Source organism: Mucilaginibacter hurinus (assembly GCF_003324525.1).
GTDB classification, from domain to species: Bacteria; Bacteroidota; Bacteroidia; order Sphingobacteriales; family Sphingobacteriaceae; genus Mucilaginibacter; species Mucilaginibacter hurinus.
In genome coordinates, this window is the sequence record NZ_QGDC01000005.1 from 173,015 (window position 1) to 230,685 (window position 57,671).

Sequence of the window (57,671 nt, forward strand, 5' to 3'; positions counted from 1 at the left end):
CCAATATAATCCCGGTGCCGCCGCCAATGATAAGTATGTGTGAATAAGGCTGTATATACTTAAGTAAGTAACCCTGGGCATTGATAAGAGAACGGCCATATACCAAAGTTGATAAGCCATCATAAAACCACGCTGTTTTATTATAGTTAGCTGGCATCTCCGGCAATCAAATTAAAAGTTACCAGCGCTATGTATTGTAAAATAAGGACGCCATCCAGGTACAAAAAATAATAATACTCGTTTTTTTGCCAGGTAGATTTAAAAATAAGCCAGCCCGTTAAAAGCGCTACTGCAGTCAGCGCAAAAAAATCTGTGCTGAATCCTGCATTTTTAAACATAAACAGGAATATGATATATCCCGCAAGTAATAACTGGCAAAACAGGTAAGCATTCTTTTCGCCCCAAACCGTAGGTATGGTTTTAAGGCCGGCTTGCCGGTCGTGAAACAGGTCGCGTATGTCAAACGGTACTGTAAGTGCTGCGATAAATAAGAAGCGCTTTGCCAGCAAGATCACCGCATCGCGCATACTGATATCAACCAGGTGCTTGTGCTGCGCCTCAAATACCGGCAATAGCACGCAGCTGCCTACCCAAACTACGGTAATAAGCACAGGTTTTAGTCCGGGTATATTGCGCAACCCAAACCGTTGTTCGCCAACGCTGAAAAGCGGCAAGCCATAGCATACCGATATAGCTCCCATAAACATAAGCAGTATTTTTGACTGCATGGACACCATAAAGAACAAAGGAATGAGTGACAGCAGGCATATAATGGTAAAAGTTACCATTAACCGGTAATGCGAAAAAAACCAGCGTACGCGCAAATAACCAGATGCGTTTGGATTTTTGGGACGGGTTATAAGTATACAAAAATTATATAAACCCAACGTTGCTGTAAAAAGCAGTGCCAGTACGGCATACACGGGCGATACTTTGATTAAATGAAAAGTAACCAGGGCCTGCGCTACCGCACACAATGCCATAAATACATTGCTGAACAACAGGAAGTTCAACACCGGCTGCAGTTTCTTTTTCATAAACACGTCAGCCGGACGTCCTTAAGTTACATCAGGGTTGTCGCCGGCTTTCAATTCAAATATCGTTATCTCGGGCAAAATACCAACTCTGCCGGTATAACCTATAAAACCGAACCCTACGTTTACATATAATTGCTGGTTTCCCTCGCGGTATAAGCCAGCCCAGTCGCGGTATACATATTTTATCGGGCTCCATTGAAAATCATCTGTGCGCACGCCAAACTGCATCCCATGTGTATGTCCGGAAAACATCGCATCTATTTGCGGGTATTGCGGCAAAACCTGCGCACGCCAGTGCGAAGGATCATGCGACAACAGCAGTTTTACAGGCAAATCATCGGTATCTTTCACGGCCAAATCCATTCGCCCATATTTCGGAAAGCGGCTTAATTCACCCCAGTTTTCCACACCTAATATGCCTATCTCCTCGCCATCAACTTTAACACGCTCATGGGTGTTCATCAGCAGTTTCCAACCCATGTTTTTATGAGTGGTTACCAGGTCGTCAAAGTTCTTCTGTTTAGCTGCGGCATCCGGCCACCAGCAGTAGTCGCCATAATCATGGTTTCCTGTGGTAGAGTATACGCCCAACGGCGCTTTTATCTTGCTGAATATGTCCTGGTAGTTGCGCATCTCGCTGGTCATGTCGTTTACCAGGTCCCCGGTAAAAAAAACCATATCAGGCTCTTCGCCCATCAGCAAATCAACTCCGCCTGCAACCGCTTTTTTGTTATAAAAACTGCCTGAATGTATATCTGATATCTGGGCAATCCTCATACCGTCAAACGCCTTTGGCAGGTTGCGCAGGTATAATTTACGCCGTCGCACCCGGTAGTCATAAACGCTGGAAGCAGACCCGTAAACCATTGCGCCTAATGGCACCGCGGCTGCAAGTAATCCGGCCTTTAATAAAAATGCCGAACGGGGAATTGCCGGTAACTCATCACTGTCTTTATCAACGGGCTTTGGTAATGTTTTAAAAGCGCTTTTTACCCAGCGGCGTACGTCATCAGCAAAAACGAACATGATAAAAACCGTTTTGGTTATCAGCTGTAAAAAGAACAGCAACAGTATGGCGGCCCGTATACCTACTCCCAGTTTTACATATACACTAAGATATAAGCCGGCTATCAGCAAAACAGTAATGCTGTAAAAGAATACCGCAAATTTTCGGCTCTTTAAAAAGTGCCATTTTGGAAATGCTCCTCTTATCCCTTGTATAACATAAATATCGGCTACTAAAAGTATAAGGCTGATTATAGTAACCGTTAGTCCTTTTCCGTGCATGTTGTTAGTTAATACCGGTCGTCATCCAGGTCGATATCATCTTCGTCGGGCTGCAGGTTAAATAAGCTGTTAAACATGTCTGAAAAGGCGAATCCATTATCTAAAAAACCCTTGTTTAATTGCGAAAACTCTGCCAGGCCGTGCAAAACAAATTCCATTAGCAGCAACTGCTGGCTCTCGCTCAGTTGCGGATGAAACTGCTTTATAACTGCCTTTAATCCCGGCACCGAATTTAACGCTTTTTTATATTCACCGGCTGGTAAATCATCAACTAATGACAGGCTGTTACCATTGCCAAACCAATTGATGATGGCGGCATAAGGATTAGGGGACTTTGATTTTTTGGCTTTTTCAGGATCCGGGAAAAATTGTAGCAGCAGGGTCTTAATAGCTTTTCCTATCAGGATATTGGCAACTTTGGCCGGACCTTCCAGCTCACCTTCGTAAACCAACTCTATTTTTCCGGTAATGGCGGGTATAACTCCTAAAAAGTCTGATATACGTACAAACGTGCTTTCCTCATTATTAATAATCATCCGGCGCTCGGCATTGCTTATGAGGTTTTCGTAGGCCGATATGGTAAGGCGGGCAGAGACTCCGGATTTTTTATCAATATATTCAGAGTTCCGGGCCTCAAATGCTATTTGTTCAACCAGGTCTTTAACTAGTCCGTCAGCCTCAATGGTGTTTCGTTGCGAGTCTGTAAGCAGTGCTTCCTGCTGTGTTATCTTGCGTGATATTTCTACGGAGCGCGGGTAATGCGTTAATATCTGGCTTTCTATCCTGTCTTTTAATGGCGTTACTATAGAACCGCGGTTGGTATAATCTTCAGGGTTGGCTGTAAAAACAAATTGAATGTCAAGCGGAAGCCTTAATTTAAAGCCTCGTATCTGTATATCCTTTTCTTGCAAAATGTTAAATAATGATACCTGGATACGCGCCTGCAAATCAGGCAGCTCGTTAATTACAAATATGCCCCGGTGTGCACGCGGTATTAAGCCGAAATGTATAACCCGCTCATCAGAGTAGGTTAGTTTTAAAGTAGCGGCCTTTATCGGGTCAACATCGCCGATCAGGTCGGCAACGGTTACATCGGGCGTAGCAAGTTTCTCGGTATAGCGTTCAGAACGATGTATCCAGGCTATAGGAGTACTGTCGCCCTTTGTTTCTACTTCACTATGCCCAAACCACGATATAGGGTTCAGCGGATCGTCAAACAGTTCTGATCCGGCAATATAAGGCACATATTCGTCAAGCAGGTTAACCAATAGGCGCGCAATACGTGTTTTGGCTTGTCCGCGCAAGCCCAGCAACAGTATATTGTGCCGTGATAGTATAGCCGTTTGCAAATCGGGAATAACAGTATCTTCAAAACCTATGATTCCCTCAAAGCCATCTTCGCTATGTTTTAGCTGAGCTATCAGATTTTCGCGTAATTCTTCTTTTACAGACCGGCTCTTATAGCCTGCTTTTTTTAGCTCGCCAAGTGTTTTTATGTTTGTTATAGTCATTATCGTTTTTGATCTCACCAATCAAAATATCATTCACTGGTGATAGTATTTTGTAATTCTTTAATATATAAATCCCGGTTCAGACAATTTACCTAACCGTCCTGCGCCTGTTTTTAATATAGTCCTCAAATATGTATTCGCCCAAACCGTTCAGCGAGCTGTAAAATGCCTTGCCGCCATTGGTTTCAGTAAACTTACGTACAAACTGTTGCAGGTAAGGGTCTTTGGCTATCATAAAGGTTGTGATAGGTATCTTTAGGCGTTTACACTGAGCCGCCATGTTAAGAGTTTTGTTCACCACTTTCCTGTCAAGCCCGATGCTGTTTTTATAATATTTAGTACCCTCCTTCAAGCACGTTGGCTTACCGTCAGTTATCATAAATATCTGCTTGTTATGCGTTTTTCGGCGGCGTAATATATCAGTCGCCAGCTCAAGCCCTGCATAAGTATTGGTATGGTAAGGGCCAACCTGTAAATAAGCCAGGTCTTTTAAAGTGATAGGCCAGGCATCGTTACCAAAAACAACTATATCCAGTGTATCTTTAGGGTACTTCGTCCGGATAAGTTCGGCCAACGCCATAGCTACCTTTTTAGCGGGGGTAATCCTGTCTTCGCCATACAATATCATGGAGTGTGATATATCAATCATAAGCACGGTAGAAGTAAGGGTTTTGTAGTCCATCTCTTCCACTTCCAGGTCACGCTCCGTCATCATAAAATCGCCTATGCCGTGGTTAACCTGGGCATTGTGGATAGATTGCGTCATATCTATCTGGTCAAGGCTATCCCCAAACTCAAATTCCCGCCGTTCCGCGTTCTTTTCATCTCCTTGTCCCGACTGCGGCGTGCGGTGATTACCTTTACCGGATCTTTTAAGCTTGCCGAAAATCTCTTCCAAAGCAGATTGACGTATACTTTGCTCGGTTTTAGCAGTTATTGCGAAACCTCCGCCCTGCCCGTCCTGATCAAGGTAGCCCTTCTGCTTCAGTTCGTCAATAAAGTCACCCATGCCATACTCATCGCTGGTAATATGGTACTGCTTATCCAGCTCATTCATCCAGGCCAGTGCTTCGTCAGCATCGCCGGATGTATAGTTAAGCAGTTCAAGAAAAAGCTTTAGCAATTCCTCAAACCCGCCTTTTGGCATTTGTGAGGGAGTAAATTTTGAGAATCCGTAACCGCGCATTGATGTCCTTTCCTGAACATAAATTAACGGATATTTTTGTTTAAAAGTTTGACAGGAACAACATCGCGGGTGATAAATGACACAACTGTTAGAAAACCCGCATTTTACTTGATGTTCAGGCGGCTGCTATTCCTTTAATCGTTTTAATTTCATCTTTATCATACTCAGGATTCGCCCCTCTTTTACCGGCAACGTACGCGCCAATAGCGCAGGCTTTTTCTAATACCAGATCCATAGGCCTGTCCTTAAGTATGCCGCTTATCAATGTAGCCAAAAAGGCATCGCCGGCACCTACCGTATCAACAACGTTAACGGAAAAGCCCGGGTGCTCATAAAACTTTTCATCGTGCCAAACCATGGCGCCCTTGTCGCCACGTGTTACAACAATTGTTTTGGCGTGGTATTTTTTTTGAAATTCCTGGATATTGTTTTTTAACTGGTCGGCGTGGCCGCCTACTAACAGGCTTGCCTCTTCCTCATTCATTTTTACCACGTTAGCCTTTGCCGCGAGTATATCGATATTCTCCAGGTTATAGTGAGGAGCGCGAAGATTGACATCAAAAATTTTTAGCGCGGTAGTTTCATCAAGCAGCGTTTGCAGTGTATTGCGTGTTTTTTTGCTGCGCGAAGCTAAGCTACCGTAAACAATGGCAGCGGCTTTGCGGGCATGTTTTTTTAAACCGTTCTCAACCTTAATGTTATCCCATGATACGGGTTGCGGTATGGTATACGTTGCCTGGTTGCTGTCGTCTAACTTAACCGTTACTTCGCAGGTAGGCAACTCATCGTCGCGTTGTACATGTTTACCATACAGATCATTCTTTTTTAAGAATTCAGCCAGCTTTTTACCTGAATTATCCTTGCCGATTCGGCTAACTAGCGACACCTCGTGGCCCTGCTGGGCAAGATGCTGTGCAACATTCATAGGCGCACCGCCGGGCTTCTTACCATCCGTAAATGTATCCCACAATACTTCGCCAAAACATAATACGTGATTCTTCATACCCTATTGTAAATCCGCTACAAAGCTAATAGGTTAAGTTGAAATAAATACTTATTTTTAGATTATGAAGATATTGTTACTAAGCTGTTTCCTGTGTGTTAGCGCAATGTTAACAAAGGCGCAGGACAACCGTGATATACTAAGCGTGCTCGAAACACAGTCCGTTGCCTGGAACCGCGGCGATTTAGATGGATTCATGAGTTTTTATGCCAAGTCAGACTCTCTGCTGTTTGTGGGTAAGCGCGGACCCGTATATGGCTGGCAGAAAATATACGATAGGTATAAAAGCAGTTATCCTGATAAGGAAGCTATGGGTGCTTTACGTTATAATATTATCAATATTAAGTTTATTGATAACAAAAACGTATTTGTTTTGGGGGGCTGGGAAGTTAAAAGTAATAACAACACCCTTGAAGGTTATTTTACTTTAATGATGCAGCAAATTGACGGGCTATGGAAAATTGTATCAGACCATACTTCGGGGTAGATTTTTATGATCGTCATTGAGTTTGTTGCAAAGCTGTTAGGTGTCGTGCTTTTAGATTGGGTACTCGGCGGCGCCTTTATTGGGGCGCGTTATGCAGGCGCGTGGCTATTGCATTTTGCCGGACGTATAAAGAAAATCTTTTTGCCCTCCGCTAAAACATACTCTTTTCGCTAAATCTGGACTAAGCAACATTACAAGGAAGACAACGTTTTAAAACAATCATGTACGCCTTGACAGGTAGGGCATAAGTTTAAGCTAAACTATCAAGGTCTGCCTTCAGCCAGGGCTTTATCAGCACGCTTTATAGCCAAACCCTCCTTCCAATCCATGTATTTTTTCTTAAAATTCTTCTTCATCACATCATCAAATTTGCGCTGAAGGGTAAGATTATACAGGCTTTTAGCTTTAATAGCCCATGATGTATCCCAGGCGCGTAATGAGATGGAGAATGAACCGTCGAGATATTTCATCCAGTGCCAATAACCGGTAGGCATAAATAGCGTATCGCCGTGTTCTAAAATAGTTTCCTGTCCCTCAATGCCGTTTAATGCCGGAAACTTGTTAAAGTCGGGGTTTTCAATATCGTAGTCTTCCAGTGCATAAGTGGCAAAAGGTATACAATACAAACGTTCGCGCCATTTATAGTCAAACAGGATAACGTGCTTACGGCCATTAAAATGCGTGTGGAATATATGCGCAAGGTCAATGTCGTAATGTAAAAAAGTCACAGATCCGGCACCGCCAAAAAACATGTTAGGATATTTGTCTAAAAATCCACCCATCAGGTCTGTGGGCGACCGATAGTCATCAAGCAATCCGGGAGCGTGTTTTATCGGGTCAAACAAAAATATGCGGAGGTCAGTAGGTTCCTTTTGTATTAAATCAATGTAGTCGCTAAACTTCATTTCAGCGGCCGAAGCGTTGATGGGCTTGGATGGGTCAGCTTTTGAGCTGTCGTACAACGGCACTATCTTATCACCAACAGTTTCCTTCAAATAATCAAAAGTCCATTTTTGCAATGCGGGCCAGGTTTGGGTGGCTTTCCGTATAACAAGCGGCTTGCGTGGTTTTAAATAGTTATTGATGAAATCCTCTTTACTGATAGTATCAACCCTATCAATAGGAGTAAGCGTTATACCCATATTCACAATTAATTAACATGCAAAATTAATTAATTTAAAGCAAGTACTTAGAATAATAGGGGTTTTCTGATTTTTGGTTGACATTATGTTAATAGTTGGCAATCACAATCAGGATTGATATCCTTGAACCGTAATTGCCAACTATATCAAGCTTAAGGCATCAATACGGCGTTAACTACATGTATAACACCATTACTTTGGTTTACATCAGCTATGGTCACCCATGATTTTCCGCCTTTGGCATCCACCAAGTATAACTTTTCACCATCCGCTTTAACGGTTAGGGAGCCGCCGTTAACAGTTTTAACAGTAGGTTTTGACGATTTTGCTTTTGCCCAAAGCGCCTTTGCACTCATTTTACCTGCTACAACATGGTAAGTAAGTATGCTGGTAAGCAGCGGCTTGTTATCGGCCGACATTAAATTAGTAACTGTTCCTTCAGGCAGTGCGGCAAAAGCCGAATCAGTAGGCGCAAATACCGTGAACGGTCCTTTACCTTTCAACGTTTCTACAAGTCCCGCCGCTTTCACAGCTGCCACAAGCGTGGTATGGTCCTTTGAGTTTACAGCATTGTCAATAATGCCTTTGGTAGGGTACATTTCTGCGCCGCCAACCATTTTATTTTGTGCGTAAGTTGGTGAGGCTGATGCAAAAGCTACTAATGCAAAAGCCGCGATGAATAATTTTTTCATTTGTATGGTATGATGTATTTGAAAGAAGATACGACGGGAGCGGCTTAATGGTTTTAATCACCATTAATAATGTCATAATTATCAAATTTATAACAGGTTGAGAATTGCAACTATGGGTTTGTGTCAGAAAAAAAGTTCAGCGGCAATATGATCTGCATATAATTTACCGGATGAAGTGAGATAGATAACCCCATGGTCTTCAGTGATCCAGTTTTTATCAAAAAAGGATTCCGCGTTCTTTATCAACTCATCTGATGCACCTTCAGCTAATTTATTAAGTGTGTTAAGCTGCAAGCCCCACATCGTGCGTAATGAAGTCATGATATATTCATTCAGCCGGTCAGTTTGTGTTAATACCTCGGTTTCTGCTGCAATAGCGCCCACGCCAAGTTGTTGCATATATTTTGCATTATTGGCTACGTTCCATTGCCTTGCTTCACCGTTAAACGAGTGGGCCGACGGTCCGATGCCCAGGTATTTTACACCCCTCCAATAATTTGAGTTATGGCGCGAATAATGGCCGGGCATACAAAAATTTGATATTTCGTATTGTTCAAATCCACCCTGTTGCATCTTGTTCATCAGGTAAGTAAACTGGGCTGCGCTCTGCTCCTCATTCATAGGCGGTTGCTTATTTTTACTGATAAAAGACGCCAGCGCTGTCTGGGGCTCCACTGTCATACTATAGGCAGATACGTGCGGCACATCAAGTTCAAGCACTTTCTGAATGTTATTTTGCCATTTTGTATCGGTGAGTAGTGGATAACCATATATCAGGTCTACTGTTATATTTTCATAGCCCGCATCCTGCGAACGCTTTACCGATGCTTCGGCTTCTTGCGCCCGGTGTGCGCGGTTCATCCACAACAAGTCTTCATCGTAAAAAGATTGTATACCTATACTGAAACGGTTAACCGGTGTTTGCGTAAGCGATACCAGCTTCAATTTATCCAGGTCATCAGGATTTGCTTCAAGGGTTATTTCGGCGTTTGCCGATACCGGGTGTAAATCCGCTATTGTATTTATCAGTCGGCTTATGTCATCGGCGGTGAGCAGTGAGGGGGTGCCGCCGCCGAAATAAATGGTCTCAACTTCTTCGCCGGAAAGGTAATTTTTCTGCAAGCCAAGCTCGCGCAGCATAGCTTCCAGCATTTCTGCTTTGTAAGCCATGGAGGTACTGAAGTGAAAATCGCAATAATGGCAGGCCTGCTTGCAAAATGGGATATGTAAGTAAATTCCGGCCATATCTGTGCGATGTCTGTTGCTATCGAACCACAAAAGTAATATTTACGGCGATGCTGCACGTCTAAAAGCCGGCATTAAAGTAAATAACGCCCCGTTGGCAAATCCTGAATCATTTTGAATCTGAATAATCATAAAGCGGGATGTATCGCACAAATACTATTTACTATGGCGGCTCATTATTTCAGAATAAACTACCTTTGTAAAGGTTAAGCCATACCTTAAATGCGGTTATTTGCAATTATAACTTTAATAGTCCTCGGCTATATTCCTGGTTACGGGGTACAGGACAGCACTATTCCTAAACGTACTGTAGCCCGGCAACCGGTTGCACAGGGTTTACTTGATTCCGTCGCCGCATCACAGGCCGCACGTCAGCAGGCAGTGTCTGACTCCCTGGCCATGGTATTTATTGCAAAGCCCGATCCTTCCCGCCCAAACCAATTTATTGAGCAATTGCTTAAAGATCACGTTTACCAGGGCTATGGCTTTCTGGATATTAAATCGCCTAAAAAAGATTACAGTGCGGGTATGGTAAGAAAAACACGCGACAGTTGGATCATCGGCGTGGTTATATTGTTATTGATATATATAGGTTTTTTGCGCCTAACTATACCGCGGGATATCAATAATATGATACAGGCTTATTATAACAAGCAATTATTTTCAGATGCCGATAATGAAAATAATTTACTTAGTGTAAAGGCCTTTTCAGGGTTAATGGTATTACTTGGGCTAACATTTGGCCTGCTTGTATATCAATTAGCGGCATGGTACCACTTTGATCTGCAAATAGGAGGTTTCTTACTATTCAGTATTTTATCAGCAGGTATAATTGTATTGGTATCGCTTAAGTTGTTACTGTTAAAATTGCTGGGTTTGATCTTTAATGTCGGCATGTTGGTTAACAAGTATATAACTGTTTTATGTTTTACGTATTTCAACATAACACTGTTATGTTTACCGGTGGTGGCCTGCTTAAGCCTGCTTACCGCGCAATTGGTGCCTGCCATACTGCTTGCAGCCGTTGCGTTAACCGGTATATTATTGATATGGCTATACTTACGAAACAGTTTAATTGTTATTTCTAACTTTCGATTTTCTAAAGTTTATTTATTTATCTATCTTTGTGCCCTCGAAATTTGCCCTATTTTTATTTTGATGAAGGCACTTAGTATATGATATTGGTAAACAGGTAGTTATTACGGAGATTGACTTTGGAAGAAAGAAAGAAAAGGGTTAAAAGCATATTGGTTACCTTGCCTAAACCTGACAATGACAAAAATCCTTACGCCGAACTGGCTAAGAAACTCAATTTGAAAATTGATTTCAGATCATTTATTCATGTTGAAGGTGTGCCGGCAAAGGATTTTCGCAAGGATAAAATTAACCTCGCAGATTTTACAGCAGTAATTTTTACCAGTCGTAACTCGGCCGATCATTTTTTCCGCATTTGTGAAGAGATGCGCTTTGAAGTGCCGGTTGAAATGAAATATTTCTGCCTTTCAGAAACTATCGCGCTTTATCTTCAAAAATATATACAATACCGTAAACGTAAAATATTTTTCGGTAAGCAAACTGCTACTGATCTTGCAGAAGTATTGAAAAAGCATTCAAACGAAAAATTCCTATACCCATGCTCTGACGTGGCAGCAGAGGAAACACAAAAGTTTTTGCTTGAAAATGGTTACAATTTTACCCCGGCAGTGCTATTTCGCACGGTTTGCAGTGATCTTTCTGACCTGGCCGATGTGTTTTATGATGTAATTGCATTCTTCAGCCCTTCAAGTATTCAGTCGTTGTACAAAAACTTCCCTGATTTTAAACAAAATAACACCCGCATAGCTGCCTTTGGGGCTACCACCCATAAGGCGGTGCTCGAGGCAGGCTTGATTTTGGATATCCCGGCGCCTACACCCGGCGCACCCTCAATGACGATGGCTATTGAGCAATACTGCAAGCAGGTAAATAAGTAACGTTTTTAGTAAATTATTTAACCTGGTTGCAACCTTTTGGCTATTTTATTCGTTTAAATACGTGCTAAGCGATGCAAAGTTAAGTAATTCGGGTAAAGCGATTTAGCAATCTGTTGTTACTTATCTTTACGTATAGTAAATGTAACATGCGCTTTAATGCTATATATTCGTGTTTTTTAGTTGGTCAAACTAAAAAATGCATATATTCGGGGCACGTGATGCTGACTGTATGCGTAATAAAGAGATTATAAAATGAAGCATATATATTTTTTCTTCGGGATTTGCGGGGTATTGTTAAGCAGTTGCCGCAGCAGCGGCGGAGGGGAAGTAACAGGGGTGCCGCAGAAGTCTTTTCGTTCAGAGGTGCCATATAACATGGTTTATATACCCGGTGGTTCATTTTTGATGGGCCAAACAGACCAGGATGTTACTTTTGCCCAGATTGCCCAAACCAAACAGGTTACTGTTTCTCCATTTTTTATGGATCAAACAGAGATATCCAATACGCAGTACAAACAGTATGTAAATTGGGTGCGTGATTCAATTGCTATTACCAATTACCTTAATGATCCTAAATATTACGTTCAGCCTAAAGGCAAGGATGAAAACAATGCCGATGGCCGCAAGTTCATCAACTGGGATTATGTAAGGAAAAATTCGATTTGGAATTTCAGAAAAGGGGGAGCGGGCAATGCGCAAAAACTACAGGGTATGTATTACCAGGGCGATGACCGTGTGTTTGACCGTAATGAGATAGATGTAAGGCTGCTTAAATATAATTATGCGCTGTTTGACCTACGGGATGCCGCTGACCATAAAGGCGACCGGAGCAAGCGTCGTTCAGACTTTATTTTACGTGATACTGTTGCAGTTTATCCCGATACACTGGTTTGGCTAAGCGATTTTTCATATGCAGCCAACGAGCCCATGGTTGAAGGATATTTTTCTCACCCGGCATTCCGTAATTACCCAGTGGTGGGCATTACCTGGCGCCAGGCCCGCGCTTTCACCGTTTGGCGAAGCCGTTATAATGATGCTTATAAAGATTCGAGAGGATTACCGCATCGCTTGCCTTACCGTATGCCTACCGAAGCTGAGTTTGAATACGCGGCGCGTGGCGGCAGGATAGGTACAGATTATCCGTGGGGTGGCCCTTACATAAAAAATGCTAAAGGTTGTTTAATGGCCAACTTTAAACCGGGGCGGGGTAATTATACGGATGATGGCGGTGCTTATACGGTAAATGTCCGATCCTACTTCCCTAATGATTACGGTCTTTACAATATGGCAGGCAATGTTGCCGAGTGGACGGCATCCGCTTATGACCCGTCTGCCTCCACATTTGTGCATGACATGGCGCCAACCTTTAATTACGAAGCCAAAGCATCAGATCCCGAAGTGCTGAAACGTAAGGTGGTGCGCGGCGGATCATGGAAAGATGTGGGCTACTTTTTACAAAATTCAACACGTACTTACGAATACCAGGATACCGCAAAATCATATATTGGTTTCCGTTGCGTTACTCATTATGTGGGCCGCGATATACGTGATAAACGATAACCCAACCTTAAAGCAATAATTTAACAGGTATTGTATAAAAATTAACAAAACTACACTAAAACATTTTATGGCTACCAAAAAAAAACCTTTCGGAATTGATAATATTATTTCAATCGGTGCTGCAGTTGTAATTATAGGGCTGTTGTTTAAAATCAATCACTATCCCCATGCCGAAACTTTAATTGCTGTGGGTTTGATTACCGAAGCTTTTTTGTTTTTGATCTTGGGGCTACAGCGTGACACGAAAGAGGTTGACTGGACCCGTGCCTACCCTGAATTAGATGAAGAGTATAATGGCGAATTACCAAAAGCAACTGCCAGGGTAGCCGCGCCTGCAGCAAGTAATTTTTCAAATACAGCAGCATTGGATAAAATGCTGTCTGACGCTAAGATCGGGCCTGAACTGATTGCCAGCCTTGGTGACGGCTTAAGAACATTCGGCGATAAAGTTAGCGCTATATCTCGTGTAGGAGATGCAGGTGCCGCGACTAACGAATATATTGACAAACTAAAAACCGCTACTGCCAGCTACGATAAGCTAAGCAGCAGCTTTGAAAAGGCGTCGGCAAGCTTACAGGAAATGGCCGGTTCAAACATCGATTCAAAGGGCTACCATGAGCAGGTTAACAAATTGGCCCGCAACCTGTCAGACCTTAACGCAGTGTACGAGTTGGAACTCCAGGATTCAAGTGCGCACTTAAAATCTATGAATACGTTTTATCGCAATCTCTCACTTACCATGCAAAACTTCAATGAGTCTCTTGATGATTCAAAACAGTTTAAGGAGGAGGTTAACCGTTTGGCTAAAAACCTGGCTTCGCTAAACTCGGTTTACGGTAACATGTTGTCGGCAATGAATCAGCCCCGTGTTTAATTATATAAATAAGCAGATTTTTGATAATTATTAAAGATAAAATATAACATGGCCGGCGGCAAACAGACACCACGACAGCGGATGATAGGTATTCTGTACCTGGTACTACTGGGCCTTATAGCCCTGAGTATTCCGGACAGCTTAATGGATGCGTTTAAAAATATAACAGACAGTCTTGATCAATCGCGCACCAATGTAACCACTGGTATTGATAACACCTATAGTGCATTTGAGAAAACCAAGCTGAAAGAACAGCCTCAACGGGCAAAACCAATTTATGACAAAGCTAAAGAAGCAAGCCGTATAGCTGAGGAATTAACCAGTTATATTGAAACTTTAAGGAAACAACTGGTAACTGAAGGCGGCGGAATCAATGAGACTACCAACGACGTGAATAAACGAGATAACGTTGATATATCCCCACGGTTAATGGTAAACGGCGGAAAGGCAGCCGAATTGAAAGCTAAAATTGAAAGTACACGCAGCAAGTTGCTTAACCTATTGGATGCTGAAGACCGCGAAGGTGTAAACTTCTCGCTTAGCACAGCTGATTTAAAGAGAAAAGGCGCCAGCGACAAAAGCTGGGAGACCGCATATTTCGGTGATGGTATTCCGCTGGGTGCAGCAATAACTACGTTATCAAAAATACAGGCCGATACGAAGAACGCCGAGAACGAGATAGTTAAGAAACTGCTTGGCCAGGTTGATGAGGCTGTAGTAAATCTTGACAAGTTTGCAGCAGTTGCAGTGGCACCAACAAGCTATGTAATAGCTGGTCAGCCTTACACTGCCGAAGTGTTTTTAACAGCATCTGACTCAAAATCGTCGCCATCTATTACTGTAAATGGCTCAAGCCTCCAGGTGGCAGATGGCAAGGGCAAATACTCCGTAGGAACGAGCAGGGAGGGTGTTTACACCTGGATAGGTAAAATTACGGTAAAGCAGACAGACGGAACTATAAAAGAATACTCAACTCCACCGCAAACTTACCAGGTTGCGCGGCCTTCGGCAGTAGTATCTCCGGATAAAATGAACGTATTGTACATTGGTGTACCCAACCCTATATCGGTATCTGCCCCCGGTATCCCTAAAGAAAAACTGCGGGTTAGTATTCAGGGCGGCTCTGTAACTGGCTCAGGCGGTAAGTATACTGCTAATGTAAGTTCTATCGGTACAGCTACCGTTACAGTATCGGGTGAAGTAGCGCCGGGTAAAACACAGGTTTTAGGCAGTACGCTATTCCGCGTAAAACGTATACCTGACCCAAAAGCACAGTTTGCCGGGAAAAGCAGCGGCAGCACCAGTGCGGCTAATATCCGCGGGCAGGACCGAATTTTTGCCAAACTGGAAAATTTTGAATTTGATGCAAAATTTAACGTTACCCGCTTTACACTTTACGTGGCAAAGCCGCGCCAGGATGTAATTATGGTTAGCACTTCCGGTAACCAGGTATCGCCGCAAATGCGTGCAGCGTTGAATTCGGTTACACCGGGCACAAAGGTGATTTTTGGTAACATTATAGCCGTTGGGCCTGACGGTTCGCAACGCGGTTTGGATGATATCGTAATATCGGCTAATTAAGAAGATAATGAAAAAGGGAATATTAGGATTTGTGTTTTTCTTGGCAGTGTCGTCGGCTAGTGCGCAAAATACCAGCCAGGTTACTTCAGATACTACCACGCGGACAGCAGCCCAAATGGCCGACAGTGCGGCGGCTTTTGAACGCCCGTTAGATGGTTTTTACAAAAAAACCAACTTGTTAAGTGGGAAAGCTACGCCTTACCACAGTTTACGCGACGCCGATGTGGTATTTGCAAAGCGTGTTTGGCGTGAGATTGACCTGCGCGAGAAAATGAACCATTACCTGGGATCGCCAAAAAGCCGGCTGATTGATGCCCTGCTGGGCGCTATTGAGGCAGGGGAACTTACAGCTTATGACCCAACCCCTAATCCAGCTAAAAACGACCCCAATGGTGATAGTTTTTCTACTCCTTTAACAGGCGCGCAAGCCAAAGCCAAAATGGCCGATAGTAGCGTGGTTGACCAGTTTGACGCAGACGGCAATAAGATAGGATCGGAATTCAGGGCCGGAGAATTTAACCCGGACAGTGTAATTAAGTTTCGTATTAAGGAAGACTGGATATTTGATAAGCAACGCTCGGTTTTTGAGCCCCGTATAATTGGCATTGCGCCCCTTATCAAGCTGAAAGCTACCGGGCTTGAGTCGTCAGATTATCAGCCTGCATTTTGGGTGTATTTTCCGGAAGCGCGCGCAGTACTGGCAACAAAAGAAGCTGTTAGCCGAAACAGTGATGCTACAGGGTTAAGCTTTGACGATGTTTTTTTGAAAAGGTTGTTCAGCAGCTATGTTGTTAAAGTTTCCAATGATCGTGATGAGCGTATAAAAGACTACGCGCAGGGTATAGACCGTTTGTACGAATCAGAGCGTGTAAAAAAGGTGCTGATGGATTGGGAGTTATCTTTATGGCAGTATTAAGCTACGTAAAACCTGGAAAGAGAATTTAGAACATACAATTATAAACTAATTAAAAGGCGGTAGTAATACTGCCTTTTTATATTTAAAACGCTTTATCGGGATCTGAGTCCTGAAGAGTTTCTCCCTCCGACGGTTGAAAGCTTTGTGGATTAAAGTATGCTATTAGCGCTTTAGCTTGTTTTGCGTTTACCACCTCAAGCAATTCTTCTACTTTAGCTTCACGGATTTTTTTTACTGATTTAAAATATTTTAACAGCTTGGCTGATGTGGTTTTCCCGATTCCTTCAATAAAGTCCAGCTCAGTTACCAGTGTGCCCTTATCCCGTTTCTTACGGTGAAAAGTGATACCGAAGCGATGGGCTTCATCGCGTAATTGCTGTATTATCTTTAGGGTTTCTGATTTTTTATCAAGGTATAACGGGTACTGATCGCCCGGATAATAAAGCTCTTCTAATCTTTTAGCTATACCAATTACTGTAACTTGCTTATCAATGCCCAGCAGTTTTAAACTTTTTACGGCCGACGACAACTGGCCCTTGCCCCCGTCAATAATTATAAGTTGTGGTAGTTCAGTTCCTTCATCAAGCATACGCCTGTAGCGGCGGTGCACGGCTTCCTCCATTGTAGCAAAATCATTAGGTCCTTCTACGGTTTTAACATTAAAGTGCCGGTAATCCTTTTTTGAAGGCCTGGCATCTTTAAACACTACAATTGCCGATACCGGATACTTGCCATGGAAGTTTGAGTTATCAAAGCATTCAATATGGCGGGGCAACTGGTTCATGCGCAAATCCTTCATCATTTGCGTAAGTAAACGTTCTGTTCTTATCTCAGGATTCAGTTTTTCGTATTGATCTATTTTTTCCTTTTTAAAGAACTGTACATTTTTTTGTGATAGGTCAAGCAGTTTCTTTTTTTCGCCTAGTTTAGGAACGGTGAACTTTATAGCTGCGTCCTCAAGGTCGATGTCAAAGGGTACAATTATTTCTTTTGAGGTGCTTTGGTAGCGTACCCTAAATTCAGATATAGCCAGCGTCAGCAGTTCTTCGTCACTTTCATCCAGTCGCTTTTTTAGTTCAATGGTTTGTGTTTGAATAATGGTGCCGTTCATCACCTTCAGGTAGTTTACAAAGGCGTATTTTTCTTCAGATGCAATGCTAAACACATCTACGTCCGTAATAGATGAATTAACCACGGTGGACTTGCTTTGATATTTCTCCAGCAGGTCGTATTTACGTTTAAGCTTATGGGCGAGCTCATAGTTCATCTCAGAAACTGCTTTATCAATCTCAGCTTTCATATTGCGTACAACCGCGCCTATCTTGCCATTTAAGATGTCTTTTATTTCTTCTATATTATGTTCGTAATCATCCTCGCTTTGGTAATTTTGGCAAGGGCCTTTACAATTACCTAACTGGTACTCTAAGCATACCTTAAACTTGCCTTTATCTATATTTTCGCGGGTCAAGGGCAGGTTGCAGGTACGCAACGGGTAAGTCTCCTTAATCAACCCCAATATAGCATGCATCATGCTTACGGAAGCGTATGGGCCAAGGTACTTTGAGCCGTCGCGCACAATGCGGCGGGTCCAGTATATACGTGGAAAGTTTTCGTTCTTGATGATGATCCAGGGGTAGGTTTTATCATCTTTAAGCATTACATTGTAACGCGGCTGATGTTTTTTTATCAGGCTGTTTTCAAGCAGCCACGCATCTACTTCCGTGTCGACAATAGTAAATGTGATATTGCGTATTTTTGAAACCAGTACCCTTGTTTTCGCATTTACGTTGACATCCTTATTAAAATATGACGCTACGCGGTTGCGCAGGTCTTTAGCCTTGCCTACATATATCAGCTCATTGTCATCGTTCCAATACTGATATACGCCCGGCCTGTGCGGTATTTTTTGAAGTGCAGCCCTGTAATCAAATTTCTCCATGAACCCCCTAACCCCCAACGGGGGAATAAAAGTTTATTTACCTGTACCGGCAGATGTGTTTATACGATGATTAACCTATTAACAGGTTAGTAGTTTTATTATTCAAAAGTTTCCTGTATGATGGTTTGGCAGCTTAAAACTCAAGTCTTTCTTCTACCTCATTAACACCTTGTTCGGCCCGGCTGTAGGCACCACAATCTAACGTAATGCTAACACCTGACTTGGGTGGTTCAAAATCCACGTTTTGCTTTATACCGAGCGACGTGTTGGCATACACTTTTTTCATATAAAGGGCAAAAATCGGCAGGGCAGTATTGGCGCCGCCCCCCAGTTTAGTAGTTCTGAAATGTATCGCACGGTCTTCACATCCCGTCCATACCCCGGTAACCAATTGCGGGGTAACACCGATAAACCACCCGTCGGAGTTATTTTGCGTTGTACCGGTTTTGCCGCCTATAGGGTTCCGCAACCCGTATTTATAACGTATACGTGAGCCGGTTCCGTCTTCTACAACGCCTTTTAACATCGAGGTCATTACGTAAGCAGTTTGCTCATTAATTACCTGCCTTATATTGGTATGATGTTCATACAGCACATTGCCATTCTTGTCTTCAATACGCAGCAGGTAAGTAGGCTCTGTCCATAAGCCATGATTGGCAAACGTACAGTATGAGCCGGTCATGTCAAAAACAGAGGCATTAAATGCGCCCAGGCATAATGATGGGTATGGATCTACCTGGCTGGTGATGCCCATCTTTTTTATCAGTTCCATTACGGGCAAGGGCTTTACCTCATTCATTACATACGCAGTTACATAGTTTTGCGAATAAGCCAGCGCTTTGCGCAGTGTAATGGTGCCGGGCAGCGTGCCTTCCGGTGATGAGCCGGGAGTATATGGTTCGCCATAGCCGGTTATAGTTACAGGTACATTTGCCACCTCCATACACGGCGAAAAGTTATTTTCTATAGCAACTGCGTAGGTAAAAGGCTTTGCTGTTGAACCAACCTGCCTGGTACCCATTTTTACCTGGTCGTATTTAAAGTGTTCAAAGCTGGTGCCGCCCACCCATGCCTTTATGTAACCCGTGGTAGGGTCCATACTCATCATAGCGTTACGCAGCAACAACTTGTTGTATACAATAGAATCGATGGGTTTCATTACAGTATCAATGCTCCCGCGCCAGGTGAAAATGTTCATTTTCACCGGCGTATTAAAATCTTCACGTATCTCTTCATCCGAGCGGCCCTGAAGTTTCAGTGCACGGTACCTGTCGGTACGGTGCATACCCTGGTCAAGCAGCATTTTAAAGCTGGGTACGCTCTTCCATAAACTACGGCCTTTCCAATGAGCGTTAAACTGTGCCTGCAACGAGCGCATGTACTCTTTTTGTGCTTCCTCGGCGTAACGCTGCATGGTAGCGTTAATGGTAGTGTATATTTTAAGCCCGTCACGGTCCAGATCATAAGGAATCTCCCCTTCTTTGTAGATTGATTTCTCTACCATTAGCTTTTGTATTTCCTTTTTTAGCACTGCCCTGAAATACGGGGCTGATCCTTCATTTTGATTTATACGACGGAACTCGAGCCCTAAAGGTTTTTGCTGAAATTCAGCAACCTGGCCGTCGCTTAAATATCCTTCTTCGCCCATGCGCCTTAATACCAGGTTGCGACGGTTGATAGCATTATCAGGGTGATTGATAGGCGAATAAATACCGGGTCCGTTTACCATGCCCACTAACAAGGCCGCCTGATCCGGAGTAAGTTTATCCGGAGTTGTGTTAAAATAGGTTAGAGCGGCTGATTTGATGCCAAACACGTTGTAGGCGCCAAAGTCAACCGTATTAAGGTACATAGTAATGATCTCTTCTTTGGTGTAGTGCCTTTCAATTTTTACAGCCGTAATCCATTCCTGCAATTTCTGAATAATTCGTTTTAACGGATTACGCGCCCTCTCAGAGAATAGGTTGAGTGCCAGTTGCTGGGTAATAGTACTGCCGCCTTGCTTTTTACCTATCAGGTTATAAAAAATAATAGTAAAGGTGCGTTTAAAATCAATGCCCGAGTGTTGTTCAAAACGGCTGTCTTCAGTAGCTATCAAGGCGTTAATCACATAAGGTGATATTTCTTTATGTGTAACAGGTGTACGGTTTTGTACGAAATAAGTGCCTAAAATTTCGTTATCTGATGAAATAACCTGTGATGCCAGATTGCTTTTGGGATTTTCGAGGTCGCGAAAAGACGGCAATTGTCCGAATATTCCAAAGGCGGTTATCAGCAGCATAATAACAACAAAGGCAAAGCACCCAATAACAAAGCGCCATATGTACCAGTTATATCTTCGTGTATCCTGTGGTGAAAGCTTAACAATCATTTTCCTAAAAATTATCCTGGTAGTATTCTGTATAACTATCCAGTAGTGTTTTGTCGGCTAATTTATCCAGATTTTGCTGGGTAATGATAAAGAAAGCGTATTTATCTTTTGGCACTTTCATTATCTCAGGCATCAAAGGTATAATGGCGCGTGCATAATCTTTAACCTCGGCCAGGCTGTTGAAACGACCTACATAAATTAATTGATTTATGCCCACACCTTTAACCTGGTGCTTAATAGGCAAGCCCTGGTACCTGGTACGGTTAAATTGCCCGATACCAAAACGCGACGAGGCTAAATTAGTTGTGTTTGTATTTACATTTACTACAAAATAGTAATTGGTGTTATCGCTCTCATTAAATATATAGGTCTTCTTTGGTTTTGCCGGTTCAACGGTGGCGGTTTCTGCCGGTGCCTCCGGCGTTTGAATAACTTCAGCCGGAACCTCCTGTTTAGGCTGTATTTCGGTTTGTTTGGCAATCACCGGCTCTGATGGTTTGCTTTCTACCGGCGCGGCTTTAGGCTTTTCAACCGGTTTTGGCGTTTCTGCCGGTTTTGGTTTTTCTATACGCTTTTCGGCTACCTGGGCAAACCTTGGCTGTAACGGCGCTACGTCTTCAGGTAAAAAGGGAATATAATCAGGGTCACTGTCTATTATGGCGAAAGGGCGTGCAGCCATTTCAACGTTATTTGAATCGATGTAGGCTAAGTGAAGTTTAACCAGCGGCGTTATCAGCCGGTCCTCGGGGTATTGTGCCGCAATCTGTTGAATATCTTCCTTAAACGGCGTAAGTTTAACCTGCCTGCCGTTAGCCAACGCCCGTAAATAATTTAATTGGGCCGCCAGTTTATTATCAGGGTATTGTTGCAACAGGCCGGTAACCTGCTCAATTACCTGCGAATATTGTCTTTTGGCGTACAGCTCATAAACCTGGTTATATAACGCGTTAAATTCCGCATCGGCATCATTTAGGCGTTGTCCATATTCAGGGTCGAGGATAACTTTGGCATAGGGCGTATCAGCAAATTCGCTTAACAGCCTGTTTTTATAACTCTCTGCTTTAGCTACATCTATAGGCGTATAAAGCCGATACAAACTGTAATATATAGCAGCTTTATTAGGATTGTTAGGGAAACGGGCCAAAGCTTGTTCGTAAGTAGCTATCGCCTCTTTAGGGTCTTCAACTATATCACGATAAAAGTTACCTATATCAAAGTAAGCGTTAAAAATGCGTGTATTTGACTGTTCAAGGTTTTCAGGAGTAAGTGGTATACTTGCAACAAGTTGTTGCCTGTATGCGTTTGCGGCAGTATCTGCCTGTGCTTGCTGCACCTGCCCCGGCACTATACCAGCATCAGTAGCGGGAGCGCTGTTAGCCGTTATGTTACTATTTGTTCTCTGGCTGCGTCGCCAGTTGTCTTCCAGTTTACGATTGCCCCATTTGCGCTTAAATACCGTAAAACCCTGGCTAACCGCCCTGTTGTTGTAAAAATAAAAGTTGTTGCCCGTAGGCGTGCTCGCCTGGGGGTCAGGCACGTTATCGGTACCGGCCACAGTTGGTATGCCCGATTTATCAAAGCCTGCCTGTTGTTGCTGAACCTGTTGTTGCGATTGTTGTGCAATCTGCCGGCTTACCATGGTGTCAATCCTGGCGCTGCGCGCTTTATCATCAAGCCTGGCCAGCATTTGCAACGTGTCTTCACGGCTTATAATGTCCAGGTTATCGGTAAGCAATTGTAAATTGTCACTTTTATTTTTTATCGTGATATAACCCGGATAGGTGGGCGAAAGATTCAGCAACGTGCTATCGTAATATTTTTTAGCACTTACATAGTCGGCCTTGTTTTTAAAATTTATATCGGCCAGCCGGAGGTATGATAAGCCCTTTTGGTTTTGGTTTTTTAAACTATGCCGGGTTGATAATTTATAATTTTCAATAGCGTCATCAATATTGCCCTCAGCAAAGTATAGCTGAGCAATCTGGTAATATATCTGGTCAACAAATTCTTCGTTGTTTTGGTTCCGCAGCATATTTTTCAATTTTTCTATGCGGCTTATTTTAATACCATCGCGCATGTCTTCAATACGTATACGGTTCAAGTCGGCGTTAAACGCCATTTCAAACGGCGCGTTACTTTTTACTATGCGGGTATAGCTAACAACGGCATCTGCAGGTTTTAAATTCAGTTCCTGCAACTGGCCAAGTATAAAGGTCCAGCGCAATTTCTGCATAGTGCTTTTACTATGCTCAATAGCCAGTTTAGCCATTTCTTCAGCATCCGGATATTCCTGTTCATAAATATCATATTGCAGTTTAGTGGCGTAAACGTCGGCGGTTATACTCTTTTTGGGGTTAATATTTTGTAAAGCGGTATCTAAAACTAGTTTTGCCTCGGGTATCTGTTTTAGCTGCATCAGGGTGCGTGCTTTCCATACAAGGGCTTCCTGCACTAATTCCGGATTGATGTTGTATGATCGCAATACGTAATTAAAGTATTCCTGCGCGTTAAAATAATTTTTACCCAAATAGTAAGCTTTTCCCAACGCCAGGTAAGCATCGCCCAGATATTTACTCTGCTCCTTAAAATTAATGATGGTATTCGCTTTGGCTATTACGGCCTCTAAATCCTTATCTTCGCCTGCAGCGGCTGAGGTGTCCTGGTAAACGCTAAGTATTTCGCTATAGTTGTCAACGGATGCCAGCGCATAATCAACCTGCTTTTTTTTCAGAATTTCGCGCGCATTAAACAGGATGTTATAATGCGCGGTAAGATTTTGCATTTTTTGATTGAACTTCGTTTTTTTTTCAAACGAGCAGGCCGCAAGCAAAACAACAAAAAATATAACTGCAGGTTTTTTTATGAAAGATGATACGGATGCAGACTTCAAAATAATTAAGTATAAAGCTTTGCTAAAATAGTAAATACTATGCAACAACATTAATAAATTTGCGGATGGCAGAAAATGAGGATAAAAACAGCGAAGATATTAGCAAAGGCGTAAATAACTACGCCCGGTACTCTGCAGTAGGTTTTCAAATGATAGCTATTATAGGTGTTTTCACTTATGCCGGCTATAAAATTGACGAAGCCGCCGGGCATAAAGTGCAGTGGGTTGCCGCGCTGCTGGCACTGGCCGGTGTTTTTATTTCATTGTACCTCGTTATCCGATCATTGAAAAAATGAAAATAGTTCGTCCGATCCTTATTTTTTTTGCATTTACGCTGGTATTGGCTGCATTGCCGGCATACTTTTGGTACCAACGCAGCAATATTATTTTACCCGAATTCTGGATACTATTTTCCTTCATATCCGGCCTTACATTTATCGTGGTTTTATCTATTTTAATAAGCCAACAAATAAATCCGGATATGTATGCACAAACTTTTATAGCGGGCACCGTTTTTAAAATATTGGCCATACTGGCATTTACGGTTATTTTTTTGTTGAAAACCCATGTTGATAAGTCGGTTTTTGTACTTAATTTTATTTATATATATTTCTTAAATACAGCCTTTGAAGTTTATATTTTGTTGCGTAACTTGCGCAACCAAAATTTAAAGTAGAAAACTTTATTTAGATGTATAACAGCCCGATTTTTAAAATAAAAATTTTTTCTATCCTGCGCGTTTTCGCCGTTTTTTTGGCCCTGAGCGCGTTTTCTGCACCTGCTTTTTCGCAGCATGACGCCCCCGGCCATGGCCAGGAAGCCCATGAAACAGGTGCCGGTGAAGAGAAAAAATTTGAGCCAAGCGAAGTGATATTAGAGCACATCGCGGATTCGCACTCATGGCATTTGTGGGGACATACTCATATCCCACTGCCTGTTATACTATATACCGACAAAGGTATCGAAACATTTTCTTCGTCTCATTTAGATCATGGCCACTATGCCGGTAAATATTATACTTATGCTTTGGAGCATAATAAAATAAAGGTTGTTAACGCTGAAGGGCAGATTGACGAGGCCGCAACTAAAAACGTTTGGGACTTTTCGATAACCCGTAATGTTGCCAGTATGTGGCTTTCTATTATATTGCTGATGGTAATATTCATCAGTGTGTCATCTGCTTACAAAAAGCGTGAAGGTAAAGCACCGAAAGGTTTACAGTCATTTTTGGAGCCGGTTATCCTGTTTGTGCGTGATGATATTGCAAAGCCTAACATCGGGCATAAGTATGCGCGGTTTATGCCTTTGCTGCTTACGATGTTCTTTTTTATATGGATAAATAACCTGATTGGTTTGGTGCCATTTTTCCCGGGCGGCGCAAACCTTACCGGTAATATTGCGGTAACGCTGGTTATGGCGGCTATTACGCTTATAGTTGTGAACGTTAACGGTAATAAATATTACTGGAAGCATATCCTGCTGCCTGATGTGCCGAAGTGGATTTACCCTATTATGTGGCCTGTAGAAATTGTGGGCATATTTTCAAAGCCGTTTGCATTGATGATTCGTTTGTTTGCGAACATCACAGCTGGTCACATTATTGTGTTAAGCCTTATATCATTAATATTCGTGTTCAAATCTTTTGCTATAGCACCGGTGTCAGTTGCGTTTGTGGTATTCATGGACGTGCTTGAACTGCTGGTAGCCGTATTGCAGGCATTTATATTTACATTGCTTACCGCGCTGTTTATAGGTAATGCCATTGAAGAACACCATCACTAAAATTTGTAAATAATTATATACTATATTAACTTTTAAATTTTAAAACCATGATTGGAAGTATCGCTGCACTTGGTGCAGGTTTAGCAGTAATTGGTGCCGGTATCGGTATCGGCCAAATTGGTGGCAAAGCCGTTGAAGGTATTGCACGCCAGCCGGAAGCTGCTTCAAAAATCCAGGGTGCCATGATCATCGCTGCAGCTCTTGTTGAAGGTGCTGCTCTGTTCGGTGTGGTGGTATCGTTCCTGGGCCTTAGATAATATCGCCCCAGGGAAAAAATTAACCGTACACTGCAGCGGTTGGCGGCAGGTACGGTTAATTAAAATTTAAGTTTAAAAAGTTTTAAAAAATACAATGGAATTAGTTACTCCCGAAATTGGTTTGGTTTTTTGGACCACGGTATCATTTTTAATACTGCTGGCAATATTAGGTAAATTTGCCTGGAAGCCGATAATGACCGCTATTGACGAACGTGAGCGTACTATAGAAGAAGCTTTGTTTAAAGCCGAAGCTGCTAAAGAAGAGATGGCCCGTTTAACCAGCGAAAACGAAGCTTTGCTAAAGCAAGCCCGCGCCGAACGTGACGTGATACTTGCCGAGGCCCGCAAGGTTAAAGAGCAAATTGTTGGTGACGCCAAAGACGCCGCGCAAAAAGAAGGCGCCCGCATGATTGAATCGGCACGTTTAGAAATAAACAACATGAAAGCGATTGCCCTGGCCGACGTTAAAAACCAGGTAGCCACGCTTTCACTGGATATAGCTGAGAAGGTATTGCGCAAGCAGTTTGAAGATCAGGGCAAACAAGATCAACTGGTTGCCGATTTGTTAAAAGAAGTAAAATTATCGTAGATATGAGATATTAGTCCCGATAGCTATCGGGATGAGTATGATAATTATAGTTCAGATCGAAAAAAGTTAATGAGGCGAGAGCTGGAGAATGGAGCTAAGTTCCAATTTCACATCTTAAGGCTCAAATCCAAAAGAAGAACATGTCAGAATTAACAGTAGCATCCAGGTACGCCAAATCATTACTTGACCTTGCCTCAGAGCAAAATGTTGTTGAGGATGCCAAAGCGGATATGGATTTCTTCCTTAAAACTTTGAAGCAAAATCCACAGCTTGCGGCAGTATTGGGCAATCCTATCATTTCGCAAAGCAAAAAAACGGCTATCCTGCGTGATGTATTTGCTGATAAGGTAAACAAAATTACGTTAGGTTTTTTTAGCCTGCTGGTAACTAAGGGCCGCGGCGAGATTATTTCAGGTACTGCCGAGGAGTTTATTAATCAATACAACACAAAGCAAAATATTATAAAGGCTACTGTTGTTTCTGCAACACCGCTTTCTGAAGAGAATAAACAGAAACTGGTAGCCGAAGTACAAACAGCAGTAGGCAGCCAGGTAATATTAACCGCTAAGGTTGACCCATCATTAATAGGCGGGTTTGTATTAACCGTTGGCGACAGGCAGGTAGACACCAGCCTGGCTAACGATCTGAAAAAATTAAAGAAAGAATTTGCCCAGGGGTAATTCAATAAGTAAAAACAAAAACTCTAAATAAATTAAAAAATGGTAGAGGTAAGACCAGACGAAGTATCAGCGATTTTGCGTCAGCAATTGGCAGGCTTCAAGTCAGAATCTGAATTAGAAGAAGTGGGTACCGTACTGCAGGTAGGCGACGGTATTGCGCGTGTTTACGGTTTAACAAAAGTACAATCAGGTGAGCTGGTTGAGTTTGACGGTAACCTGCAAGGTATCGTACTTAACCTTGAAGAAGATAACGTGGGTGTGGTATTGCTTGGTTCGTCTGAAAATATTAAGGAAGGTGACACTGTAAAGCGTACCAATCAAATCGCTTCAATAAACGTAGGCGAGGGCATGCTTGGACGTGTTGTTGATACCCTGGGAACTCCTATTGATGGTAAAGGCCCTATCAGCGGTCAAACCTATGCTATGCCATTAGAGCGTAAGGCTCCTGGCGTTATCTACCGTCAGCCGGTAACCGAGCCTTTACAAACCGGTATCAAAGCTATCGACGCGATGATCCCTATCGGCCGTGGTCAGCGTGAGTTGGTTATTGGTGACCGTCAGACTGGTAAAACTGCCGTTTGTATCGATACTATTATCAACCAAAAAGAATTTTATGATGCCGGTCAACCGGTTATCTGTATATATGTTGCCTGCGGACAGAAAGCCTCTACCGTAGCTAACATCGTGCGCACACTGGAAGAAAACGGTGCTATGCCTTACTCAATCGTAGTTGCGGCTAACGCGTCTGACTCTGCGCCAATGCAGTTCTTTGCTCCTTTTGCAGGTGCTGCTATCGGCGAGTATTTCCGTGACACGGGCCGTCCAGCACTAATCATCTATGATGATTTATCAAAACAGGCGGTTGCTTACCGTGAGGTATCGTTGTTGTTGCGTCGTCCTCCGGGCCGTGAGGCTTATCCTGGTGACGTGTTTTACCTGCACAGCCGTTTATTAGAGCGTGCCGCTAAAATTAACGTTAACGATTCTATCGCCAGGGATATGAATGATCTGCCTGAGTCATTAAAGGGCATTGTTAAAGGCGGTGGTTCATTAACGGCGTTGCCTATTATTGAAACGCAGGCCGGTGACGTATCTGCATATATTCCAACTAACGTAATTTCAATTACCGACGGTCAGATATTCCTTGAGTCGAACTTATTTAACGCTGGTGTTCGCCCCGCTATTAACGTAGGTATCTCTGTATCACGTGTGGGGGGTAACGCGCAGATTAAGTCGATGAAGAAAGTAGCGGGTACGTTAAAGCTTGATCAGGCCCAATATCGTGAACTTGAGGCTTTCTCTAAATTCGGTTCAGATCTTGACGCTTCTACCAAAAACGTATTGGATAAGGGCGCACGTAACGTGGAGATATTGAAACAAGGCCAATATTCACCGGTAACAGTTGAAAAACAGGTAGCTATTATTTATGCAGGTACTAAAAACCTTATGCGTAATGTGCCGGTAGACAAGATCAAAGAATTTGAGAACGAATATACCAGTCAATTAGAGGCTCGTCACCCTGAAGTGTTAAGCGCTCTTAAGGCAGGTAAATTTGATGACCAGATAACTGGCGTACTGGAAACAGTAGCTAAAGAACTGGCAGGTAAATATTAATTAGTACTTAGTATCAAGTATCAGGAGTCGGATAGTTTTACAATCATTGATTCCTGATACTAATACTTGATACTCAAATAAACAAATGGCTAATTTAAAAGAAGTAAGAAACAGAATTGCGTCGGTAGGCTCAACGCAGCAGATCACCAAGGCCATGAAGATGGTTTCGGCGGCCAAGTTGAAGCGCGCTACTAATGCTATTGTACAATTGCGCCCTTATGCCAATAAGCTTAAGGAGCTTTTAGCTAACCTATCTGCAAGTTTAGAGGATGGCGCGTCGCCCTATCTACAGGAACGCGAGCCGGTGCGCGTATTGGTAGTGGTTGTATCGTCAAACCGTGGCTTGGCAGGTGCATTCAACACTAACGTTATTAAAACGGCCAATACCCTGATAGCTGAAAAGTATAGCAAGCAGTTAGCTGCGGGTAACGTTTCAATAGTGGCTATAGGGAAAAAAAGCCAGGAGTTTTACCAGCGTCGGAAGTACAATGTTATCGGCAATAATAATGATCTGTATCTTAATTTAAACTTCGCCAACGCTTCGGTAATTACCGAAAGCATAATGGAAGGCTTTGTTAAAGGTAAATATGATCGCGTTGAATTGGTGTATAACCAGTTTAAAAATGCCGCGGTGCAGATACTGGTATCTGAACAGTTATTACCGGTGCCAAAAACTGAACCGGTTGCTGACGCTAAAGCATCGCAGGTAGATTATATCCTTGAGCCTTCACAGGCCGAGATAGTGGAACAGCTTATTCCTAAAAACATTAAAATTCAGTTATACAAGGCAGTGTTGGATTCAAATGCATCTGAACATGGCGCACGTATGACGGCAATGGATAAGGCTACCGAAAACGCGGGAGACTTGTTGAAAGCCCTGAAGTTATCATACAACCAGGCACGTCAGGCAGCTATCACCACCGAACTTACCGAGATTGTAAGCGGAGCGGCAGCTCTGTCGGGCGAATAATACCGAACTATTTTAAATCTAATATACAGGCTTTCCGGAAACGGGAGGCCTTTTTAGCTTTTTGATATTTATTATTTTAGTGTACTTGAAGTGGCACGCGGAAATCTTACATAAAACGTTAGTGTATTATAACCAGGTTAACCTGCGCGCATGTGCTGGTTTAAAGTCCCTTACCAAATTAAGATAATTTACATTTATGTTAATAAAATTCAGGTTTATTATATTGATTCTGATAGCGCCCATAGCAGGGTTTTCGCAACGCTTAGGACTTATTAAAACAGCTGATTTTGCAGATGGCAAGCTATCCGGTATTCCTTTCTCGGCACAACTTAATGAATCCTATGCGGCGGTTATAAAAAGTGATACAGTGCGATTCCCGGGTTCTAAGTCGTTAAGGTTAGAGATGCGGTATCAGGATTATAGCCTGTTGAAAAGGCGTGCCGAATATGCTGATTCATTAATTAAGCAAGGTGAACGCTGGTATGGCTTATCAATCTTCACACCCAAAACGTATGTTGCAGATACTGTACCTGAAATCTTAACGCAGTTTCACGCAAAAGATCAATCAGATCCTTTTAATTCGCCTAATGTAGCACTACAGGTTAAGAATGGGAGGTATTCAATAAGGGTGGCTTGGTCAACAGACGGCATTACTAAATCAACATTTTTTCATATGATGGCGGGCCTGTAACCCTTAATATATGGAATGATTGGGTGTGGCACATGGTTTATTCGTCAACCAATACTGGTTTAATTGAGGTTTGGCATAATAATAAATTATTGCTTAGGCGAAAAGGTCCAAATACCTATGCGCAGGATAAGCATTACCCTTATTTTAAATGGGGGATTTACAAATGGGGCTGGTCATATACTGTTCGTCCGCCAGCTGTCAAAAATAGGGTGCTCTTTTTTTCTGATGTCAGGGTAGCGGGGCCGTCAGGCAACTACCAGTCTGTTTATCCGGAACGGTTACCTGAAAATGCCGTACCAGTTAAATCTCCTAAGATTAAACAATAAAAATATAGCCATCTTAATAACCTTTTTATTTAGCGCCGCATCATGCACTCACTTATAAGGGTTACTCCACCAAATTTTGCGGCGGTAGTAATTATTTGTGCCTGACAATCTGTAGTATCTGAACTAGCGTCAAACACAAAGGTTACCTTTTGTCATTTCTGGTATTAATAATAAAACCTATAACATCATGAAAACCAGTATTTTAATTGTACTGCTGGCAACAGCGGTAACACTATTCTCATGCACAAGTTCAGGCACACATGAGTCGGTAGACTATGCAGGCACAGACTCAGATATGGTGACTTCTAATAGCGACATAGCAGACCAATCCAGTTTAGCAAAAACCGCGGATCTTAACTTTAAAGTGGCAAATGTACCGCGAACCTCCGGACTTATCTCGGTGCTTACTGTTCAGTATGGAGGGATGGTGATGCATCACCAGATGCTGTCAAATGTAATAAGCAGCAAAGACATTGATTTGGGTACAGATTCGCTAATGAAAGTGACGGCTTATAACACTGTAGCCGATATGACATTAAAGGTGCCTACACAGAAACTTGATGAGTTAATGAACAAGATAGCTAACATGAGCCTTTATGTTAACGAACGAAAAATGGATATTGAAGATAAGTCTATTGACAAGATGGTATCCGGGCTTAAGCTAAATAGCCCGGCGAGAGAATCAATAAGCGGTGAAAAATTTAAAGAAGAAACGATTAATGATCAGATATACAAATTACGCATAGACGACGCTGTCAAATATAGCACGGTAAAGCTGCATTTCTATCAAAGCAATACTGTGCTGAAAGAAACGGTTGCCGATGACGATACTGGTGCTTATAATATTCCGTTGTTTGAACAGCTTAAACTGGCATTATTTAATGGTATGCATTTATTTGCTAGCTTATTTATAACCTTAGTTAACCTTTGGGTATTTGTTTTGGCAGCTCTAGGCGTTTGGTTGGCTTACAGAATTTATACAAAGAAACGTAATCTATCACGGCAGCTAAGTAACTGACGGGCACTCATCAAAAAAGCATTCCTGCACAGGAATGCTTTTTTGATGTTAAAACAATTATGCTATTTTTAGCTTTCGCCAATCCATTAATGAAGTCACCACAATTAACCCTGGCGCGCAAAAGGCAGGAACTTAACTATAATCTTATTATTTGGATTGTTATTGCTATTGGCGTAGCCATAAGGCTGTTTCATCTCTTAAACAACCGCTCGTTATGGGAAGACGAGGTATACCTATCTACCGGGTTGGTCAATTATGATTTTCAGCAGCTATTTACCAAAGGGCTGCCTTTTCAGCAAAAGGCGCCGGCGGGGTATTTACTTGTGGTTAAAAGTTTGCTTGCTGTATTAGGCAACCATGAAATCCCGTTAAGGTTATTCTCCTTTATATCCGGAATATTGAGCTTAACAATGTTTGTGCCTGTAGTGCGACATTTTTTTAAGCCTGCCGGGCAAGTTGCTGCCATAACGGTAATTGCTTTTTCACCGGTGATATTGTACCACAGTGTGGAGGCCAAGCAATACGCGGTAGAACTATTTTCAACGGTGCTATTACTGTATCTCTATGTAAAATATCTTAACAAAACCGACGTGTTTTCGCTGATAGCGTGGGGTATTTGGGGTGCGATTATTATTTGGTTTTCCTTTGCTTCCGTATTTGTAATGGCTGGCATAGCCTTGGCGGTTGGCGTGCACTATTTGATAAGTAAGCAGTATGATGTGGTTGCACGACTGATTATAACGTTCGGTTTATGGTTTGGCAGTTTTATCGTCAATTATGTGCTATTCACACAAAAAGGGAGTGACACGGGCTGGCTGGTTGATTTTTTTGTAAAGCACGACGCTTTTATGCCGCTTTCGGGCAGTGCAATTACGTGGCTAGCCCAGCGCATCGTATCGTTTTTAAACTACCCGATGGGCCTAAGCTGGGTAACGGTATATAACGCTGGTGTAATTGAACAAGCCGTTATGCGTATGGTGTTTATACCACTGGCGCTCGCCGCCGCAGGTATTTTTTACCTGTTTCGTAATAACGGGCAATTACTTCTTATTATATCAGCGGTATTTATTTTTGTACTGATGGGTTCGGCAGTTAAAATGTACCCCTTTCACGAGCGGTTAACACTGTTTCTTGCGCCGCTTTTTACCCTGCTACTTGCGGCTGGATGCGATTTTTTTGCGAGCACTATTTTAAAAAAAACGGTATTTACTATGCTGATGATACTGCTGCTTGTATTTGGCCCTTTAAAAAATACCGTGCATCAAATAGAAAGTCTTTACTTGTTTGGTGATTACAAAAAATCTTTCAGGCGTGAGGCGCTTAATTATATCGATAAAAATTACCGGCCCGGAGACCTTGTTTATGTGTACTGGAATGAGGTGCCGGGCTATGAACTTTATAAAACCATCAAAGCTTTAAATTTTAAAGCTATTGAGGGGAAGGACTACCGCCATAAAGCCAACAATTACGACGAATATTTCACCCTTTTAAAAAAGGACTTTGCTCAGTTTAAGGAAAAAAAACGCGTATGGGTGCTACAAAGCCGTTTTATAATAATTCCGATAGGAGATTATACCAGCGACCCGCCCTGGTATTATGCTGACGGTGATTCTAATCAAAAATTTTATGATCAGCTGATGAAGTGGGGTAAGCCAATAAAAAAATTTAGCCCTGCGGATAAACGCGCAATAGGCGACATGAATGCCGTATTAATGGATTTTTCGACAAAATAAGTGGTTTGTTATACCGCATATCACCAACAATTTTTTATTTTTGCAGCAATAAAATTTACAAGCTATGAGTTCAATGGAAAATGCAAACGCTGAAGGGCACTATAAAATACTGGTTGTAGCAATAGCTATCGGCTTGTTTGGTTGTTTTTTTCGCTTTGCCGGCGAATCATCGATATATTCTATCATAGCTAATATTGCCATTATAATAGGAACTATTATCGCACTAAAAGCTGTGTTTGCAATTTTAAAGTAACTGCACTTATAAAAATATATAAGGCGCGCTGTATACAGCGCGCTTTTTTTGTATAAAACCTTTTGCTATAAGCTGTTTAACACCTTTTGCAATATGGTTTGTTCCATCTGCATGAAAGTTTTGCTTGCCGGTGCAAATGGTTACATAGGTACACGTTTAATTCCCGTTTTGCTGGAGAAGGGTCACGAGGTAGTATGCCTGGTGCGCGACAGACGGCGCTTTCATGAACAAAGCGACTTTAGTGATCGGGTTAGCCTGATAACCGGCGACCTGCACCGTGAGCAGGATATCGATCCGTTCCCGCAGGATATAGACGCAGCATATTACCTGGTACATTCCATGTCCCAATCGCCGGATTTCGCTGAGCTTGAGGCATTATCAGCTCATAATTTTGTGCAGCATGTTAACAACACATCATGCAGACAAATTATTTTTTTAAGCGGGATTGTTAACGATAAGCATTTGTCGAAACATCTTTTATCGCGTAAACATGTTGAGGATGTACTAAATGAAGCTAAAGCTGCATTGACCGTACTGCGTGCGGCCATTATTATTGGTTCGGGTAGTGCATCATTTGAAATCATTCGTGATTTAACGGAAAAACTACCCGTAATGACCGTGCCCAAATGGGTGAACAACCGTTGCCAGCCGATAGGCATACGTGATGTATTAACGTATCTTGAAGGCGTTTTACTAAATGAGAAGGCCTTTGACCGCACATTTGATATTGGCGGCCCGGACATACTCACCTTTAAACAGATGATATTAACTTACGCCGAGGTGCGCAAGTTAAAACGTTATATCATAACCATTCCATTTTTATCGCCCAAAATATCATCGTACTGGCTATACCTCGTAACGTCAGTGAATTATTCGCTTGCGAACAGCCTGGTGCAAAGCATGAAAAACGAAGCCATTTGCGGCGATTCGGCTATAGATGCGGTGGTACCGGTCAAGTGCCTCAGCTATCGGGAATGTTTAAAGCTCGCGTTTACAAAAATTGAACAAAATTCTATTGTTTCAAGTTGGAAGGATGCCCTGAATATGGGCTATCTCAACTCAGGATTTATGGACCAAATAAAAGTGCCGCAAAATGGTACACTTGAGTATAAAGTAAAAATGCCTTTTGAGAGCGGCCGGGATAATGTACTTAACAATGTATGGTCTATTGGCGGTAACCGTGGCTGGTACTACTGGGATTGGATTTGGAATGCACGCGGATTTTTGGACAAATTGTTTGGCGGTGTGGGTTCAAGGCGCGGCCGTACAAGCAACACAAGTATTTCTCCGGGCGACGTGATTGACTTTTGGCGGGTTTTACTGGCAGATAAACTGAATAAACGCTTATTGCTGTATGCCGAAATGAAGTTGCCCGGGGAGGCATGGCTTGAATTTAAAATAATTGAGCGTAGCGGCAAAAGCTTTTTAAGCCAGGTGGCTACTTTCAGGCCTAATGGTTTGTGGGGCCGTGCGTACTGGTACCTGATGTGGCCGTTCCATTTATTTATCTTTAAAGGCATGGCAAAACAGATTGTTAAATTTAAAGCATGAACAGGATTTTAATTACCGGCGGAACCGGGTTAATAGGCAAACACCTTACAACATTACTGTTGGCCAAAGGCTACACGGTATATCATCTTAGCCGTAGTGCAGGCAGCCATGCCAGGGTAAATACGTTTGTATGGGATGTTGAAAAGGGTGAGATTGACGAGCGTTGTATTGAGGGAGTTGACACTATTATCCATTTAGCTGGAGCGGGTATAGCCGACAAACGCTGGACCGATAAACGTAAGAAGCTCATTATTGAAAGTCGTACGCAATCAATACGCTTGTTGTACAGCTTGCTTAAGCGTAAACCACATACCGTTAAAAGTGTAATATCAGCATCAGGCATAGGTTATTACAGCGACAGGGCGGATGAATTGATGTTTGAAGATAGTGCGCCGAATAATGATTTTTTAGCAGTTAGCTGTATTAAATGGGAAAATGCTGTAGACGAAGGTGCAGAACTTGGGCTGCGTGTGGTAAAGTTCCGTACAGGGGTTGTATTGGATACAGGTGGGGGTGCCTTGCCAAAACTGGCGCTGCCGGTTAAATTTGGTGTTGGTGCGGCATTGGGCAGCGGCAGGCAATGGCTATCATGGATACACTGGCACGATGCGGTGGCCATGTACATTTTTGCCATAGAACATAATATAGCCGGGGTTTATAACATGGTAGCACCTAATCCCGTAACCAATAACCAATTAATAAAGGAAATAGCCAAAACACTCAAACGGCCGTTATGGCTTCCTAATGTCCCGGCATTTGCTTTAAAGGCTGCTTTAGGTGAGCTCGCCACAGCTGTACTAGGCAGTACCAAAGTGTCCTCGCAAAAGATAGAAAAGGCCGGATTTAAATTTGAATTTATTGATGTAAGTGCAGCCCTAAAAGATATACATGGCAAATAAAAAGGCAGTAAGTATATTTTGGTTTAGGCGTGACTTAAGGCCTGATGATAACGCCGGATTTTATCATGCATTAAAGGGCAACGAGCCTGTAATTCCCTTCTTTATATTTGATAGGCAAATCCTGGGTGATCTGAAGGATAAGGACGACGCCAGGGTAACTTTTATACACCAGGCAATAACTGAACTAAATGCCACGCTTAAAAAGCATGGGAGCAACATTTTAGTTTTTTATGACGATCCTATACAAGCCTGGAAAAAATTGTTAGAGATTCACAACGTTGCGCACGTATATGCTAATCATGATTATGAGCCGTACGCAAAAGAAAGGGATGCGGCCGTTGCAAATATGCTCGAAAAGCATAATATTACATTTAGCACTTACAAGGACCAGGTGATATTTGAAAGCGACGAGGTAATGAAAGACGACGGTAAACCCTATACTGTTTTTACGCCTTATAAACGCAAATGGCTGCAAACGCTCAATGCGTTTTATATGAAATCTTTTCCTAATAAAAAATACTTTAAAAACCTGTTTCAGTTTGAAGCACCTCATCTGCCAGCCTTAAAAGAAATGGGCTTTAGTATCAGCAGTCAAAACTTTCCTGATAAAAATTATAAATCTACAATTGATGATTATGCTAAAACACGGGATTTTCCGGCTGTTAATGGCACTTCACGGGTTGGCATGCATCTGCGTTTCGGAACGGTTAGCATACGCAGGCTTGTTCAGGATGCTGTTGAAGCACGGGAGAAAACCTGGTTGAGCGAATTGATATGGCGGGAGTTTTTTATGATGATATTGTACCATTTTCCTAAAACAGTAGATCATGCCTTCAGGCCCGAGTATGACCGGATACAATGGCGAAACAATGAGGAAGAATTTAACGCCTGGTGCCGCGGCGAAACAGGCTATCCGCTGGTAGACGCCGGTATGCGCGAACTAAATGCCACCGGTTTTATGCACAATCGTGTGCGTATGGTTACAGCAAGTTTTTTAAGTAAACACCTGCTCATTGATTGGCGGTGGGGAGAGCAGTATTTTGCCCAGAAATTACTTGACTATGAGATGTCAAGCAATGTTGGTAATTGGCAATGGGTGGCCGGCTCGGGCACCGATGCCGCTCCGTACTTCCGGATATTTAATCCTGAAGCCCAAACTAAAAGGTTTGATCCCAAAATGGAGTATATAAAAAAATGGGTTCCGGAGTATGCCGATTTCAGCAAGTATCCTAAACCCATTGTAGATCATGTTTTTGCCCGCGACCGGTGTTTAAAAGCGTTTAAGGCTGCGCTATCAAAGTAACTATAATAGCTCGGTTGTGCTCTTTATGGTAAACTCGAACCTTAAACAGCTAAAGCCAACAATACCGTTAGTGGTAGCCGCTTGTCCATAACCTAATCTGGAGGGTATAAGCATAGAAATGCTTTGTCCTGCCCTTGCATATTTCAGGCCTTCCTGCGCGCCTTTAATCAAGTCATCTATCATAAATGTAGCATCGCTTGTTTGTTCCTGTACTACGTTATCGTTTAAATAACGCAGTTTATAGGTGGTCACTATCTTTGAAGTTTGTGTAACCACATCGCCGGTATCAAGGCCCGTAATTTTGTAGTGGAGGCCGGAAGCGGTTTTGATATAGTCGTTAAGACCATTAGTCGTTTTATATTTTTCTATCGATAGCTGATCATAAACTTCCTGGTTGTCTATAATCCGTACAAAGTAGTCGAGACACTGGTTTCCATGAATACGGCCGTTAACATTGCCGCTGCTGCCCGAGCCAAAGCCGTTTACCCCGTAGGCCATGCGCGATGGGATAAGCAATCTCATACTGCCACCTTTATATTTTAAAATATTATATATACCTGATTGTAAGCCGCCTGGCAGCCCCAGGCTGGCAAACTGGCCCAAATAGCCGTTGTAATGATTTAAAATTGTGTCAGACGAGATATACCTGCCATCAAAGCTACGGATGGTATAAACCATTGCCAGCCTGTCTGAATATTCAATACGCGGGCTGTCGGTACGGCCGGCATCAATAATCTGGTAATACATGCCCGTGGTATCGCCGTCTGATGTATCGCGTAGCATAGTGCTTAGGCCATTTGTTTTTATGTACGCTTGTATCTGCTCATTATCATATTGCTTAATATCAGGATCAACCCTGTTTTTACGGCATGAGGTTATAACTATGGTAATTAAAAATAAAAATGTGAATAGTGTTTGTTTCATTTATGTTAGTTCGTTACATCATATAATGTTATCTCAAAATCAAGTACTGCATTAGCCGGCAGTCCTATTTTAGGCTGGGGGAAAGGTCCATAAGCATAGCGTGAAGGCGATAGTATTCGTAATGTTCCGCCCTTTTGTACTTGTGGTATACCCAGTTGCCAGGCTTTTATCAGGTTGCTGCCGAGCGTGATAGACGGATGAAATTTTCCGGTTTCGTAAATCACCTCATCTGAACCTAACTGGCGTGTCTTGTGCCCTATAGTAACCAATGTCGAGTTTGTGAATTCAGCATTCCCCTTACCAGGATTTATTACAATATAAAACACGCCCGTCGTATCAATCCGCTTAGCTTTGTCCTGTAAATCGTTATCAGTTATGTACTGCTGTATAATGCCGTCATCAATTCTTTTCTGCGCTTCCTCTCGCTCTTTACCAACAAGCGATTTTTTACAGGACGACAGCGCTGCAGCAGCAAGTAATATAACCAGCAGTATCTTGTTCATTTACTTTCTAACCGGCAAAGTTATTCTTTTATTATTCAAAAACAGAAGGTTAACACTTTTTAACGTTTAACTTACGGTTATGGTGTAAATCACAAAAAAAATCGCACTATTCGGGCTCGTACGCCAAAGTGAGTTTATTTATCTTTTTAAGCAATGACGAGAGATATTCCTTATCTTTTTCGCTGATGTGTTCGTCAAGGTAGTTATTAAATTGTTTCGCTACGTTACGGGCAAGCTGCTTCTTTTCGATACCTGATTCAGTAAGGTATATCTTAACCGAGCGTTTATCGCCAACGTTTGATTCGCGGTATATAAGCCCTGCGTTTTCCAGGTGGTTAAGTGTGCGCGAAAGGCTGGTTGATTTCAGCCCAAGTAATTGTGCAGCCTGCGATACAGTTGTGCCTTCGGTTTCATCAATGTTCATCAGCAGATAGCCTATTGATTGGGTAATACCGTGGTCAATAACCAATTGATTATACCGGTTTGCCATGCTTTGCCATACTATTTTTATTAAATAGTCAATAGTCTCCCGGTGTTTAGTAGTGTTACGCATGTTTAACAAACATACATAATTTGCCCATATTCCCGGCCGGGAGCCATAGTCGTAAACACTAGCAGTGATAATGTTTTATTGTACATTAAATCAGTTCACAGCACACCTTTTTTTAATCACATGACATAAAATATCATTTAAGGCGTTTACTTTGCATAAAACTATCGCAATGAAAAAAATCTTATACTTGTTTACTGCCATCTTATTTTTAGTTATCAGCGAAGCCAATGCGCAGGATTATACTACCGCTTTGGGTGCAAAATTTGGTGGTTACGAGAATGGCTTATCTGTAAAACATTTTACCAGTGCTAACACCGCTCTTGAGGGCATCCTGGGTTTCCGTAACCGCGGCGTTGTTATTACGGGCCTGTATGAAATTCACCAGCAAGCTTTTAATGTTGAAAGATTGAAATTTTATTATGGTTTTGGTGCGCACATAGGTTCATCAGGCCGGGGGTATTATAAACGTTTTGGTGCTGCCGACGAGCTATATGAAGACAGTAAGATATTGTTAGGGGCTGATGCGGTTTTAGGATTGGAATATAAAATAGCTGACGCCCCAATAGCCGTTAGCCTTGACCTTAACCCTCGGGTTGAACTGGCACGTGGTCCGTTCTTTGATTTGGCTCCGGGACTGGGTATTAAGTATACTTTTTGATCATCTTACTATCAATACTTTATTAGTAAACACATCTTTACCTGTTACTAATTTAAGCACATATACTCCGTTTGATAGGTTGGCTGTATTAATGTCCCTACTGAAATTTCCGGCTGGCACATTATTGCTAAGTGAGTAAACAGTTTGGCCGTTTATATTAACCAGAGATAATTTTAGTAAGCCCGCCGCTTTTACGTTAAACAAAACTGTAAGCCTGTCATTAGCAGGCGCAGGGAATGAAACCAGGTCGGTTAGCGGGTTAGTAACTGACGATCCGCCATATTTCCCTCCGGTTAGTATTAACGAATAATCCTGTCCGCCGCCCCTTAACGCGCCTTTGTGTGATACAGTAACAGTGTAAGTCTGTCCTGCAATGGTGTTAGGTACATATATCTGCTCTAAGTTGTCCCGTATATTATCACCCTTAGTTGCTGCCGCGTCGGGATTTGCAAGATCAAGAATCCATGGGCGATACAGTGTGCCATCTTCACTGCCTATTCTCATATCTATATCATTCACTAATTTAGGCGTACGGTCGTTTATTGTTCCGTATGCCGACGGTGTACCTTCAGGATCCGTCCATGAAATTATGGCTGCCAGAGGCTGCCCACCCGTAGCCACAAATGAGTAAGTTTGCGACTGACCTTGCTGCAGGTTTTGCTCGGTGATAAAGGTGGTACTTCCATTATTGGCAATGGTTTGTGCCGCTTTGCGCGCATCCAGTAGTCCCCATCCGTATTTATAATCTGGTCCGGGGTTCCCCGCATCCAAAGCTGTATGGCAAACAAGTCCTTTCAGGGTGGCCGATCTCATTACCGTGTCATGATGCAATTGCGCATAATACTCCTGCAACAGTATCAATGAGCCTGTAACGTTAGGCGTGGACATGGAAGTCCCGGAGTAGCCGCTTGAATACTGGTTATCAGTAATAGTTGAATAAACGTTTTCGCCCATTCCCATGATATCAGGCTTTATACGGCCATCATCCGTCGGGCCCCATGCACTAAAGTATGATACGTTAACATTTTCTGGTGTTAGCTGTTGAGCGGTTATGCGGTTAACTGAGCCTACGGTTATAATATTTTTAGCGTTTCCGGTGGTTGATATAACGTCATAACCATCGTTGTTACTTATGCCGGGCGGCCTTGGGCCTTTATCAACAATAGTTTCGTCGGTGCGGCTTTTATACCCAAAATAAGTTTCACCAACAGGTGGCCCTTGCTCTGAATGGCTGTTTCCCGCAGATTCCACTATCATATAATATGGTGCCTCAAAAGCCATTTTATCCCATGCTTGTGCACGATCATCATAAAAGCCAAACAGGTAATCTTCAGTATCTCCCGGTAATCCGTACCAGGTATTGCCATCCCATCCGGCTATGTCACCGTATGAGTGGTTGGAAAACAATAATTCGCTGGCCCGCGATGCCATTTCAGGTACATCGTCGTCATAATCGTAGGATAAGAGCGTACCCATATTAAATGCCATACCTTTTGCTCTGGGGCTTACCCCTTTTGCTATCAACGTACCTGCCACATGCGTAGTATGATCAATGGCACCACCCTGGCTGCTTGCTATGGTAATGATTTTGCCGGCGAATTCAGTATGTTCCCGGTATACTGTACCACCATCCCATATAGCTAATTTACCCCGAAAAACAGGATTTGAACCCGATAAATTTAGATTGAGTTCGCCACCGGGCTGTAATGCATCAGTACGCGTAGCCTCGGCAGCCTCGGTATTGTGTGTACGCAGATAAATAGGGAACCCCATTTTATTTAACCCTTGTAATGATACTAACCCGCCGTTTTTGGTGCGTTTACTCAGCATCCAATTATGCGTTTTTGCTAAAGCGAAAGCCTTTTGCCTACCTATGGCGTAGGATGATTTAAGCTGAGCGGCAAAGTTACTGAGGGTTTTCTTTTGGTTTGCAGTTACTAAAAGCCTTTGTGCACAAGCGTTGCCGGCAAAAAAAGTAAGCAATAACACGGATAGTATTGCCGGGTAAATTTTTCTCATCTAATGGTTTGAACTATATTAAATTGGTTGAGCCGGATTGTTTAAAGCAAGTTTCTGCATTTAAGGTAAAAATATAAAATTTTGTTATGATCAATAACAATACTTACGTTAAAATAAGGCAATTGGTTATTAAAATAATACTTATTAGTAGATTAGCCGACCAGACTATATTAAACCTTATAAGCACTGTTGATGATATATGATATAACCTTTGTTGGCAGCGGCATGGCCTGTGTTACAACGCTTACCGAGCTTTGTACCAGTCTGTTAAAAACAGGTTCGTTATTAAAAAAGCCCTTGAATATTGCTGTGATTGAAAAGCAATCACAATTTTGGGCCGGCTTACCCTACGGCGATAAATCATCAGTAAACTGCTTAACCATTACCACCTACGCCGAATTTTTAAATGATCCCGACAAATTTGACGAGTTTAACAACTGGCTTAAACAGGACAATCATAGCTGGATTACCGAATATCTCGCACTAGGCGGCAGCACAGCAGCCAAATGGTATAAAAGGAATAAGAATGTTATAGACGCAGGAGAAATAGCAACTATCGCTATTCCGCGTTATCTGTATGGCAAATTCATAAGGCAGCAGCTGCAGGAATTAGTTGCTGCCGCGGAGCAAAGAGGTCTGGTTACTTTAAAAACAATTAGCGGCGAGGCCGTAGCAGCCGGAAAAATTGACGGAAGCAACTTTGTTGTAGATATTAAAACTGGGGAAGACAGTATCATTGAGTTATGTACTCGCAAGCTGGTGCTTACCACCGGTAATATGCCCTTTCGTAAAGTTGAATTTTCCGGAAATGTATCCGCTGAACGTTTTATACAATCTGCCTATGAACCGGACATGGCGCATAATCTGCAAAGCCTGGAGTTTTTACTGCGAAATACTACCAACACTGACGAACGCAATTTGCTGCTGGTAGGTAGTAATGCTGCCAGTATAGAGTTGTTGTATCTGCTTGGTAACCATGAAGAGTTTACTACGCTGGTGAATAAAATAGTTGTATTATCACCCGGTGGGAAATTACCTTTAGCGGCTGTTGACACAAAGGATGACAAGCAATTTATCTTTTTTGATAAACTGAAAAACACGTCTAATTGCACGCCGGAGTTAGTGTTTGATGCCATGATGAAAGAGTTTGGCAAGCACTTCAAAAATGAGGTTTGTACATCAACGGTACAAAAGCTGTTGCAGCAAACCCGGCAATTGCTGTCATACATGTCTGAAGTTGAGTTTTCACATTTTTTAATGAGTAAGGGACCTGAGTTTTCCAAATTTATCAGGCGCTCGGTGGCTGATTATTTGCAAACTGTTATCAGGCTTAAAACCGAAGGCAGGCTAGTAATGCTGCAAGGTAAACTGGTTTCACTTTCATCTGAAGGCGGCGAAAATAACACTCCACTGGTGTTGCAATATAAAAACGGCAATGATGTTATAACCTACGGAAATAAATTTAGTGCAGTGATAGGCTGCTCGGGCTTTGGAACCTTTGGTGAATGCACATGCCCGCTTATTAACGACGTGCTTGCCAAGGGTTTATGTCAAATAAACACGGCTGGTATTGGCATTGAAGTTGATAAAAATTTTGAAGCAACAGAAAATTTCTATGTGACAGGCCCGTTGGTAGCAGGCACAGTGAACGAAGTGCTACATTATTGGCATCTTGAAAATTTGTCGCGCCTGTTGCAGCTGGCGCCGTACCTGAGCGCAAGCCTTTTACGCGATTTCACCATTTAAACTAAGCGGGGCCTAACATTAACGCCATTACTCGGTATACCAGTTGTATATACCGATTTTTTGAACGTGTTTTATAACTTCGGGAACATTAACTTTTATATTATGACTACGGATGATGTTTTTTCGAAATTCAAAGCGCTTGGAAATGAGACGTTGCGTCGGCAAAATATAAAGCGCGGTGCGCACGAAAATCAGTTCGGCGTAAAACTGGGCGACATTCGAAACATTGCGAAAAAAATAAAGACTGATAATAAATTGGCTAAAGCATTATGGGAAACCGGTAATATGGAGGCCAGGCTGTTGTCAACGCTAATTATAGATACTCAATTGTTATCTACTGATGAGTTAGATAGCATGGTGCGGTCTGAACATGTACCACAAGTGGCTGATTGGTTGAATGCTTATGTAGTGAAAGAGCACCCTGAAAAAGAGGCGTTGCGACAGCGGTGGATGCAAACCGATCATCCTATGGCAGCGCGCGCCGGCTGGAGCCTCACCGGCGGACGTATAGCAAGGAGCCCCGAGGGATTGGATATCCCCGCACTCCTTGATCGTATTGAGGCAGAGATGCCAGGTGCTGCCCCTGAAACGCAATGGACAATGAACATGGCGCTGGCATATATAGGTATTTATCACGCTGCTTATCGTGAACGTGCCCTTGCCATCGGCGATCGTTTAGGCATTTATCGTGATTATCCGGTTTCAAAAGGCTGTACTTCGCCATTCGCGCCGATATGGATTAATGAGATGGTTAAGCGGCAGGGTTAGTTAAGGCATTTAAGCCAAATCGAGAGTTGCTGCTATATATCCGGGGCCATAGCGAAAATTAAATCCCTGTTGATCGATATTTCGGGGTTTGGTCTTTATCTGGGTATGTGCCATATTAAATCCTTTCACCTTTCAACGCAAAAACTTACTTTTGCAAACTTTATACTAATCCAGCATGCTTAGAACACATACCTGCGGCGAATTAAATATGAGCCAATTAGGCCAATCCGTAACCCTATGCGGATGGGTGCAAAAAACACGCGATCTGGGTGGCACTACATTTATTGATGTACGTGACCGCTACGGTTTAACGCAATTAGTATTAAATACAGATACCGACGCTGCCCTGCGTGAAAAAAGCCGGGAGTTAGGCCGTGAATTTGTTATTAAAGTTAGCGGCAAAGTGTTAGAGCGTACCAACAAAAACTTAAAAATACCCACCGGTGAAATTGAGATAGGCGTTGAAGAACTGGAAATTTTAAATGCTGCCAAAATCCCGCCATTTTTGATTGAAGATGAGACCGATGGCGGGGAAGAACTTCGTGCTAAGTATCGCTACCTGGATTTACGCCGTAACCCCATACGGAATAACCTGGTACAGCGTCACAAAATTGGGCAGGAAGTACGTAAATATTTAGACGCTCTTGATTTTATTGAGGTAGAAACTCCTGTCCTGATCAAATCGACCCCTGAAGGTGCTCGTGACTTTGTTGTTCCCAGCCGCATGAATGCCGGAGAATTCTACGCCCTGCCACAATCTCCGCAAACCTTTAAACAACTGCTTATGGTGAGCGGGTTTGATCGTTACTTCCAGATAGTAAAATGTTTCAGGGACGAGGATCTGCGCGCTGACCGTCAGCCGGAATTTACCCAGATAGACTGCGAGTTATCATTTGTAACGCAGGAAGACATATTAAACATTTTTGAGGGCCTGATGCGGCATTTGTTTAAAACTGTGAAAGGTATTGACATAGGGCCGCTACAACGCATGCAGTATGCCGATGCTATGCGCCTTTATGGTTCGGATAAACCCGATCTACGTTTCGGAATGCCTTTTGTTGAACTGAATGACGTTGTTAAAGGCAAAAACTTCGGCATTTTTGATAATGCTGAACTGGTTGTGGGTATTAACGCTAAAGGCTGCGCAGAGTATACCCGTAAGCAAATAGATGAATTGACGGAGTGGCTTAAGCGTCCGCAAATTGGCGCTACCGGTCTCATATATTGCAGGTACAATACTGATGGCACACTTAAGTCGTCGGTAGATAAGTTTTATAACGAAAACGAACTTGCTAAATGGGCTACAGCCTGTGATGCTCAACCGGGCGACCTTATATTGATACTTGCCGGCCAAACCGATAAGGTGCGGAAGCAAATGAACGAGTTACGCCTGGAGATTGGCGGCCGTTTAGGCTTGCGCGACAAAGATCAATACGCGCCACTTTGGGTGATTGATTTTCCGTTGCTGGAGTGGGATGAGGAAAGCGGCCGTTACCATGCCATGCACCACCCCTTCACATCGCCCAAACCTGAGGATATTGCACTGCTTGATACGGACCCTAAAAATGTGCGCGCCAATGCGTACGACCTGGTTATAAACGGTACCGAAATTGGCGGTGGGTCCATTCGTATCCACGAAAAAGGATTGCAGTCGCTGATGTTTAAACATCTTGGCTTCTCGGCTGATGAAGCGCAAAAACAGTTCGGCTTTTTGCTGGATGCTTTTGAATATGGTGCGCCACCGCACGGCGGGATTGCATTTGGTTTTGACAGGTTGTGCTCCATTTTCGCCGGGCTTGATTCCATACGAGATGTAATGGCCTTCCCGAAAAATAATGCCGGCCGGGATGTAATGATTGATTCACCATCCACCATAGCAGAAGCACAAATGAAAGAGCTTAATATATTAACAACCATTTAAAAGTCTATTAATGTATTGTTTACAAACAATACATATCTACTTTGTCGCGTTAAATAAATACTATAATAAAAAAATGAAAAGATATCTTGTTGCTTTGTTAGTCGTCGGATTTTCAGCTTGTAAAAAGGATTCAAACGTCACTCAAGAACAGCGAAATAAAATGGACGATGCCATCGTCGAGGCTTACATAACTCAAAATAATATAGTTGCGCAAAAAGATTCAGCCAGCGGACTTTATTTTAGAATCATCGAATCGGGTAATAGCACGAAGCCGTTAATTTCGTCAAATGTGATTGTGAAATATATTGGTTATCGCATGGATACTGGTTCAAAATTTGCAGAGGCGTCAACCGGACAGACACTCCATTTGGGCGGATTAATAAAAGGTTGGCAAATAGGACTCCAAAAAATTGGTGAAGGAGGAATGATAGATCTTTTTATACCATCCTATTTGGCTTATGGTAACATGCCTTATGGGGGTTTACCGCCAAATTCAAATTTATATTATCGGGTGCATATCCTTACTGTGGAAAATTAGTCGTTTCAGTGAAAGCTGAATCGTTGCTTATATTAGCAAAACAATTATGATGAAAAGGTTTTGCTTAATTACATCTTTATCGCTGTCGGTCTTCTGTTCAGCATTTGCACAAAGTGAGATCCTTAAAGGATATGCGGCTAAAAAAGCCAAGGTGCTGCAAAGCAAACTTATAACATGGCGCCGTGATTTTCACCGTCATCCTGAACTTGGAAACAACGAGGTTCGCACCGCAGGTATTATTGCCAAACACCTTGATAGCTTGGGTATTGAGGTGAAAACCGGGGTAGCTAAAACCGGTGTGGTAGGTATATTAAAAGGAGGCAAACCCGGCCCGGTAGTAGCACTGCGTGCAGATATGGATGGCCTACCCGTGACAGAGCGTGAGGGCTTAACATTCGCTTCCAAAATCAAAACAACTTATAATGGCAAAGAGGTAGGTACGATGCATGCGTGCGGTCACGATTCGCATATGGCTATACTTATGACGGTTGCTGAAGTTTTATCGTCAATGAAGAAAGAACTGCCCGGTACGGTAAAATTTATTTTTCAACCAGCGGAGGAAGGCGCTCCGCTCGGCGAGAAAGGCGGTGCCGAGGTAATGGTTAAGGAAGGGGTTCTATCGAATCCAAGAGTGGATGCGGTTTTCGGTCTGCATATATGGTCAAACCTGGAGGTTGGAAAAATTGGTTATCGCCCCGGAGGTATAATGGCTGGCTCCAGTGATATGCGGATTGTGGTTACAGGTAAGTCGGCGCATGGTGCTTACCCCTGGCAGAGTGTTGACCCTATTTTAGTGTCGGCACAAATTATAAGCAGTTTACAAAGTATTGTAAGTCGTAATATAAATATAACCGAAAACCCGGCAGTGGTAACCATAGGCGCTATCAACGGCGGTACCCGATTCAATATAATACCCGAAAAAGTGGAGATGGTAGGCACCCTGCGCTATTTTTCGGCGGGAGACGAAAAAATTATTACCGAAAACGCAACGCGGATAGTTACAAAAGTGGCGGAGGCCCACGGTGCTTCCGCCGAAATAAATGTGCCGTATACCACGCGATACCCGGTAACATTCAACAACCTTGCACTTACCGCTAAAATGTTGCCGACTTTAAAGGCTACGGCCGGTACATCTAATGTTGTATTACACCCTGCTGTAACAGGTGCCGAAGATTTTAGCTTTTACCAGGAAAAAGTTCCCGGCTTGTTTTTGTTTTTAGGCGGAATGCCTAAAGGCAATGACCCTTTAAAGGCGCCGCCACACCATACCCCCGGCTTTTTTATCGACGAGAGCGGTTTTATGCTTGGAGTGAATGCGTTGTGTAATTTGGCTATTGATTACATGACTACAAAATAGATTAAAAGGGAATCAAATGCACATAGCAGTAACAGCTTAATTATGTCAAAGTTCCTTTTTCCGTGTACCAGAACCAACGTCGCCTTCCGCCCATGTATGCATAAAGCGATGATCAGGGAAGGTTTAAATACCGGCAGCAAAAATTATAATGGTGGCTTTGAGGAAAAATCAATTTGGCGATAACGAACTGTTGGCAGTGCTACGGGATAGAATATGTGTAGGAACTACCCGGGAAACCAAATATTCATTTTTCCGTTAATTATAATAACTAACTCCACTCATTAATAAACTAATCACATCATGTCCTCACACCATGTCATCCGCGAAAAGCAAGAACCAGCCTTACTTGTGTTGGGCCTCGATACTTTTTCAGATGAGTTATTAGGGCAGTTACTGGAATGGAGCCCAACGGTTATTGCTACACATGATACTGCCGAAAAGGTGCATGCGTTCGGTATAAAAATTGATTGGATAATAACCAACGATACTTATGAGGCGCTGCAATCAGATATAAAAATAATGCCTGCAGGAAAGGATACTCTGGCTGAAGCAGCACTAAAATACCTGGTTACCCATAACTATCCGGCAGTAAACATTATAACAGATAGTTTACAGCTTAAAGACTTTATGCTTTTTGCTGATAAAATAAGCCTGGTAATTTATCATAATAGCCGTAAAATATATCCTGTTACTACAGGTTTTAGTAAATGGAAACCTGCGGGCGAGGTAATTGAGTTACTTGCGCATCCGGATAAATTGCAAACCGGCGGGTTACAAGCTATCCAGATTAATCGTTTTCAAACTACACATGATGGTTTTTTTAGCCTGCAATTTGATCAACCCTTTTTGTTTATAGCAGAAGATATCTAAGACTTTGCGCCAAAACCACTGCACGCATCGCACTTGGTTGAACGGGATGTTACAAAGGCAATAAGCGTTGCAATGAAAAAAATAATTAAACCATGATTAAACCGTTTCAAACAAAAAGGGTCTATACATTTACAGCATTGTAAATGCTGTACTCATTAATAATTAGTTACATGAAAAGATCATATAAAAATTTTCTGTACGCCTCTCTTAGCGCACTTTTATGTTCGTTTACTGTGCTAAAGGCTGAAGCACAACGTGGCGGTCGTAGCGGAGGCGGTGGGGGCGGTGGCAGCGTATCCCGCGGTGGCGGTGGCGGTAGCTTCGGTGGCGGGTCGCGCGGTGGTGGCAGCGTGGGCGTTTCTCGTCCATCGTTTGGCGGTAACAGCGTCTCTAGGCCTTCATACAATGGTGGGAGCCGGCCGTCTTTTAACAGCGGGGCATCAAGGCCAAGTTACAATAACGGTGTCAGCCCGTCTTCAAGGGAACAGGCTATACGCAATTATTCGCGTCCCAGCCAGTCATCCGGCATTAGCAGGTACAATGGGCAGGGTTACAATCGCGATAGTCGTGTAAGTCGTTATAATAATCAAAGCTATAGTCAGGGGAACCGTGTTAACCGTAGCAATAGCCGGTATTACAATGGCGGTAACAGAGTTTATCCAAATCGTAACTATGGCTATAACAGGCGCGCCTATAACGGCGGCCGATACTATGGTGGCAGGTATTACGGCCGCGGCTATTATCCGCGTGGTGGTTTTTATGGCGGTTACTATGGGTACGGCTATTATAACTCATATTATTTACCAAACATAGGGTTCAGCGTAGGCTTTTTGCCGTACGGATATTATCCGTTTTACTGGAACAATGTGCAATACTATTACAGCGATGGACTATATTATCAGCAACAAGATGATGAATATACTGTAGTTGAACCTCCGGTAGGAGCAGAAATAAAACAGTTGCCTGAGAAAGCACAATCGATAGTTATTAACGGGGTACAGTATTATGAGTTAAACGGCGTTTACTATCAGCCGGTGACTAAGGATGACGGAACCGTTGCTTACCAGATAGCAGGTAAAGACGGTGAATTAAATACCGACGAAGCCGAAGAAGGCCAACTGCCGTTAGTTGGAGATATAGAACTGGAGTTACCTCCGGATAGCAGGAAGGTAAAATTAAATGGTGAAACGTTGTTTATATCGCCGGATGGGGTATATTATAAAGAAGACCGGGACGCCAATGATAATAAAGTGTATAAGGTAGTTGGCGTACCTGCCGAAGAGACGTCTCCGGCACGCGATTGATAAGTTTATTAATTAGCACGTTGTGTGCTTAAATTTAGGTTTACTGCTATATAAATAAAATGAGCCCGTTTTTAACGGGCTCATTTTATGTGGTAAATTATGTGTTTTGCAGGTGCAACATGATGTTACATTTTTATTATCCTGAATTCTGTCCGTCTGTTTAACTGATGCTCTTGTGAGCTGCAGTGTACACCGTTTTTACAACGGTTAAGTAATTTTCTTTCTCCATAGCCGCGTCCAATAATGCGTTCTTCATCAATACCCCCGGTATCAATAATATACTCTACCGCGGCGTTAGCTCTTTTTTGTGACAGTGATTGATTATAGTCATCATCCCCTTTACTGTCGGTATGGGAACCTAATTCGATATAGATATCAGGATTATCTTTTAATATCTTAATCAGTTTATCCAGTTCCAGGGCGGCATCCGGCCGTATGTACCATTGGTCAAAGTCATAATAAATATTTTCTATCCGTATAGTCTTATTCAGTACTATCGGATCAAGGTAAAGGTTCTTTTTAATTATTTGTGTTGCTGTTAAGCCCTTTGTTGATACGATTAAATTATCGCTTAGATATCCGGCCTTTTCGGCACGTAAAGTATAATCAACATCCTGTTTCAATGTAAAGCGATAATTACCGCTGGCATCTGTAGTACTCCTTATGATGCCGTCTTTGGTAAGCGTAACAGCACTGTTGGCGAGTGGTCTTCGGGTGCCTTTTTCATAAACCACACCTTCAAGCATAATTTTAATATCAGGTTTTTGCGTGAAGCTATAAATATCATCGCTTCCCTGTCCCCCAACCCTGTTTGAAGATAAATAACCAGTACTATCGCTGGTAAGCATGTATGCAAAATCGTCTCGCGGTGAGTTGATAGGATAGCCTAAGTTTTGTTTAATGTAAGTGTTGTTTTTTGGAGTGGCTTTAAATATATCAAGTCCGCCCATGCCGATCCCGCCGTCTGTTGAATAAAATAAATTCCCTGCGGCATCAACAAAGGGAGTACGTTCGTCGCCGGCTGTATTAAGCTCTTTGAGGTTAACTGGTGGCGCCCAGTCGCCGCCCGGCTCTTTTATGCAGCTGTAAATATCTGTACCGCCCATGCCGCCTGGCATGTCAGATACGAAGTATAGTGTATCACCACCAGGCGTAATATAAGGGTCTCCAGCCGACCATTTATCCGGTGAATTGTACCTGAAAGGCGTCGGCTTGCCCCATTTATTGGTAACAGCGTCTTTTCTGCTTCGCCATATTTCGGGCTTAATAGTTTTTATTTTGGCAGTATCATTAGCGTTTGTAGCCTGCACGCGCGTGATGGTAAAATACATTTCAGTACCGTCGGCAGTAAAGGTTGCCGCGCCATTATGGTATTCCGTCTCGTCAACCAACGGGAAAAGTTCAATTGTATCAGCTATACCATTTTTAAAGCGATATAGCTTTAAATAACTATTAGCCGTCCATCCATATTTTTCTTTATCGATGGGGTCACTGCCGAAATAAAGTAACGGCTTTTTCTTTTTTGTTACCTCTTTAAATTTTTTGTTTTCCCTGTCAGAAGTAAAAACAACGGTATTATTATAGCTTGCTGCTCCCCAGTCAGACTTTGGGCTGTTCAGCATCCGCTCATTTTCGATATCAACTGGTTTAGGGTTTTGCATCCATCGTACTGCAGAGTCGCATGAGGTTGTCCATATCTTTAACTTGGCTTTATTAACATCCTTACTTAACGTATAATAACGGACGTATTGAGCTTTTGCTTCAGCGTACTTGGAGTTGTTTTGCAAAGCTCTGGCATAGTGAAAAAAGTTTTCAGGAGGCGGGTTTTCCATTTTTACAACTTTGGCGTACCAAGCCTCTGTTTCTGCGTAACGCTGCATCAGGCGGTAGCTGTCGGCAATTCGCTGGGTTATATACAGCGTAGAGTCTTTTTTATAAGCCTTAAGATATAATTCGACCGCTTTGCTGTAGTTAAACAGCTTGTATTCCTCGTCGGCTTGTTTTAACACGTGCTGAGCCATTGCCAGGCCTGGTAAAACCATAGCTGTAAAAAAAATTAATATGGCTAAAAGCTTCTTCATGCTGTATTATATTCGTTTACCCTTAAAAATATCGTGGCGTTAACATCCTGCTTTGGCGCGTTTTTATGTAAAAGCCTACCGATATCTCGTGCGTTCCGCCGCTATATCCCTTTAACGGACCAACTGAAAAGTCAAAGGCATATCCAACACGCAGATTTTTCGCCGGGAAAACTTCAGCAGCCAATACTGCTGAGTTTAAATTACTCAAATCGCCCTGCAGATAGTTTTTGCTATATAACTTTACTCCGGTACGGTATGAACCGCCTATCCATATCTTTTCGCCAAACATAAAAAAGGCGTTAATATCCAAACTGGTCGGGCCGCCGCGGTCGTCTTTAAGCAGTAAGCTAGGCTTTAGCATTATATCCTCGTTGAGCGGTATTAGCATACCCGCTGTTAGGTAATAATGTGGCTTAGGCTGAGCTACGTATGCTTTGTTACGTATATCAATATACTGAGAGATGAGGTTGTCTGCCGATAGCCCTGCATAAAACTTGCTGTCAGAATAGTATATACCCAGCCGGCCATCAGGTAAGATGGCGCTTTGGGTGCCTAACGGCATTTCAGGTTCGGGATCATTAGGATCAAGCAGGTTGCCGTTGGTGCTTAACTGCATCAGGCCCAAACCTAAGCCAAACGCCAGGCGGGTATCTTCATCGTCATTAATACGTAAACGATAAGCATAGTTGGCATAAGCCGCCAGGTTACTTTGCGCCCCAAGCCTGTCATTTGATAATTGAAACGCTAAACCTACATTGCCATTATTAGCTATAGCGTCAACCGCCAGTGACATGCTGCGCGGCGAGCCTTCAATACCTGTCCACTGCGAGCGGTAAAAACTATGCAGGTTGATATTTTCTTTGTAACCGGCATAAGCAGGGTTAATGTATATACCGTTAAACATATACTGGCTTTGTTGAGCGTCTTGCTGAGCGTAAAGCAGGCGGGTGCTTAATGTTAAAATAAACAGTACTACTATCCGCCGTATATAATATGTTTGCCGCATAATACCAGGGGTATATATCATTTTCTAAGTGTTCTTATCAGGGTAATATAACCTTTGTAGGTTGTCCAGTTAGTACTGCCTGTTTCCAGTACACGTAATATGTAATAGTAAGTGCCTTCGTTTAGTCCGGTACCGGCCCAACTGTTATCATATTGTTTTTTCTTATAAACCTCATTACCCCAGCGATTTACTATCACCAAGTCATTTTGCACAAACTCTTCTATCCCGCGGATCTCAAACAAGTCATTGATGCCGTCTCCATTAGGCGTAAATAAAGTTGGGATCTTAATAGTAGAGTTAGGACTTATGTTGAGTGTTACTGTGGCCACGTTGGTATAATATCCAAACAGGTCTTTTACGCGGTAAGTAAACTCATCCGGTCCGCTGTAGTCAGGATCAGGGGTGTAGGTAACTACACCATTTCCAATTTGTATTGTACCATGTTCAGGTTGTTTAATGATCTCGATAGATTGCGGATCAAACGTAGAATTACCCGGATTATCATTTTTTAATATCTCAACAACCTTGGGTTTATTTAAAAACGCCAGCGTATTATCATTAACGGCCACAGGTGATTTTGGTACAACGGTGGTTGTACCGGCATTAGCAGTAACACTGTTCCCGTTACCGCTTTGCGCATTTACGGTGGCATTGTTAACCACGGTGCCTGCATCTTTATCCGCCTGGGTAAGTGTGTAGGGCGGCAGCACTGTTACGACCGAGTCGCCGGCTGCTAGTCCGCCGCCGACATTTATAGGGCTATTGGTAATTCCAAGCTTCGGATCGGTTATCGACACAGAGGTTAAAGCCGTTTGCCCTGTATTACGGATCACTAACGTGTAAATGATGTAAAATTCAGTAAATTCTCCTCTTTTTGTCAAACTAACCCCCGCGTTACCTTGAGGAGTAAATGTTACCACTGTAGAGTCATTTCCTTCGGTAGTATTCGGGTCGTCAGAAACCCCGCCGACAGTATTGTTGCTTTGATCGGTAGCCGTTACAGCGGCCTGGTTGCTGAAACTGCCGCTATTGATCTCGGCTTGCGTCAAGGTATGCCGTGCTGTTACTGTTGCCTCTTCACCACCATCAAGAGTAGGTATAACCGATGGTGAAATGGATCCCGCGTCAGCGCCTGCATCTGTAATAACAACATTGGTGAGGGCGGTATTCCCGGTATTGGTAACAGTTAAGGTGTAGTTGATCACATCGCCCGCCGCATTGCCACTGTTTGTAGCCACTTTATTAAGCACAATTGAAGCGGCAAAAACAGTGATGTTTACTGTTATAGGGTCGGATATAACCCCGTCGGCCGTAGTAAGTGTGTAGGTATACGTATCGTTTCCGATAAAGCCTGTGGCGGGTGTATAGGTTACGGTACCATCAGCATTCACTACTGTTGTGCCATTAGTACCATTAGTTGCGTTTACGGTTGTGCCCGTACCACTAGGCCCATCGTTTGATTTTACTGTAGTAGTGATCGGCGTGTTTACCGGTGTTGTCCCCGAATCGTTTACTCCTGTAGGTTTAATATCTACCGTTACGGTGATGGGCGGAGTGGTTACCCCGTTTTTGGTGAGTGTGTAGGTATAAGTGTCTTTGCCAACGTAGCCGTTTTGAGGTGTATAAATAACCTGGCCGGTAGGGGTTACTGTTGTTGTGCCATGGGCGCCGTTAGTAGGGTTTACCGTCGCGTCAACACCGGCCGGACCGTCGTTAGCGCGTACATCTGTTGTAACCGGAGTATTAATGGGCGTAGTAGTAGCATCGTTGGTGCCGCTAGAGCCCGTTACGTTAATGGTCACAGTTATCGGGTCAGAAACAACGCCATCAGGTGTTGTTAAAAAATATGTATAAGTATCTGTCCCTGTAAAGCCGGCATTAGGTGTGTAAATAACATTACCTGCACCATCAACAGCTGTGGTACCATTGGTGCCATTAGTGGCGGTTACGGTTGCAGTAGCAAGATTTTGCCCGTCATTAGCCTTAACATTGGTTGATACAGGCGTTCCTGGCGTTGTACTGTCGGTATCATCTATCCCTGTAGGTTTTACGTCAATAGTAATAAGCGCGCTTACGCTTTCAGATCCGAAGTTGTCTTTTATGGTATACGGCAACGGTATGGTCTTCCCGGTAAAAGTAGCCAGCGGCGTAAAAGTAACACTCCCGTTTGCCGGGTTCACAGTGAAAGTTCCCTGCCCGGCTATAGTGACTGATGCTCTCTTGACATTATCTGCCGGATCTATAAGTAATACGGTGGCAACATTTACAGTGCCATCAGCATCAGTATCGTTAGCTGGTATATTTAAGGTAACAGCTGTCCCCTTTGTAGTCGTCCCCTGATCGGCAACTGCAACCGGTATCTGGTTAATACCAAAGTTTACACCCGAAACATTCAGGCTGGTGCCCGGAGTGCGCACCTGTACCAACATATCAGGAGTACCAGGCTCTATCCCTGTATTGCCTGCGTTATTTATTCCATACGCTTCGCCAGAAGGTTTCCAGTTAGAGGGCAGGTTCGCCGTCACATCGCTTAACGAAGCACCTAACGCCACATCATTGGTTGATATGGCTACACGATAAGTGCCGTTATTAGCGTTGCTAAGGGCATAAGTGCCGTCGCCTGCCACTTGTGCTTTGTTTACTATGGTATTTGTGTTATCAACAAGGTAGGCGTACAGCAACTGGCCGGATACGTCCTGCAGGCCTTCGCCGGTGATAGTGCCGTCGGCACCGCCGTTTCCGTCATTAAACACCGTGCCCGATATGGTTACGCCTAAAACGTCTTTAAGGCGATAGTCTTCAGTTTCACCGTCGGCTGCAAATGATACGCTGCGTTCATCAAGTGGTGTATTGGTGTTGTCTATAAGTGCGGTAGTTGTGATTCGGAACCGTGAGTATAAAGGCCCTGTGCGGATATTATTCCGGAAAAGTGCGTTTGGATAAGTTAGAATGAAATTTTGATTAACGGTATTAGCGGGAACATTTACGCTTACCTGCTCGTCGGCATTAAAAATCCCGTCCTGGTTAAAATCGAGCCAGCCTCGCAATCGTGCGGCAACATTCTTGTTGTTAGTGGCGCGCAGCGTAATCACAATATCACCTGCCTGATTTACTTTAACATTGGGCAGTGCAGCCGGATTCAATGAGTTCTCGTCATCATTTCCGGTCAAATTATCGTTATTAGAGTTGGCATTACCAACCGGCTGGCCGTCCGGATCAACATTGTCAGCACCAATAAAAACGGTGGCTTGTGCTACCAAAGGCGTCGTATTATAATCAACTACGGCATAGGTGCCATCGCCGGCAAAATAATCGGTTATTTGAAACTCTTCCATGTAATGCCCGGTGGTACCATAGCCTTCCGGGTTATCGCCCAAATCAAAAGGTAACACAAAGCCTATAGCCATAGCGGTAAGGCCCGAGCCCTTCATGGACACATCATCCAGTTCCCGCGCCCCCCGTGCAAACATAACAGCCTGTACTCCAAAGTTGCCCGGCAACAGGTCGGCATATAACCTGAATGACCTTCCATTGTTTGTTAAATCAAGTTTATAGCGCTCATCAGCATCATTCCCCTGTGTTCTTTTATTCAGCAATTGCCAGGCAATTGAGTTTGGCGTTGTACCTGAAATGTACTCCCCTCCTGCATCGATTGATTCGGCATCGGCAATGATCATGCCCGGGTATACAACATCAGTGTACACGCCATTTATTAATATCGCAACTTTAACATCAATGTCAAATGTCGCCGTGCCACCATACGGCGCTGAAATGCCTGAGGCGGGTACGCCCCTGGAATCAGGCTTTGGTAGGTTGTTACCCGAATAAATGAGATCAAGTCCGTCACCGCTGAAACTACCCGGCGTGTATGCCAGCATTGCGGTGCCTCCAACAGTTTGAAGGTTACTGATGATGGCAGTTATGCGCACCGTTGGAGAAAATTGCCAAACATAGGTTCCGTTGATCAGATTACCTGCATTAGCTCCTGCAGGCTGCGAAATAAGTGTTGAGCCGGTAGCGTTTTGATCCCATGTGAGCCAATATACGGAGTTAACCAGGTTGG

51 protein-coding genes (2 of these 51 running past the window's edge) are annotated in these 57,671 nt (G+C 43.0%); 32 read left to right on the forward strand and 19 right to left on the reverse strand.

The genetic code is table 11. The features are described from left to right. The 6 genes from DJ568_RS10150 to DJ568_RS10175 form a co-directional block, all read right to left on the reverse strand. A protein-coding gene (locus DJ568_RS10150; RefSeq protein WP_114005159.1) for a class I SAM-dependent methyltransferase crosses the window boundary here: on the reverse strand, positions 1-157 show its start. 473 nt of this gene lie to the left of the window's left edge; 157 of the gene's 630 nt are visible here — the first part of the coding sequence; it begins with the start codon at positions 155-157; its stop codon lies off the left edge, out of view. Then, positions 147-1,037: a UbiA family prenyltransferase gene (locus tag DJ568_RS10155; protein WP_199560953.1), complete on the reverse strand. Its 891-nt coding sequence runs from the start codon at positions 1,035-1,037 to the stop codon at positions 147-149. Before DJ568_RS10155 ends, DJ568_RS10150 begins: the two co-directional genes overlap by 11 nt. 21 nt (positions 1,038-1,058) lie before the next feature. Continuing rightward, positions 1,059-2,324 carry a metallophosphoesterase gene (locus DJ568_RS10160; protein ID WP_114005160.1) on the reverse strand — a complete coding sequence of 422 codons (1,266 nt, stop codon included), beginning with the start codon at positions 2,322-2,324 and terminating at the stop codon, positions 1,059-1,061. An 8-nt stretch (positions 2,325-2,332) separates the two neighbouring features. Beyond that, positions 2,333-3,835, reverse strand: coding sequence for a sigma 54-interacting transcriptional regulator (locus DJ568_RS10165; protein WP_114005161.1), 1,503 nt, complete (start codon positions 3,833-3,835; stop codon positions 2,333-2,335). A gap of 88 nt (positions 3,836-3,923) precedes the next feature. Then, positions 3,924-5,021, reverse strand: coding sequence for a vWA domain-containing protein (locus tag DJ568_RS10170; RefSeq protein ID WP_114005162.1), 1,098 nt, complete (start codon positions 5,019-5,021; stop codon positions 3,924-3,926). Between the two features lie 115 nt (positions 5,022-5,136). Next, positions 5,137-6,024, reverse strand: coding sequence for a carbohydrate kinase family protein (locus tag DJ568_RS10175; RefSeq protein WP_114005163.1), 888 nt, complete (start codon positions 6,022-6,024; stop codon positions 5,137-5,139). A 64-nt stretch (positions 6,025-6,088) separates the two neighbouring features. Between DJ568_RS10175 and DJ568_RS10180 the strand changes: the two genes are divergently transcribed. Together DJ568_RS10180 and DJ568_RS17205 are read left to right on the forward strand one after the other, a co-directional pair. Then, positions 6,089-6,511, forward strand: coding sequence for a YybH family protein (locus DJ568_RS10180; RefSeq protein ID WP_114005164.1), 423 nt, complete (start codon positions 6,089-6,091; stop codon positions 6,509-6,511). A gap of 6 nt (positions 6,512-6,517) precedes the next feature. Continuing rightward, positions 6,518-6,685: a hypothetical protein gene (locus DJ568_RS17205; protein ID WP_158534916.1), complete on the forward strand. Its 168-nt coding sequence runs from the start codon at positions 6,518-6,520 to the stop codon at positions 6,683-6,685. A gap of 89 nt (positions 6,686-6,774) precedes the next feature. Here DJ568_RS17205 and DJ568_RS10185 read toward each other — a convergent pair whose 3' ends face one another. The 3 genes from DJ568_RS10185 to hemW all read right to left on the reverse strand — a co-directional run bounded on the left by DJ568_RS10185 (position 6,775) and on the right by hemW (position 9,590). Next, on the reverse strand, positions 6,775-7,653 hold the full coding sequence (locus tag DJ568_RS10185) for a cupin-like domain-containing protein (protein ID WP_114005165.1): 879 nt from the start codon (positions 7,651-7,653) through the stop codon (positions 6,775-6,777). 152 nt (positions 7,654-7,805) lie between these two features. Further along, positions 7,806-8,345 (reverse strand): fasciclin domain-containing protein, encoded by a 540-nt coding sequence (locus tag DJ568_RS10190; protein WP_114005166.1) that lies wholly within the window; start codon positions 8,343-8,345, stop codon positions 7,806-7,808. Positions 8,346-8,468: 123 nt separating this feature from the next. Then, positions 8,469-9,590: a radical SAM family heme chaperone HemW gene (hemW, locus tag DJ568_RS10195; protein ID WP_114005167.1), complete on the reverse strand. Its 1,122-nt coding sequence runs from the start codon at positions 9,588-9,590 to the stop codon at positions 8,469-8,471. 222 nt (positions 9,591-9,812) lie between these two features. Here hemW and DJ568_RS10200 point away from each other — a divergent pair, with 222 nt between their 5' ends. The 6 genes from DJ568_RS10200 to porN all read left to right on the forward strand — a co-directional run bounded on the left by DJ568_RS10200 (position 9,813) and on the right by porN (position 16,494). Further along, entirely contained in the window at positions 9,813-10,769 is a 957-nt protein-coding gene (locus DJ568_RS10200) for a DUF4271 domain-containing protein (RefSeq protein WP_114005168.1), read from the forward strand. A gap of 35 nt (positions 10,770-10,804) precedes the next feature. Next, entirely contained in the window at positions 10,805-11,563 is a 759-nt protein-coding gene (locus DJ568_RS10205) for a uroporphyrinogen-III synthase (RefSeq protein ID WP_199560954.1), read from the forward strand. Positions 11,564-11,815: 252 nt separating this feature from the next. Next, positions 11,816-13,123, forward strand: a complete 1,308-nt coding sequence (gene porK, locus DJ568_RS10210; RefSeq protein ID WP_114005170.1) for a T9SS ring complex lipoprotein PorK/GldK — start codon at positions 11,816-11,818, stop codon at positions 13,121-13,123. Positions 13,124-13,190: 67 nt separating this feature from the next. Then, positions 13,191-13,997 (forward strand): type IX secretion system motor protein PorL/GldL, encoded by an 807-nt coding sequence (porL, locus tag DJ568_RS10215; RefSeq protein WP_114005171.1) that lies wholly within the window; start codon positions 13,191-13,193, stop codon positions 13,995-13,997. 48 nt (positions 13,998-14,045) lie between these two features. Beyond that, on the forward strand, positions 14,046-15,578 hold the full coding sequence (gene porM / locus DJ568_RS10220; RefSeq protein WP_114005172.1) for a type IX secretion system motor protein PorM/GldM: 1,533 nt from the start codon (positions 14,046-14,048) through the stop codon (positions 15,576-15,578). Positions 15,579-15,585: 7 nt separating this feature from the next. Further along, positions 15,586-16,494 (forward strand): type IX secretion system ring subunit PorN/GldN, encoded by a 909-nt coding sequence (gene porN, locus DJ568_RS10225; RefSeq protein ID WP_114005173.1) that lies wholly within the window; start codon positions 15,586-15,588, stop codon positions 16,492-16,494. A gap of 82 nt (positions 16,495-16,576) precedes the next feature. Here porN and uvrC read toward each other — a convergent pair whose 3' ends face one another. From uvrC to porW, 3 genes are all read right to left on the reverse strand, one after another. Further along, complete coding sequence (uvrC, locus tag DJ568_RS10230) at positions 16,577-18,433, reverse strand: excinuclease ABC subunit UvrC (protein ID WP_114005174.1); 1,857 nt, start codon at positions 18,431-18,433, stop codon at positions 16,577-16,579. 133 nt (positions 18,434-18,566) lie between these two features. Further along, complete coding sequence (locus DJ568_RS10235) at positions 18,567-20,804, reverse strand: penicillin-binding protein 1A (protein ID WP_114005175.1); 2,238 nt, start codon at positions 20,802-20,804, stop codon at positions 18,567-18,569. A gap of 4 nt (positions 20,805-20,808) precedes the next feature. Further along, positions 20,809-23,745: a type IX secretion system periplasmic lipoprotein PorW/SprE gene (porW, locus tag DJ568_RS10240; protein ID WP_114005176.1), complete on the reverse strand. Its 2,937-nt coding sequence runs from the start codon at positions 23,743-23,745 to the stop codon at positions 20,809-20,811. A gap of 14 nt (positions 23,746-23,759) precedes the next feature. On the opposite strand from porW, the gene DJ568_RS10245 reads away from it, so the two are divergent. The 16 genes from DJ568_RS10245 to DJ568_RS10320 all read left to right on the forward strand — a co-directional run bounded on the left by DJ568_RS10245 (position 23,760) and on the right by DJ568_RS10320 (position 37,360). Continuing rightward, positions 23,760-23,990 (forward strand): AtpZ/AtpI family protein, encoded by a 231-nt coding sequence (locus tag DJ568_RS10245; protein ID WP_114005177.1) that lies wholly within the window; start codon positions 23,760-23,762, stop codon positions 23,988-23,990. Next, positions 23,987-24,370, forward strand: coding sequence for a hypothetical protein (locus tag DJ568_RS10250; protein WP_114005178.1), 384 nt, complete (start codon positions 23,987-23,989; stop codon positions 24,368-24,370). Before DJ568_RS10245 ends, DJ568_RS10250 begins: the two co-directional genes overlap by 4 nt. Positions 24,371-24,384: 14 nt before the next feature. Further along, the gene (gene atpB, locus DJ568_RS10255; RefSeq protein WP_114005179.1) at positions 24,385-25,476 is read left to right on the forward strand and encodes a F0F1 ATP synthase subunit A; all 1,092 of its coding nucleotides are present in this window, start codon (positions 24,385-24,387) and stop codon (positions 25,474-25,476) included. Positions 25,477-25,523: 47 nt separating this feature from the next. Next, positions 25,524-25,733 carry an ATP synthase F0 subunit C gene (gene atpE / locus DJ568_RS10260; protein WP_114005180.1) on the forward strand — a complete coding sequence of 70 codons (210 nt, stop codon included), beginning with the start codon at positions 25,524-25,526 and terminating at the stop codon, positions 25,731-25,733. A gap of 94 nt (positions 25,734-25,827) precedes the next feature. Beyond that, positions 25,828-26,322, forward strand: a complete 495-nt coding sequence (gene atpF / locus DJ568_RS10265; RefSeq protein ID WP_114005181.1) for a F0F1 ATP synthase subunit B — start codon at positions 25,828-25,830, stop codon at positions 26,320-26,322. A 140-nt stretch (positions 26,323-26,462) separates the two neighbouring features. After that, complete coding sequence (atpH, locus tag DJ568_RS10270) at positions 26,463-27,002, forward strand: ATP synthase F1 subunit delta (RefSeq protein ID WP_114005182.1); 540 nt, start codon at positions 26,463-26,465, stop codon at positions 27,000-27,002. A 39-nt stretch (positions 27,003-27,041) separates the two neighbouring features. Further along, positions 27,042-28,616 carry a F0F1 ATP synthase subunit alpha gene (gene atpA / locus DJ568_RS10275; protein ID WP_114005183.1) on the forward strand — a complete coding sequence of 525 codons (1,575 nt, stop codon included), beginning with the start codon at positions 27,042-27,044 and terminating at the stop codon, positions 28,614-28,616. 85 nt (positions 28,617-28,701) lie between these two features. Beyond that, a complete protein-coding gene (gene atpG, locus DJ568_RS10280) occupies positions 28,702-29,586 on the forward strand; it encodes an ATP synthase F1 subunit gamma (RefSeq protein WP_114005184.1) in 885 nt (294 codons plus the stop codon). 196 nt (positions 29,587-29,782) lie between these two features. Continuing rightward, the gene (locus tag DJ568_RS10285; protein WP_114005185.1) at positions 29,783-30,277 is read left to right on the forward strand and encodes a heparin lyase I family protein; all 495 of its coding nucleotides are present in this window, start codon (positions 29,783-29,785) and stop codon (positions 30,275-30,277) included. Between the two features lie 32 nt (positions 30,278-30,309). Beyond that, complete coding sequence (locus DJ568_RS17630; protein ID WP_394339546.1) at positions 30,310-30,603, forward strand: heparin lyase I family protein; 294 nt, start codon at positions 30,310-30,312, stop codon at positions 30,601-30,603. A gap of 187 nt (positions 30,604-30,790) precedes the next feature. Next, complete coding sequence (locus tag DJ568_RS10295; RefSeq protein WP_114005187.1) at positions 30,791-31,621, forward strand: DUF4349 domain-containing protein; 831 nt, start codon at positions 30,791-30,793, stop codon at positions 31,619-31,621. 89 nt (positions 31,622-31,710) lie between these two features. After that, on the forward strand, positions 31,711-33,354 hold the full coding sequence (locus DJ568_RS10300) for a glycosyltransferase family 39 protein (protein ID WP_158534918.1): 1,644 nt from the start codon (positions 31,711-31,713) through the stop codon (positions 33,352-33,354). A gap of 64 nt (positions 33,355-33,418) precedes the next feature. Continuing rightward, positions 33,419-33,607, forward strand: a complete 189-nt coding sequence (locus DJ568_RS10305; protein WP_114005189.1) for a hypothetical protein — start codon at positions 33,419-33,421, stop codon at positions 33,605-33,607. A 111-nt stretch (positions 33,608-33,718) separates the two neighbouring features. Then, positions 33,719-35,158: an SDR family oxidoreductase gene (locus DJ568_RS10310; RefSeq protein WP_114005190.1), complete on the forward strand. Its 1,440-nt coding sequence runs from the start codon at positions 33,719-33,721 to the stop codon at positions 35,156-35,158. Next, the gene (locus tag DJ568_RS10315; protein ID WP_114005191.1) at positions 35,155-36,057 is read left to right on the forward strand and encodes a TIGR01777 family oxidoreductase; all 903 of its coding nucleotides are present in this window, start codon (positions 35,155-35,157) and stop codon (positions 36,055-36,057) included. The genes DJ568_RS10310 and DJ568_RS10315 overlap by 4 nt, the downstream gene beginning before the upstream one ends. After that, positions 36,047-37,360 (forward strand): cryptochrome/photolyase family protein, encoded by a 1,314-nt coding sequence (locus DJ568_RS10320; RefSeq protein ID WP_114005192.1) that lies wholly within the window; start codon positions 36,047-36,049, stop codon positions 37,358-37,360. The genes DJ568_RS10315 and DJ568_RS10320 overlap by 11 nt, the downstream gene beginning before the upstream one ends. Here the strand turns inward: DJ568_RS10320 and DJ568_RS10325 are convergent, their stop codons facing one another. From DJ568_RS10325 to DJ568_RS10335, 3 genes are all read right to left on the reverse strand, one after another. Beyond that, positions 37,361-38,284 carry an FKBP-type peptidyl-prolyl cis-trans isomerase gene (locus tag DJ568_RS10325; protein ID WP_114005193.1) on the reverse strand — a complete coding sequence of 308 codons (924 nt, stop codon included), beginning with the start codon at positions 38,282-38,284 and terminating at the stop codon, positions 37,361-37,363. Between the two features lie 5 nt (positions 38,285-38,289). Next, positions 38,290-38,787 carry an FKBP-type peptidyl-prolyl cis-trans isomerase gene (locus tag DJ568_RS10330; protein WP_114005194.1) on the reverse strand — a complete coding sequence of 166 codons (498 nt, stop codon included), beginning with the start codon at positions 38,785-38,787 and terminating at the stop codon, positions 38,290-38,292. Between the two features lie 106 nt (positions 38,788-38,893). Next, positions 38,894-39,340 carry a MarR family winged helix-turn-helix transcriptional regulator gene (locus DJ568_RS10335; RefSeq protein WP_114005195.1) on the reverse strand — a complete coding sequence of 149 codons (447 nt, stop codon included), beginning with the start codon at positions 39,338-39,340 and terminating at the stop codon, positions 38,894-38,896. Positions 39,341-39,509: 169 nt separating this feature from the next. On the opposite strand from DJ568_RS10335, the gene DJ568_RS10340 reads away from it, so the two are divergent. Next, complete coding sequence (locus tag DJ568_RS10340) at positions 39,510-39,998, forward strand: hypothetical protein (protein ID WP_114005196.1); 489 nt, start codon at positions 39,510-39,512, stop codon at positions 39,996-39,998. On the opposite strand, the gene DJ568_RS10345 is transcribed toward DJ568_RS10340, so the two are convergent. Continuing rightward, positions 39,999-42,017: a S8 family serine peptidase gene (locus DJ568_RS10345; protein WP_114005197.1), complete on the reverse strand. Its 2,019-nt coding sequence runs from the start codon at positions 42,015-42,017 to the stop codon at positions 39,999-40,001. It lies immediately after the preceding gene. A gap of 192 nt (positions 42,018-42,209) precedes the next feature. Here DJ568_RS10345 and DJ568_RS10350 point away from each other — a divergent pair, with 192 nt between their 5' ends. The 7 genes from DJ568_RS10350 (at position 42,210) to DJ568_RS17115 (ending at position 50,521) form a co-directional block, all read left to right on the forward strand. Further along, positions 42,210-43,763 (forward strand): FAD/NAD(P)-binding protein, encoded by a 1,554-nt coding sequence (locus tag DJ568_RS10350; RefSeq protein ID WP_114005198.1) that lies wholly within the window; start codon positions 42,210-42,212, stop codon positions 43,761-43,763. A gap of 102 nt (positions 43,764-43,865) precedes the next feature. Further along, on the forward strand, positions 43,866-44,531 hold the full coding sequence (locus DJ568_RS10355; protein ID WP_114005199.1) for a DNA alkylation repair protein: 666 nt from the start codon (positions 43,866-43,868) through the stop codon (positions 44,529-44,531). A gap of 175 nt (positions 44,532-44,706) precedes the next feature. Beyond that, positions 44,707-46,452, forward strand: a complete 1,746-nt coding sequence (gene aspS / locus DJ568_RS10360) for an aspartate--tRNA ligase (protein WP_114005200.1) — start codon at positions 44,707-44,709, stop codon at positions 46,450-46,452. A 73-nt stretch (positions 46,453-46,525) separates the two neighbouring features. Next, the gene (locus DJ568_RS10365) at positions 46,526-46,990 is read left to right on the forward strand and encodes an FKBP-type peptidyl-prolyl cis-trans isomerase (RefSeq protein ID WP_158534919.1); all 465 of its coding nucleotides are present in this window, start codon (positions 46,526-46,528) and stop codon (positions 46,988-46,990) included. A gap of 46 nt (positions 46,991-47,036) precedes the next feature. Beyond that, positions 47,037-48,347 carry an amidohydrolase gene (locus DJ568_RS10370; RefSeq protein WP_114005202.1) on the forward strand — a complete coding sequence of 437 codons (1,311 nt, stop codon included), beginning with the start codon at positions 47,037-47,039 and terminating at the stop codon, positions 48,345-48,347. 300 nt (positions 48,348-48,647) lie between these two features. Continuing rightward, positions 48,648-49,217, forward strand: coding sequence for a thiamine diphosphokinase (locus DJ568_RS10375; protein WP_114005203.1), 570 nt, complete (start codon positions 48,648-48,650; stop codon positions 49,215-49,217). Between the two features lie 170 nt (positions 49,218-49,387). Further along, complete coding sequence (locus tag DJ568_RS17115) at positions 49,388-50,521, forward strand: DUF6515 family protein (protein ID WP_158534920.1); 1,134 nt, start codon at positions 49,388-49,390, stop codon at positions 50,519-50,521. A gap of 125 nt (positions 50,522-50,646) precedes the next feature. Here the strand turns inward: DJ568_RS17115 and DJ568_RS10395 are convergent, their stop codons facing one another. The 3 genes in view from DJ568_RS10395 to DJ568_RS10405 are tightly spaced (at most 22 nt apart) and all read right to left on the reverse strand, a layout consistent with a single transcriptional unit that may run on beyond the window. After that, complete coding sequence (locus DJ568_RS10395) at positions 50,647-52,602, reverse strand: OmpA family protein (RefSeq protein WP_114005207.1); 1,956 nt, start codon at positions 52,600-52,602, stop codon at positions 50,647-50,649. A 22-nt stretch (positions 52,603-52,624) separates the two neighbouring features. After that, on the reverse strand, positions 52,625-53,629 hold the full coding sequence (locus tag DJ568_RS10400; protein ID WP_233496673.1) for a PorP/SprF family type IX secretion system membrane protein: 1,005 nt from the start codon (positions 53,627-53,629) through the stop codon (positions 52,625-52,627). Next, on the reverse strand, positions 53,626-57,671 hold the 3' portion of the coding sequence (locus tag DJ568_RS10405) for a CshA/CshB family fibrillar adhesin-related protein (protein ID WP_158534921.1). 55 nt of this gene lie beyond the right edge of the window; the window shows 4,046 of its 4,101 coding nt (coding positions 56-4,101); its start codon lies off the right edge, out of view; its stop codon occupies positions 53,626-53,628. The genes DJ568_RS10400 and DJ568_RS10405 overlap by 4 nt, the downstream gene beginning before the upstream one ends.

Coding starts and splice junctions, on each gene's coding strand:
- DJ568_RS10375 (WP_114005203.1), top strand. CDS start 48,648: ATGTCCTCACACCATGTCATCCGCGAAAAGCAAGAACCAGCCTTACTT.
- DJ568_RS17205 (WP_158534916.1), top strand. CDS start 6,518: ATGATCGTCATTGAGTTTGTTGCAAAGCTGTTAGGTGTCGTGCTTTTA.
- atpH (WP_114005182.1), top strand. CDS start 26,463: ATGTCAGAATTAACAGTAGCATCCAGGTACGCCAAATCATTACTTGAC.
- porN (WP_114005173.1), top strand. CDS start 15,586: ATGAAAAAGGGAATATTAGGATTTGTGTTTTTCTTGGCAGTGTCGTCG.
- porW (WP_114005176.1), bottom strand. CDS start 23,745: ATGTTGTTGCATAGTATTTACTATTTTAGCAAAGCTTTATACTTAATT.
- DJ568_RS10355 (WP_114005199.1), top strand. CDS start 43,866: ATGACTACGGATGATGTTTTTTCGAAATTCAAAGCGCTTGGAAATGAG.
- DJ568_RS10300 (WP_158534918.1), top strand. CDS start 31,711: ATGAAGTCACCACAATTAACCCTGGCGCGCAAAAGGCAGGAACTTAAC.
- atpF (WP_114005181.1), top strand. CDS start 25,828: ATGGAATTAGTTACTCCCGAAATTGGTTTGGTTTTTTGGACCACGGTA.
- DJ568_RS17630 (WP_394339546.1), top strand. CDS start 30,310: ATGGTTTATTCGTCAACCAATACTGGTTTAATTGAGGTTTGGCATAAT.
- atpA (WP_114005183.1), top strand. CDS start 27,042: ATGGTAGAGGTAAGACCAGACGAAGTATCAGCGATTTTGCGTCAGCAA.
- DJ568_RS10200 (WP_114005168.1), top strand. CDS start 9,813: ATGCGGTTATTTGCAATTATAACTTTAATAGTCCTCGGCTATATTCCT.
- DJ568_RS10155 (WP_199560953.1), bottom strand. CDS start 1,037: ATGAAAAAGAAACTGCAGCCGGTGTTGAACTTCCTGTTGTTCAGCAAT.
- DJ568_RS10235 (WP_114005175.1), bottom strand. CDS start 20,804: ATGATTGTTAAGCTTTCACCACAGGATACACGAAGATATAACTGGTAC.
- DJ568_RS10345 (WP_114005197.1), bottom strand. CDS start 42,017: ATGAGAAAAATTTACCCGGCAATACTATCCGTGTTATTGCTTACTTTT.
- DJ568_RS10245 (WP_114005177.1), top strand. CDS start 23,760: ATGGCAGAAAATGAGGATAAAAACAGCGAAGATATTAGCAAAGGCGTA.
- porL (WP_114005171.1), top strand. CDS start 13,191: ATGGCTACCAAAAAAAAACCTTTCGGAATTGATAATATTATTTCAATC.
- uvrC (WP_114005174.1), bottom strand. CDS start 18,433: ATGGAGAAATTTGATTACAGGGCTGCACTTCAAAAAATACCGCACAGG.
- DJ568_RS10310 (WP_114005190.1), top strand. CDS start 33,719: ATGAAAGTTTTGCTTGCCGGTGCAAATGGTTACATAGGTACACGTTTA.
- DJ568_RS10190 (WP_114005166.1), bottom strand. CDS start 8,345: ATGAAAAAATTATTCATCGCGGCTTTTGCATTAGTAGCTTTTGCATCA.
- atpE (WP_114005180.1), top strand. CDS start 25,524: ATGATTGGAAGTATCGCTGCACTTGGTGCAGGTTTAGCAGTAATTGGT.
- hemW (WP_114005167.1), bottom strand. CDS start 9,590: ATGGCCGGAATTTACTTACATATCCCATTTTGCAAGCAGGCCTGCCAT.
- DJ568_RS10170 (WP_114005162.1), bottom strand. CDS start 5,021: ATGCGCGGTTACGGATTCTCAAAATTTACTCCCTCACAAATGCCAAAA.
- DJ568_RS10335 (WP_114005195.1), bottom strand. CDS start 39,340: ATGCGTAACACTACTAAACACCGGGAGACTATTGACTATTTAATAAAA.
- DJ568_RS10295 (WP_114005187.1), top strand. CDS start 30,791: ATGAAAACCAGTATTTTAATTGTACTGCTGGCAACAGCGGTAACACTA.
- atpG (WP_114005184.1), top strand. CDS start 28,702: ATGGCTAATTTAAAAGAAGTAAGAAACAGAATTGCGTCGGTAGGCTCA.
- DJ568_RS10165 (WP_114005161.1), bottom strand. CDS start 3,835: ATGACTATAACAAACATAAAAACACTTGGCGAGCTAAAAAAAGCAGGC.
- DJ568_RS10180 (WP_114005164.1), top strand. CDS start 6,089: ATGAAGATATTGTTACTAAGCTGTTTCCTGTGTGTTAGCGCAATGTTA.
- aspS (WP_114005200.1), top strand. CDS start 44,707: ATGCTTAGAACACATACCTGCGGCGAATTAAATATGAGCCAATTAGGC.
- DJ568_RS10330 (WP_114005194.1), bottom strand. CDS start 38,787: ATGAACAAGATACTGCTGGTTATATTACTTGCTGCTGCAGCGCTGTCG.
- DJ568_RS10320 (WP_114005192.1), top strand. CDS start 36,047: ATGGCAAATAAAAAGGCAGTAAGTATATTTTGGTTTAGGCGTGACTTA.
- DJ568_RS10395 (WP_114005207.1), bottom strand. CDS start 52,602: ATGAAGAAGCTTTTAGCCATATTAATTTTTTTTACAGCTATGGTTTTA.
- DJ568_RS10250 (WP_114005178.1), top strand. CDS start 23,987: ATGAAAATAGTTCGTCCGATCCTTATTTTTTTTGCATTTACGCTGGTA.
- atpB (WP_114005179.1), top strand. CDS start 24,385: ATGTATAACAGCCCGATTTTTAAAATAAAAATTTTTTCTATCCTGCGC.
- DJ568_RS17115 (WP_158534920.1), top strand. CDS start 49,388: ATGAAAAGATCATATAAAAATTTTCTGTACGCCTCTCTTAGCGCACTT.
- DJ568_RS10365 (WP_158534919.1), top strand. CDS start 46,526: ATGAAAAGATATCTTGTTGCTTTGTTAGTCGTCGGATTTTCAGCTTGT.
- porM (WP_114005172.1), top strand. CDS start 14,046: ATGGCCGGCGGCAAACAGACACCACGACAGCGGATGATAGGTATTCTG.
- DJ568_RS10185 (WP_114005165.1), bottom strand. CDS start 7,653: ATGGGTATAACGCTTACTCCTATTGATAGGGTTGATACTATCAGTAAA.
- porK (WP_114005170.1), top strand. CDS start 11,816: ATGAAGCATATATATTTTTTCTTCGGGATTTGCGGGGTATTGTTAAGC.
- DJ568_RS10340 (WP_114005196.1), top strand. CDS start 39,510: ATGAAAAAAATCTTATACTTGTTTACTGCCATCTTATTTTTAGTTATC.
- DJ568_RS10350 (WP_114005198.1), top strand. CDS start 42,210: ATGATATATGATATAACCTTTGTTGGCAGCGGCATGGCCTGTGTTACA.
- DJ568_RS10315 (WP_114005191.1), top strand. CDS start 35,155: ATGAACAGGATTTTAATTACCGGCGGAACCGGGTTAATAGGCAAACAC.
- DJ568_RS10175 (WP_114005163.1), bottom strand. CDS start 6,024: ATGAAGAATCACGTATTATGTTTTGGCGAAGTATTGTGGGATACATTT.
- DJ568_RS10370 (WP_114005202.1), top strand. CDS start 47,037: ATGATGAAAAGGTTTTGCTTAATTACATCTTTATCGCTGTCGGTCTTC.
- DJ568_RS10400 (WP_233496673.1), bottom strand. CDS start 53,629: ATGATATATACCCCTGGTATTATGCGGCAAACATATTATATACGGCGG.
- DJ568_RS10325 (WP_114005193.1), bottom strand. CDS start 38,284: ATGAAACAAACACTATTCACATTTTTATTTTTAATTACCATAGTTATA.
- DJ568_RS10305 (WP_114005189.1), top strand. CDS start 33,419: ATGAGTTCAATGGAAAATGCAAACGCTGAAGGGCACTATAAAATACTG.
- DJ568_RS10285 (WP_114005185.1), top strand. CDS start 29,783: ATGTTAATAAAATTCAGGTTTATTATATTGATTCTGATAGCGCCCATA.
- DJ568_RS10160 (WP_114005160.1), bottom strand. CDS start 2,324: ATGCACGGAAAAGGACTAACGGTTACTATAATCAGCCTTATACTTTTA.